Here is a 55,343-nt window from a genome sequence, read left to right as displayed (position 1 = left end):
GGACACGGCGTCCCCGATGCCGGAGCGCACGTAGCGCACGGGCGCGCGGCGGATCACGTCGAGGTCGATGACCAGGGCGATCGGCGTGGGCACGCCGTAGGAGCCGCGTCCCGCGTCGTTGTCGAGCGTGGACACCGGGGAGCAGATGCCGTCGTGCGACAGGTTGGTGGCCACGGCCACCATGGGCAGCCCGACCCGGGCGGCGGCGTATTTCGCCGCGTCGATGATCTTGCCGCCGCCCAGCCCCACCACGGCGTCGTAGTGGCCTGGGCGCATCGCGTCGGCCAGCTGCACCGCGGCGTCGATGGTGCCCCCGGCGACCTCGTACCAGTCGGCGCCCGGCAGGGCCGGGGCCAGCCGGTCGCGCAGGGCCGCGCCCGAGCCGTTGCTGATCGCGACGGCGAGCCGCCCCGATGAGGAGATCCGCTGGTCGGCAAGCAGGCCCGCCAGGTTGTCCAGGGCCCCCGCCATGATGTCGACCGAGACGGGGGACGGGATGAGGCGGGTCAGTACCGGCACGCGATCTCCCGCCCTCGCGCGAGGTCGTCGTGGTTGTCGATCTCGACCCAGCTGACGTCCCCGATGGCGGCGGTGTCGATGCGGAAGCCGCGGTGGACCAGCTCCTGGTAGCCGTCCTCGTAGTACAGCTGCGGGTCGCGTTCGAACGTGGTGCGCAGCGCGTCGGCCAGCGGGGCCGCGGCCCCCGGCTCGATGAGCGTGACGCCGATGTACTCGCCGGTCGCCTCGGCGGGGTCCATCAGCTTGGTGATGCGCCGTACGCCCTTCTCCGGGTCGGCGACGACCTTCATCTCCTCGTCGGCCAGCTTCTTCACGGTGTCGAGCGCCAGGATGACGCGCCCCGTCCCCGCCCCCGGGCCGCCCGCCGCCTGCGCGGCCAGCAGGGTGCGTTCCACCGACGGGGGGTGGACGGTGTCGCCGTTGGCAAGGATCACGCCCTCCTCGATGACCTCGCGGGCGCACCACAGGGAGTAGGCGTTGTTCCACTCCTCGGCCCGGTCGTTGTCGATGAGGGTCAGCCGCACCCCGTAGCTGCGCTCCAGGGCGTCCTTGCGCTCGTACACGGCCTCCTTCCGGTAGCCGACGACGATGGCCGCCTCGGTGAGACCGACCTCGGCGAAGTTCGCCAGGGTGAGGTCGAGGACCGTTCTGCCGTTCTCGCCTTCCGCGTCGATGACCGGCACCAGTGCCTTGGGCAGGGTGTCGGTGTAGGGGCGAAGACGCCGTCCGGCGCCGGCGGCCAGCACGAGGCCGATCATGCGGGTTCTCCTGTTTCGTCGTGTACGGCCGGTGCCTGGGCCGAGATCCAGAAGCGGATGCTCTCGCCAAGCACCAGGAACGCCGTGGCCCCGCCAAGGACCGCGAGCGCGACGGTGAAGCCCTGTCCGCCGGCCCACAGGGCGGCGGCGGCGGAGACCACCAGGACCCGCCCCTCGTGCCCGCCGGTGACCAGGACCAGCCGGCGGGGGGGTGCCCCGGCGCCGCCCCTGAGGCGGTACACCGTGTCGTAGTGATGGTAGGCGCAGGCGGCCACCAGGCAGAAAGCCGCCGGCAACGCTCCGTTTACCCCCGATTCCGCGGCGAGCACGAGGATCGCGAGGTACTCGCCGCCGCGGAACAGCGGCGGCAGCACCCAGTCGAACGGCCTGACCAGCGGCGCCGCCGTCGCGCGCCCGGCGCACACGGCGTAGGCGAGGGCCGCCGCGACGGCCGCCCAGCCGCCGGCCACTCCCGGCACCAGCAGCAGGCCGACGAGCAGCGCGGTGCCGGCCGCGGCCCACAGCGGCGCGGTGAACGCGCTGCCCGCGGGGCGCGGGCGGACGCGGGCCGCGGCCTCGGCGAGCGGGCCGTTGTCCGCGAGGCCGCCGAGCGCGGCGGCCGTGCCGGGCCCGCCGCCGGGCAGGCGGCGCGAGCGCAGCAGGCGGCCCGCGGTGGTGTAGCAGGCGGCGAAGCCGGCTGCCACGAGCAGGACGACGAAGGTCGCGCGGGGCGTGGTGAACGCGGTGAGCAGGGCGATCAGCGCCCAGCGTTCACCGATGGGCAGCACGATCATGCGGCGCAGCCAGACCGTCCAGCCGATCCGGTCGAGGCGCCCGGACAGGGCGGTGGCGCCGGCCGCGCCGCCGGGAGCGGGCGGGTGCGCCTCGTTGAACGCGAAGTCCACGATGTGCCGGCAGGTCTGGAGGACCATGGCGCCGAGCGCGAGGGCCCACACGTCGTCGCCCCCGCGGGCGGCGCCGAGCGCCAGGCCGGCGTAGTAGGCGTACTCCTTGGCCCGGTCGAACGTGGCGTCGAGCCACGCGCCGAGCGTGGAGTACCGCAGGGCGTAGCGGGCCAGCTGGCCGTCGGCGCAGTCGAGGACGAACGAGAGCAGCAGGAGCAGGCCCGCGGCGACGAAGCCGCCCCTGGTCCCGGTGGCGGCGCAGCCGGCGGCGATCAGGGCGGTGACGAGCGAGGCCGTCGTGACCTGGTTCGGTGTGAGGCCGCGGCGGGCGCACCAGCGTGCGAGGTGGCGGGAGTAGGGGCTCACGAAGTGGGTGGTGAAGAAGCCGTCCCTCGCCTTGACCGCGGAGCGCAGCCGCACGGCCTCCTCGTCGACGGCGGCCACGTCCGCCTCGGCCCCGGCCCGCTGCTCCGCCGTCTCGGGCACGGCGGCGACGAGGGTGCCGAGTTCGGGCCGGTGCGGCGGCGAGCCCGCGGCGGTGAGGCGTGCGGCCAGCTCTTCGGGGAGGCAGGTGCCGGCCGGCGGCGCGGCCACGGCGCGGCCGTGCGTTCCGGTCGGCGGCCCGGGCGCCGGTGCGGCCTCGGCCACCGCGGCGGCCAGGGCGGCCCGCCCCTCGGGGAGCGCGGTCACGGCGCCCGGCAGGGCCGCGACCGGGAACCGGGGATCGGTGAGGCCGAGGCGGAGGCTGTGCAGGTGGCCGACGAAGCGCGGGTCGACGACCGCGACGCGGCGGCCGGGCGGGACGGCCGCGAGTTCCGCCGCCAGGCCGGCCGCCGTGTCCAGGACCAGGACGGAGAAGCCCAGCTCGCGCAGGTCGCTTTCGAGGGGCGACCCGGGCGGGGGCGGACCGGTGAGGATGGCGGTCGACAGGTGACTCACTCCTTGGGGCAGAACCGTCGGCACGGCTGCACGTCGGCAGAGATTATCTGATGACCACCACACGGAAAGAATGGCGTTGACCCCAAGAAACCCCGAGTTCATGTCCGGCGCCCCGCGCGGCGGTCACCGCGACCCTATGTGACGCCACCGACACGGCGGGCGACAGGAGAGCGCGGGGCCGGGGCGGGCCCGCGCCCCCGGCGTCCGACGGGTTCCCCCGGGGTTAGGGTGCCCTCATGAGCTGGCTGATCACCGGGGGTGCCGGGTACATCGGGGCACACGTCGTGGAGACCATGCGCGCCGCGGGCGAACGCGTGGTGGTCCTCGACGACCTCTCCTCGGGCCGCGCCGGCCGGCTGCCGGCTGACGTGCCGCTGGTGCGCGGCTCAATCCTCGACCGGGGGCTGCTCGACACGACGCTGGCCGAGCACGGGGTGCGCGGGGTGGTGCACCTGGCCGCGAAGAAGCAGGTGGCCGAGTCGGTGGCCGAGCCGCTCGCGTACTACCGGTCCAACGTCCACGGCCTGACCGTCCTGCTCGACGCGGTGGTGGCGGCCGGGGTGCGGGAGTTCGTCTTCTCCTCGTCGGCCGCCGTGTACGGCACGCCGGAGACCGGCACGGTCACCGAGGACACGCCCTGCCGCCCGCTGAGCCCCTACGGGGAGACGAAGCTGGCCGGCGAGTGGCTGGTGCGGGCCGCCGGGCGGGCGCACGGCATCGCGACGGCGTGCCTGCGCTACTTCAACGTGGCCGGGGCGACCCGCCCCGAGCTGGCGGACGCCGGGGCGGCCAACGTCGTCCCCATGTTCTTCGAACGGATCGCGGCCGGGCGGCCCCCGGAGATCTTCGGCGCCGACTACCCCACGCCGGACGGCACCTGCGTGCGCGACTACGTGCACGTGGCCGACCTCGCCGACGCGCACCTGCTCGCCGCCCGCCACCTGGCCGACGCCGCGCCGGGCGCCGACCTCACGGTGAACGTCGGCACGGGCCGCGGCGCCTCGGTGCGGGAGCTGGCCGCCCTGGTCGCGGACGTCACCGGGTTCGCCGGACCCCCGCGCGTCGCCGGGCGGCGGCCGGGGGACCCGGCACGGGTGGTGGCCTCGGTCGAACTGGCTCGCGAGCGCCTGGGGTTCACGGCCCGCCGCGGACTGCCCGACATGGTCTCCTCGGCCTGGGAGGGCTGGCGCCGCACGCACGGCGGCCTGTAGCTCTCCACCATTGCCGCACGTCGGAGCACCCGGCGCGCACCCGGCGGGCCGGGACAGGAATCAGCAGGTCAGAGCACATGACAACGGTGTTCAGTGCCGCGTTGCCAGATACCCCCCTCCCGTAGTTCACTGTGGAGTGCCGACGAAACAAGGGGGCGCTTCGATGGGAGCCGGACACCACCACGGCGGGCCGCCGCGGGGCGGCACCGCGGGCGCGGCGCACCGCGGGCGGCTCACCGCGGCCCTCGCCATCGCCTGCGTTCTGCTGGTGGCCGAGCTGGTGGGCGCCGCGCTGACCGGCTCGCTCGCCCTGCTCGCCGACGCCGGCCACGTCGCCACGGACGCCGTCGGCATCGGCATGGCCCTGGTCGCCATCCACGTGGCCAACCGGCCGGTGCGCAGCGACCGGCGGACGTTCGGCTTCGCCCGCGTCGAGATCCTGGCGGCCCTGGCGAACTGCGTGCTGCTGCTGGGCGTGGGCGGGTACATCCTGATCGAGGCCATCGGCCGGCTGCGGGAGCCGGCCGAGGTGCCCGGCGGGCTGACGGTCGTGTTCGGCGTCGCCGGCCTGCTGCTCAACTGCGTGTCGCTCGCGCTGCTGATGCGCGGCCAGCGGGAGAGCCTGAATGTGCGCGGCGCCTTCCTCGAAGTGGCGGCGGACGCCCTGGGGTCGGTCGCGGTGATCGCCGCCGCCCTCGTGATCATGTTCACCGGCTGGCAGGCCGCGGACCCGGTCGCCTCCCTGCTGATCGCCCTCCTGATCGTGCCGCGCGCGGTCAGGCTGGCGCGCGAGGCGATCGACGTGCTCCTCGAAACCGCGCCGAAGGACGTGCGGATCGCCGAGGTCAGGGACCACGTGCTGGGACTGCCGGGCGTCGAGGGGCTGCATGACCTGCACGTGTGGACCATCACCTCCGGTATGCCCGCGCTGTCCGCCCACGTCGTGGTGGCGCGCGAGACGCTGGACGCGGTCGGCCACGAGGAGATGCTGCACGCGTTGCAGGGCTGCCTGGGCGAGCACTTCGACGTCGCGCACTGCACGTTCCAGCTCGAACCCTCGGGGCACGCCGCCCATGAGCCCGGTCTGTGCCACTGACCCGGTGCGGCACACTGGTCCTCTGCCCGCGGTGGCGGGCAGAGGGTAGGGCCGCGAGGCCGGGTAACGACGGCCGCGAGGCCCCGGGAGAGGTACGCATGCCGCAGAGCACCGACGCCATGGCGGATCAGGTCATGCTCGAACTCGTCGACGAGGACGGCAGGACGGTGGGGACCGCGGAGAAGCTGTCCGCACACCAGGCGCCGGGAAGACTGCACCGTGCCTTCTCCGTCTTCCTGTTCGACGCCGCGGGGCGGCTGCTGCTCCAGCGCCGCGCGCTGGGGAAGTACCACTCCCCCGGCGTCTGGTCGAACACGTGCTGCGGCCACCCGTACCCGGGCGAGCCGCCGTTCCTGGCCGCCACGCGGCGCACCGTCGAGGAGTTGGGCGTGGCGCCCGCGCTGCTGCGCGAGGCCGGCACGGTCACCTACCACCATCCGGATCCGCAGTCGGGTCTGGTCGAGCGGGAGTACAACCACCTGTTCGCCGGCCTGGTGGACCGGACGCCGCGGCCGTCCCCCGAGGAGGTCGCGGACACGGCCTTCGTCACGCCGGAGGAGCTGGCGGGGATGCGGGACTCCGGAGCGTTCTCCGCCTGGTTCCCCACGGTGCTCGACGCGGCGCGCCCGGCCCTGCGCCACCTGACGGGGGCGTCGGCGGGCTGGTGAGGGCGCGCCCGGCTCGCGCCCTGCCCCGCCTCACGCCCGGTCGTAGGGCAGGGTCGCCCAGATGACCTTGCCGCCCGACGCGGTCGGGTCCACACCGCAGTCGCCGCCCGCCTCCGCGGCCATGACCTTCACCAGCAGCAGGCCGCGCCCGCCGATGTCCTGCGCCTCCGGGTGCGGGTCGAGGGCGCGCGGGCGGTGGGGGTGCCGGTCCTCCACCGAGAGCCTGAGCCGCGCGCCGTCGAGGCCGGCCTCGACGGCGATCCGCGGGGTGAGCGGTCCGGCGTGCCTGATCGCGTTGGTGAGGAGCTCGGAGAGGATCAGCAGCGCGGCGTCCCGCCGTTCCGCGGAGAGCGGGGCGTGCTCGCGCAGGAAGTCGCCGACGGCGTGGCGCAGTCGTGGCACGGCGGAATCCGCCGGGGCGACGGTGTACCGGCGGACGCCGCGCGCGCGTCCCGGTGCCGGCGGAACCGCGGGGCGCGTCGGGGCGCTTGATCGACTCTCCATGCTGTCGGCACCGGTCCCTTCACTCGTGTTGGTGTCTCACTGGTTCCGAGTGTTGGCATGTGCCATGGCCCCATGACCCAGTGACCACAACTCGCCACATTTGAGACGTACCCCGATCAAGTTGATTCATTTGCCCTCGATTTACGACCGTCCTCTTACCCATGCCTGACGACTTCCCGCGGAGTGGGATGATCATCAAATAGCCGGCCGGAGGGAGCGAGGGAACGCGATGGGCCAACGTGCGATGCGGGTGTTCGTGGGCAATCAGCAGGTTCACTGCCCGTTCTGCCGCTACCACCTGTTCACCCGCCGCGAGATCAGGCTCGACGGCACCGGTCTGTCCTTCCTCGGGCTCGACTGGTCCGCGAAGTCCGCGACCGGGCTCATCTGCGGCCAGTGCGGCTACGTGCAGATGTTCTGCGAACCGCGGCTGCGCGTGGAGACCGCCTGACACAGGCGCCGGCGCGTCACCCGGTCAGGCGGGCGCACCGTTGCGAACGCGCGGCGGGTTGCCGTCCCGGCGCGGGCGCCGGTTCACGCGACTCCCCCGGGCGCACCGCCGCGCGTGCGCGGTCGCCGGCTCCCGGGAACGCGACGACCACCGCCTTTGCGCGGCGGCCACGGCCACGCATGACTACTATCACCATGTATATGAAGTACCCCGAACCAGAAGGAAAAGGGCAGATCCCTTTTGCTGTCGACATATCGGTGAGTGTCCGAGGCGCTACAGGGGCAAGGTCATCCCGACCGAATCCCCTGGAGGTTGGAGCGCAGCTGTCATGGCACTGCCGCAAGGTCCCCTGGAGCACCGCTACCAGGGGGAGCATCCGGTGCGGACCCTCGCCTATCTGTTCCGGGAAGACCGCCTCCGGCTCGTGGTCGCCGTTCTGGCATTCGTCGTCAAGCACAGCCCGGCCTGGCTGCTTCCCCTGGTCACCGCCAACATCATCGACATCGTCGTGGACCACAGGCCCGTCTCGGAACTGACCGCCAACGCGCTGCTGCTGGTCGCGGTGCTCGCCCTCAACTACCCGACGCACCTCCTCTACGTGCGGTGCATGCACGGCAGCGTGCGCCGCACGGGCACGGCGCTGCGTTCCGCGCTGTGCCGCCGCATGCAGGAGCTGTCCATCGGCTACCACTCCCGGGTCAGTGCCAGCGCGCTCCAGACGAAGGTGATCCGGGACGTGGAGAACATCGAGACGTCGGTGCAGCAGAGCGCCGACACGGGGCTCGCGGCGGTCATCACGCTCCTCGGCGGTCTCGCGGTCATCGGCCTGCGCGTGCCCGCGGCGCTCCCCGCGTTCATCGTGGTCGTGCCGGCGGCGGCGCTGCTCGTGCAGCGGCTGCGGTCCCGGCTGCGCGGCCAGAACGAGCAGTTCCGCCGCCAGGTCGAGCACCTGTCCACCCGGGTCGGCGAGATGACGAGCCTGATTCCCGTCACCCGGGCGCACGGCCTCGAACGGGCCGCGCTGCTGCGGGTGAACGGGTCCCTGCGGCAGGTGCTGTCCGCCGGCATACGGCTCGACCTGCTCAACGGGCACTTCGGCGCGCTGGCGTGGATCCTGCTGAACATGATCGGCATCACCTTCCTGACCGCCTCGGCCCTCGTCTCCTACTACCAGTGGCTGCCGGTCACGGCGGGCGACGTGGTGATGCTCAGCACCTTCTTCACCACGCTCACCGGCTCGATGACGATGCTGATGGGCCTGACCCCGATCATCGCCAAGGGCCTTGAGTCGGTGCGTTCGGCCGGCGAGGTGCTCCAGGCCCCCGACCTTGAAGTCAACGCGGGCAAGACGGAGGTCACGGCCGTCAAGGGCCGGCTGGTCTTCGACGACGTGACCTTCCGGTACGACGGCGAAGGGGCCGCGGCCATCACCGACTTCGACCTCACGGTGCCGCCGGGCGAGACCGTGGCCCTCGTCGGCGCCTCGGGCGCCGGCAAGTCCACCGTGCTCAACCTGCTGATCGGCTTCATCCGACCGGTGTCGGGCCGGATCCTGCTCGACGGCACCGACATGGCCGAACTCGACCTGCGCAGCTACCGGAGGTTCCTCTCGGTCGTCCCGCAGGAATCCGTGCTCTTCGAGGGCAGCATCAGGGAGAACGTCGGCTACGGCATGCGGGAGATCGACGAGCGCGCGGTGCGTGAGGCCCTGCGCGACGCCAACGCGCTGGAGTTCGTCGAACGGCTGCCCGACGGGCTCGACACCGTCGTCGGGGAACGCGGCGCCCGGCTGTCCGGCGGGCAGCGCCAGCGCATCGCCATCGCCAGGGCCCTGATCCGCGATCCGCGCATCCTGGTGCTCGACGAGGCGACCTCCGCCCTCGACACCCGTTCCGAGGCGCTGGTGCAGCAGGCGATGGACCGGCTGATGCGGGGCCGCACCGTGTTCGTCGTGGCTCACCGGCTGTCCACGGTGCGCGGCGCGGACCGCATCGTCGTCATGGAGCACGGCCGCATCAGCGAGGTCGGCAGCCACGCGGAACTGCTCAGGCGGGGCGGGGCCTATGCCCGGCTCCAGGCGACCCAGATGAGCTGAGGCCGAAGACCGCCGCGCGGGGCGCCCGCCACCGGCCCCGACCGGGCGGGCGGCACGGGCGCCCCGGCGGCCTTCCGCCGCGCGACGGCCCCGGTCACAGCGGCTCCGACTCGGTCAGCTCCCCGTCGAGCCGCAGCCACCTGTCGATGCCGAGCCCCCGCAGGAACGGCAGGTCGTGGCTGGCGACGAGCAGCGCGCCCCGGTAGGACGCGAGCGCCGACGTGAGCTGGCGCACGCTCGCCAGGTCCAGGTTGTTCGTCGGCTCGTCGAGCAGCAGCAGTTGCGGCGCCGGATCCGCGAGCATCAGGGCGGCGAGCGAGGCCCGGAACCGCTCCCCGCCCGAGAGCCCGCCCACCAGTTGATCCGGCCGGTCCTTGCGGAAGAGGAACCGCGCCAGCCGCGCGCGGGTCTGCTGCGGGTCCGCGCCGGAAGCCAGCGCGCGCACGTTGTCCAGGACGCTCAGCGACTCGTCGAGGATGTCGAGCCGCTGCGGCAGGTGGCGCAGCGGTACGTGCGCCACCACCTCGCCGGAACGGGCCGGCAGTTCCCCCACGACCGTGCGCAGCAGCGTGGTCTTGCCCGCGCCGTTCGGCCCCACGAGGGCGACCCGCTCGGGCCCCCGGAGCTGGAGCGTCGCCCGTGCCCCGCAGCGCAGTTCCGCGTCGGTGAGGGTCAGGACCCGCCGCCGCGGCGGCACCGCCGTGAACGGCAGGTCCACCCGGATCTCGTCGTCGTCCCGCACCGCGCCCTCGGCCTCGGTCAGCCGCTCGCGCGCCTTCTCCAGCCGCTCCTCGTGCAGGATGCGGTGCTTGCCCGCGGACTCCTGGGCCGTCCGCTTGCGGGCCCGCATCACCGCGCGCGGCTCCTTCTTGTTCTCGAACGCCTTCTTCGCCATGCGGGCGCGGCCCGCCAGTTTGTCGTGCGCCTCGATCAGTTCGCGCTTCTGCCGCCGCACGTCCGCCTCGGCCACGCGCACCATGCGTTCGGCCGCCTCCTGTTCGACGGAGAGCGCCTCCTCGTACGCGGAGAGCGTGCCGCCGAACCACCGCACCGTGCCCTCCCGCAGATCGGCGATGTGATCGACGCGTTCGAGCAGTTCACGGTCGTGGCTGACGACCACGAGCACGCCGCGCCAGGCGGAGACCGCCGCGTACAGGCGCTGCCTGGCGTCCACGTCGAGGTTGTTGGTGGGCTCGTCGAGCAGCAGGACCTCGGGGCGGCGCAGCAGCAGGGCGGCCAGCCGCAGCAGTACGCCCTCGCCACCGGACACCTCGCCGACCGTGCGGTCGAGCCCGATGTGGGCGAGCCCGAGCTGTTCGAGCGTGGCGCGCGTGCGTTCCTCCACGTCCCAGTCCTCGCCGACGGCCGCGAAGTGCCGTTCGTCCGTGTCGCCCGCCTCGATGGCGTGCAGCGCCGCGCGGGTACGGGCGATGCCCAGCACGTCGTCGACCCTGCGGCCGGTGTCGAGCGTGAGGTTCTGCGGAAGGTGTCCGACCTCTCCCGCGACCCGCACGGCACCGGCGGACGGGGTGAGTTCGCCGGCGATGAGTTTCAGCAGCGTCGACTTGCCGCTCCCGTTGAGACCGATCAGCCCGGTGCGGCCGGGGCCGACGGCGAGATCGAGGCCGTCGAGGACGGGAGTGCCGTCGGGCCAGGAGAACGTGAGCTGCTGACAGGTGATGTACGTGATGGCTGCGGCCATGGGGGCCTCCGGTGCGCTCGGGTGGGTGTCGGGCGGCACAGGGAAGACACCGAGCCCGGACCGGGCGCGGGCGAACCGGAGGAGGAGGCGGGAGAACGGCCGTCACATCCGAGGTGGGTCGCGAGGGCGCGGCGCGTGCGTGTGGGCACGTCCGTCGGGCTCGCGGCGTCTTCCGACCTCAGATGAACAAGGGCCTCTCCGATCGACGGCAACAGGGCCGAGTCCGAGCGTAGGCATCGGGCCTCGGCCCCGCAACCGGCTTTTCCCGCCCGCTCCCGGTCGCGGTGCCGGGAGCGGGCGGGGCGCGGCGGGCGCGGTGTCAGCCCGCCTTCCGCGCCGCGATTCGTGCGCGGCGGGCGGCGAGCCGCTCGTCGAAGAGCGCCGCCTCGGCGTCGAGCCCGGACAGGAACGTGCCCAGCTCCTCCTGCGCCTTCTGCCCCTCGGCGCCCAAGCCGCCGAGGTCGAGCGCCTTCAGGTTGCGAAGCACCGGCTGCACGACGTCGTCGTGGTGGATGCGCAGGTTGTAGATGCCGCCGACGGCCATGCGGGCCGCGGCCCGCTCGAAGCCCGGGATGCCGTGGCCCGGCATGCGGAAGCCGACGACGACATCGCGCACGGCGCGCATCGTCTGGTCGGGGGCCAGCTCGAAGGCCGCGCGCAGCAGATTGCGGTAGAAAACCATGTGAAGGTTTTCGTCCGTGGCGATCCGGGCGAGCATCCGGTCGCACACCGGGTCGCCGGACTCATGCCCGGTGTTGCGGTGCGAGATGCGGGTGGCCAGCTCCTGGAAGGCGACGTACGCCACCGAGTGGAGCATCGAGTGCCGGTTGTCCGACTCGAAGCCCTCCGACATGTGGGCCATGCGGAAGTTCTCCAGCTGCACCGGGTCCACCGCCCGCGTGGTGAGCAGGTAGTCCCGCATCACGATGCCGTGCCTGCCCTCTTCCGCGGTCCACCGGTGCACCCAGGTCCCCCACGCGCCGTCGCGTCCGAAGATGGTCGCTATTTCGTGGTGGTAACTCGGCAGGTTGTCCTCGGTGAGGAGGTTGACGACGAGGGCGGTCCTGCCGACGTCGCTCACCTTGGACTGCTCCGGCGCCCACGCCTCCCCGCCCAGCGGGCCGTCGAAGTCGCGGCCCTCGCTCCACGGGACGTACTCGTGCGGCATCCAGTCCTTGGCCACGGCCAGATGGCGGTTCAGCTCGCGCTCCACCACCTCCTCCAGGGCGAAGAGCAGCCGGGTGTCGGTCCACTCGTCGGGCCCGTTGGCGGCGCTGGGGTCGAGGGTCACAAATAACTCCTGGAGATCGGGACAGCTCGGAATGACGAACTACCTACGAGACCGTAGGTTACGGCACCGTAAGTTGTTACCCGTCGGTCTGGCAAGGAAAGATGACGGAAATCGCACACGCGAAGGCCCGGACGGCGCCACGCGCCGTCCGGGCCCTCGTGCGGGGAACGCGGGGTCTCCGCGCTCGCCTACCGTTTGCGCCGCTCGGAGTCCAGCAGACCGGCCCGCCGCAGGGCGTCGGCCATCGCGCTGTTCGCGGGCGGCTGGGCCTCGCGGCGCCGACCGCCGCCGTCGGCCGGCCGGCCTCCCCTGCGGTCGCGCTGCCTGGGCGCGCCGCCCCTGGCTCCGCGCTCCTCCCGTGCCCGGCCCCGGCCGCCACCGGCCTCGGGCTCCTCGTCGAGGCGCAGCGTCAGGGAGATGCGCTTGCGCGGCACGTCCACGTCGAGGACCTTCACCTTGACGATGTCACCCGGCTTGACGACCTCGCGCGGGTCGGACACGAACTTGCGCGACATGGCCGAGACGTGCACAAGACCGTCCTGGTGGACGCCGATGTCGACGAACGCGCCGAAGGCCGCCACGTTGGACACCACGCCTTCGAGCACCATGCCGGCGGACAGGTCGCCCAGGGTCTCGACCCCCTCGCGGAACCGCGCCGTCTTGAAGGCGGGCCGCGGGTCGCGGCCCGGCTTCTCCAGCTCCTTGATGATGTCGGTGACCGTGGGCAGGCCGAAGGTGTCGTCGACGAAGTCGCCGGGCGACAGGGCGCGCAGGGCCGCGGCGTTGCCGACGAGCGAGGGCACGTCCGTGCCGGTGGCGCCCGCGATGCGGCGCACCACCGGATACGCCTCGGGGTGCACCGCGGAGGCGTCGAGCGGGTCGGCGCCGCGGACGCGCAGGAAGCCCGCGCACTGCTCGAACGCCTTGGGGCCCAGCCGGGAGACGCCCTTGAGCGCGCCCCGGTCGGGGAACGGGCCGTTCGCGTCGCGGTGGGCCACGATGTTCTCCGCGAGCGTGCCGCCGATCCCGGAGACGCGGGCCAGCAGCGGAACGGACGCGGTGTTGACGTCGACGCCGACCCCGTTCACGCAGTCCTCGACCACCGCGTCCAGGGAGCGGGAGAGCTTCACCTCGGACAGGTCGTGCTGGTACTGGCCCACGCCGATCGACTTGGGGTCGATCTTGACCAGCTCGGCCAGCGGGTCCTGGAGCCTGCGCGCGATCGACACCGCGCCGCGCAGCGAGACGTCGAGCTCGGGCAGCTCCTGGGCGGCGAACGCCGAGGCGGAGTAGACCGAGGCCCCCGCCTCGGAGACCACCATCTTCGTCAGCTTCCGCTCGGGCAGGCGGGCGATCAGCTCCCCGGCGAGCTTGTCGGTCTCGCGGGAGGCCGTGCCGTTGCCGATGGCGACCAGCTCGACGCCGTGCTCCGCCACGAGGGCGGCGAGCCGGGCCAGGGACTCGTCCCAACGGCGCTTCGGCGCGTGCGGGTAGACGGTGTCGGTGGCCGCAACCTTGCCGGTGGCGTCGACGACGGCGACCTTGACACCGGTGCGCAGCCCCGGGTCGAGGCCCATGGTCGGCCGGGTGCCGGCCGGGGCGGCAAGCAGCAGGTCGCGCAGGTTGGCGGCGAAGACGGCCACCGCGTCGTCCTCGGCCGCGGTGCGCAGCCGGGTGCGCAGGTCGATCCCCAGGTGCACGAGGATGCGGGTGCGCCAGGCCCAGCGGACGGTTTCGAGCAGCCACGCGTCGGCGGGGCGCCCTCGGTCGGCGATGCCGAAGCGGCGGGCGATGACGCGTTCGAACGAGGACGGCTCGGCGGGGCCTTCCGCCGGTGCGGCCGACGGCTCGGGTTCGAGCGCGAGGTCGAGGACCTCCTCCTTCTCGCCGCGGAGCATCGCGAGCACCCGGTGCGAGGGCAGCTCGGTGAAGGGCTCGGCGAAGTCGAAGTAGTCCGCGAACTTCGCGCCCTCCTCCTCCTTGCCCTCCCGCACCTTCGCCACCAGGCGGCCGTGCGACCACATCCGCTCGCGCAGCTCACCGATGAGGTCGGCGTCCTCGCCGAACCGCTCGGTCAGGATCGCCCGGGCGCCCTGGAGGGCCGCGTCGGCGTCCTGGACGCCGCGCCCGGGGTCGACGAACGCCGCCGCGGCGGCCCGCGGGCTCACCTCAGGGTCGCCGATGAGGCCGTCCGCGAGGGGTTCGAGCCCGGCCTCGCGCGCGATCTGCGCCTTGGTGCGCCGCTTGGGCTTGTACGGCAGGTAGATGTCCTCAAGCCTGGCCTTGGTCCCCGCCTCGCGGATGGCCGTCTCCAGCGCCTGGTCCAGCTTGCCCTGGCCGCGCACGGACTCCAGGATCGCCTCGCGCCGCTCCTCCAGCTCCCTGAGGTACCGCAGCCGCTCTTCGAGCTCGCGCAGCTGCCCGTCGTCGAGCGTGCCGGTGACCTCCTTCCGGTAGCGGGCGATGAACGGTACGGTCGCGCCGCCGTCGAGCAACCCCACGGCCGCCCGCACCTGGCCTTCCCGGACGCCCAGCTCCTCGGCGATCCTGCTTTCGATGGACCGGCCTGCGACCGACTCTGTCACGTTCCACGCTCCGCTTTCCCGGCACGCTCTGCGCCGCTTCAGCATTCTGGCAGGGCCCACCGACAACGGGAGGTGCAGGCACGCCGCGCGCGGCGCGCCCCGGCAGGCGCGGGCCCCCCGCACCCCGTCCCCGCGTCCGCTCCGCCGCGCGCCGTGCGGCGCGCTCCGGACTCCGGCACGACGCGCCGGGGTCGCGTGAGCGCGGGCGGCGGCGCACGCGAAACGTTCCGCTCCGCCCGTCTCGTTCCTCCCACGAGCCACTTCCTCGAACGGAGATGCGGGACGGGAGCGTCAGGCCGCGGCGCGCCGCGCCGCCCCGGGACCACGCGGGAGCCCGGCCGGTCGCGGACCGGCTCCGCGCCCGTGCCCCCGTTCCGGACGAACTCCCGACCACCCTCTGGCCGCCCTCCGGCCGACTTGGGACGAACGCGGGCCGGTCGGCGGACGAACGCCGCGCGGTGCGCGGGCGGCCCGCGGCGCGCCCGGCGCGCGGGCCCGCGCGCGAGCGGGGCGCCGGCGGGGCGAACCGGCCGGACGGAGTGCCGCCACACCCGCCGCACAGGTGATATGAACTCCACATGTGCAGCTGAATTCCTTGTGGACGGCCGGGAGTTAGTGGCCGGGTGCGACAAGTGACACAGTGCACTCCCGCCATGACATCCCGTGGGAAGCCGGAGGGAACCATGACGCTCACCAGCGAGGACATCGACGCCGACCAAGTCTCCCGCAGCTGGCCGCTGACGGCGCGCCGGGAGGATCTCGCACGCTTCCGGCGCCTGGCGTCGCTCGCCATGCGCGAGTGGGGGCAGCCCCCGCACGTGACGGAGCTGGTGCTGCACGGCGTGACCGAGCTGCTCTCCAACGTCGCGCACCACGTGGCGGATCCGCGCTGCACGCTCGAACTGTCCATGGCCGGCGAGGTCGTCCAGGTCACGGTGCACGACCGGTCCCCCGTCCTGCCCAGGATCACGCTGCCGGACTGGACCGCGGAGGAGGGGCGCGGCCTGTGGCTGCTGCGGGAGATGGCCGACGGGCTCGGCTTCGCCCGCACCGAGGAGGGCAAGCAGGTGTGGGTGCGGGTGCGGGCCGGCGACCCGGGCCTGTGAGGGGCGGTCCGCCGCCCCGGCCCGGGCCCCGGCGCGCCGGTGGTCAGGAGTCGCGGAACGGCCGCCCGGCCGCGGCGTGTTCACGCAGCAGCGCGGGCGGTTCGAAGCGCCGGCCGTAGCGCTCCACGAGCGCGTCGGCGCGGGCGGCGAACCCCGCCGGGCCCCCGGGGTACCCGTTGATGTACTGGAGCACGCCGCCGGTCCAGCCGGGGAAGCCGATGCCGAGCAGGGAGCCGACGTTGGCGTCGGCCACCGAGGTGAGCACCCCGTCCTGGAGCAGGCGGACCGCGGCCAGCGACTCCGAGAACAGCAGCCGCTCGCCCATGTCGCCGAACGGCACCGCGGCGTCCGCACGGGCGAAGTGGGTGCGCAGTCCCGGCCACAGGCGCAGCCGCCGGTCGTCCTCGTACTCGTAGAAGCCCGCGCCCGCGCCGCGCCCAGGGCGCCCGAACTCGTCGATCATGCGGTCGATGACGGCCGCGCCCGGGCCCGGCCGCCAGGTCTCGCCGGCCGCCTCGGCCGCCGCCCTGGCCTCCTGCCACACGCGGCGCGGCAGCCCGAGGGTCATGCGGTCGAGCAGCGCGAGCGGCGGCGTGGGGTAGCCGGCCGCCGCCGCGGCCCGCTCCAGGGAGACCGGGTCGACGCCCTCGCCGACCATGGCCAGCGCCTCTTCGAGGAAGCGTCCGATCACGTGCGAGGTGAAGAAGCCGCGCGCGTCGCCCACGACGATGGGCGACTTGCCGAGCCGGCGGGCGAGTGCCACCGCGCGGGCCAGCGCCTCGGGAGAGGTCCGCTCGCCCTTGATGATCTCGACCAGCGGCATCCGGTCGGCCGGCCAGAAGAAGTGCAGCCCGATGAAGTCCTCGGGGCGGTCGGCGGCCCGGGCCAGCCGGGACACCGGGAGGGTCGAGGTGTTGGTGCACAGCAGCGCGTCCGGTGCCACCGCGCCGCCGATCTCCTGGAACACCTTCTCCTTGAGCGCCTGGTCCTCGAAGACCGCCTCGATCACCACGTCGCACCCGGCGAGGTCGCCGGCCGCCGCGGTGGGGGTGATGCGGGCGAGGTGCGCGTCCCGTTCCGCCTCGGTGGTGCGGCCCGCGGCCAGCGCCTTGGCCAGCAGGCCGGCGGAGTGCTCCTTGCCGCGCGCCGCGGCCTCGTGCGTGACGTCCTTGAGCACCACGTCGAGCCCGGCGGCGGCGCACGCGTGCGCGATGCCGGCGCCCATGAGCCCCGCGCCGACGACGGCGACGCGCGCGGCCGGCCGGGTCGGCGCGGTGTCGGCGCGGCCCGCCCCCGAGTTGACGGCCCGCAGGTCGAAGAAGAACGCCTGGATCATGTTCTTCGCGGTCTGCCCGGTGACCAGTTCGGTGAAGTACCTGGCCTCGATGGTCTGGGCGGTCTCGAAGTCGACCTGGGCGCCCTCGACCGCGGCGGCCAGGATGTTGCGCGGCGCGGGGTAGGGCGCCCCGCCGGTGCGCTGGGCGAGGGTGGCGGGCAGCGAGGGCAGGACCTGGGCGAGTCGCGGATCGGCCGGGGTGCCGCCCGGCAGGCGGTACCCGGGGGCGTCCCAGGGCTGCGCCGACTCCGGGTGGGCGAGGACGAAGGCGCGGGCCCGTTCCAGCAGTTCGTCCCGGGTGGTGACGACCTCGTGGACGAGGCCGAGTTCGCGCGCCGCGGCCGGGCGCAGCCGGCGGCCTTCGAGGAGCACGTCGCGCAGCGCGCCGACGACCCCGAGCAGCCGGACGGTGCGCACCACGCCGCCGCCCCCGGGCAGCAGGCCGAGCGTCACCTCGGGCAGCCCGACCCGGCAGCCCGGGGTGTCGAGGACGATCCTGTGGTGGCACGCGAGCGCGATCTCGAAGCCGCCGCCGAGCGCCGTGCCGCCGATGGCGGCGACGACGGGCCGGCCGAGGGTCTCGATGCGCCGCAGGGCCTTCTTGACGCGCAGTCCCGTCTCGAAGACCCGCGCGGCGTCCTCGGGTCCCGCGCCGATCAGCTCCGCCAGGTCGCCGCCCGCGAAGAAGGTGTCCTTGGCCGAGGTGACGATGACGCCGCGCACCGTTTCGGCCTCGGCGGCGAGCCGGTCGGCGACCTCCGTGAGCGAGGCGACGAACGCGGCGTTCATGGTGTTGGCGGACCGTTCCGGGTCGTCCAGGGTCAGGGTGACGACGCCGTCGGCGTCCCGCTCCCAGCGGATGGTCCCGTGGGTGGCGTGCGACGCCTGCGTCTCGCGCGGCTCGTTCGACTGCGACATGGTGTGGCTGTTCTCCAGGGACGGGAAACGACGGGGCGGCGGGGTCAGACGCGTTCGATCACGGTGGCGATCCCCATGCCGCCGCCGATGCACAGGGTGGCGAGGCCGTAGCGCAGCTCGCGGCGTTCCAGCTCGTCGACGAGGGTGCCCAGGATCATGGCGCCGGTGGCGCCCAGGGGGTGCCCCATGGCGATGGCGCCGCCGTTGACGTTGACCTTGTCGAGGTCGAGGCCCATCTCGCGGACGAAGCGCAGGACGACGGCGGCGAACGCCTCGTTGACCTCGACGAGGTCGATGTCGTCGATGGTCAGGCCCGCTTTGGCCAGGGCCTTGCGGGTGGCGGGCGCGGGCCCGGTGAGCATGATGGTCGGCTCGGAGCCGACGACGGCGGCGGAGAGCACGCGGGCGCGCGGGGTGAGTCCGTACCGCTCGCCGACCGCGGCGCTGCCGACGGCGACGAGCGCCGCCCCGTCCACGATGCCGGAGGAGTTGCCCGCGTGGTGCACGTGCTCGATCCGCTCGACCCAGTGGTACTTCTGGAGGGCCACGGCGTCGAACCCGCCCTGCTCCCCCAGCGCGGCGAACGCCGGCTTCAGCCGGGCCAGGGAGTCGACCGTGGTGCCGGGCCGCATGTGCTCGTCGCGGTCGAGCACGAGCAGGCCGTTGCGGTCGGTCACGGGGATCACCGACCGGGAGAAGTGCCCCTCCTTCCAGGCGTGCGCGGCGCGCTCCTGCGAGCGGGCCGCGAACGCGTCGACGTCGCGGCGGCCGAGCCCGTCGAGCGTGGCGATCAGGTCGGCCCCCACGCCCTGCGGCACGAAGCCGACCGTGTGGTTGGTCATCGGGTCCATCGCCCAGGCTCCGCCGTCGGAACCGATCGGCACACGGGACATCGACTCGACGCCGCCGGCCAGGATCAGGTCGTCCCACCCGGAACGCACCCTGGCGGCGGCGATGTTGACGGCTTCGAGCCCGGAGCCGCAGAAGCGGTTCTCCTGCACGCCCGCGACCGTCTCCGGCAGTCCGGCGGCGATGGCGGCGATCTTGGCGATGTCGGAGCCCTGGTCGCCGTGCGGGCTCACGACCCCGAGCACGATGTCGTCGATCGCGGCGGGGTCGAGCCCGGGGAGCCGTTCGCGCAGCGCGTGGAGGAGTCCCACGACGAGGTCGATCGGCTTGGTGCCGTGCAGCGCCCCGTCGGCCTTGCCCCGGCCGCGCGGGGTCCTGATCGCGTCGTACAGGTAGGCTTCCTGGCTCACGGGCGTGTTCTCCTGGTTCACGTGGCCGGCCGGCGTCAGCCGGGCCGGCGGCCGGTCCTGTCGGTGAGGAGCGACCGGCCGATGATCTCCTTCATGATCTCGGTCGTGCCGCCGTAGATGGTCTGCACCCGCCCGTCGGTGAACGCCCGCGCGACCGGGTACTCCGTCATGTACCCGTATCCGCCGTGCAGTTGCAGGCACCGGTCGGCGACGCGCTTCTGGAGCTCCGTGGCCCACCACTTGGCCATCGACGCCTGCACCGCGTCCAGTTCCCCCGCGGCGTGCTCCTCGACGCACCGGTCGACGAACGTCCTGGTGACGGCGCACTCGGTGGCCATCTCCGCGATTTCGAACCGCACGTGCTGGAGCGCCGCCAGCGGGCGGCCGAACGCCTCGCGCTCCCGCACGTGGCGGGTGGTGATCTCCAGCAGGTGCTCCGCGCCGGCGATGGCGCCGACGGCGATGGTCAGGCGTTCCTGCGGCAGGTGGTCCATCAGGTGGCCGAAGCCGCCGTGGACGCGGCCCAGCAGGTTCTCCTTCGGGACGCGTACGTCCGTGAAGGACAGCTCGGCGGTGTCCTGCGCCTTTTGGCCGATCTTGTCGAGGTTGCGCCCGCGGGCGAAACCGGGCATGCCGCGCTCGACGACCAGGAGGCTGAGCCCTTTGGACCCGCCCTCCGGTGTCGTGCGGGCGACGACGATCACCAGGTCGGCCAGAATGCCGTTGGAGATGAACGTCTTGGCGCCGTTGAGCAGCCAGTGGTCGCCCCGGTCGACGGCCGAGGTGCGGACGCCCTGGAGGTCGGAGCCCGCGCCCGGCTCGGTCATGGCCACCGCGCCGATCAGCTCGCCCGAGCAGAAGCCGGGCAGCCAGCGCCGTTTCTGCTCCTCCGTGCCGAGCGAGGTCAGGTAGGGGCCGATGACGTCGTTGTGCAGGGCGACGGCGAAGCCGCGCACGCCGGCCCGCGTGAACTCCTCGCCGAGGACGGCGGCGAACCGGTAGTCGGCCGTTCCGCCGCCGCCGTACTCCTCGTCGACCGCGAGGCCGAGCAGCCCCTGGCGCCCGGCGGCGAGCCAGGCGTCGCGGGAGACGATGCCGTCGCGCTCCCACTGCTCGTAGTGCGGTGCCACCTCCTTGGCCAGGAAGGTGCGGACCATGGCGCGGAACGCCTCGTGCTCCGGGGTGAACAGACGCCGTTTCACCGGTCACCGCTCTCGTGTCGGGTCAGCTCTGGCAGGTCCCAGTCGCGGGCCACGCCCTCGGTGTCCGCGCCGGGCAGCGAGGGGCCGCGGCGGATGCCGGCCGGCGTCGCGGAGAAGCGCGGCGCGGGCGCGGGCTGGCGCACGCCGCCGTGCTCGGTGAACGTGCCGCGGGCCGCGAGGTGCGGGTGGCGGGGCGCCTCGCCCAGCGTGAGGACCGGTTCGACGCACGCGTCGGTGCCCTCGAACACCCGCGTCCACTCGGCCCGGGTGCGCGTGGCGAAGCGTTCGGCGATGCGGGCGCGCAGCGCGGGCCAGACGGCCGGGTCCGTGCGGCGGTCCTGGTCGGCCGCCGGGTCGTCCGCGAGGCCGGCGAGGCGGACGAACTCGGCCCAGAACCGCGGTTCGAGGGCGGCGACGGCCATGTGCCCGCCGTCGGCCGTCGCGTAGACGCGGTAGTAGGGGCAGCCGCCGTCGAGCAGGTTCGCCTCGCGGCGGTCCTGCCAGGCCCCGGCCGCCAGCATGCCGTGCACCAGCGTGCTCAGGTGGGCGACGCCGTCCACGACGGCCGCGTCGACGACCTGGCCGCGGCCCGTGGTGCCGACCGCGCGCAGCGCGGCGAGCACCCCAGTGACCAGGTAGAGGGAGCCGCCGGCGTAGTCGCCGAGCAGGTTCGCGGGGGCCGCGGGCGGGCCCTGGGCCGGGCCCGTCATGGCCAGCGCGCCGGTCAGCGCGAGGTAGCCGAGGTCGTGCCCCGCGCGGCGGGCCAGCGGCCCCTCCTGCCCCCAGCCGGTCATCCGCCCGTAGACCAGGCGGGGGTTGCGGTCCAGGCAGGGCTCTGGACCGACCCCGAGCCGTTCCGCGACCCCGGGTCTGAAGCCCTCGATCAGCACGTCCGCGCGCTCGGCCAGGGCGAGCACGAGGGCGGCGGCGCCGGGTGCCTTGAGGTCGATGACGACGGAGCGCTTGTTGCGGTTGACGACATCGGCCGCCGGCGGGAGCCCCAGGGCCGCGCCGCCCGGCCGGTCGACCCGCACCACGTCGGCGCCGAGGTCGGCCAGCAGCATCGCGGCGAAGGGGCCGGGACCGATGCCGCCGAGTTCGACCACGCGCACGCCGGTCAGCGGCCCCTCGCCCGTGGCCGCGCTCCCCGCCGCACTCGCTGCTGTCATCGGCTCCCCAGGCGTCGTGCGGCATGTGCGGTGACACGGCGAGAATAAGAACACGTTTCATTTTTTACAAGGGCGAGGGTGCCCCTGCCGCGCGTCATCCCCCCGCCCGGCCCCCGGCGTCGAGGAACGCCGCGAGCGGCAGTGTCGCGGCGCCCACGGTCACCGCCTCGGTGCCGAGCCGGCCGAGCCGGATCGACGCGCGCCCCGCCGGGTGCCGCAGCGCGTAGGCCCCGGCCGCCTCGCGCACCGCGGGCAGCAGGCGCGGGCCGAGCGAGAGACCCGCCCAGCCGCCCAGCACGATCCGCTCCGGGTTGAAGAGGTTCACCAGGTTGGCGATGCCCGCGCCCAGGTACTCGGCCGTCTCCGCGAGGAGCCCGGCGGCGCGTTCGTCGGCGGCGCGGGCGGCGGCGAGCAGCGCGGCGAGCGCGGCCTCCTGGTCGCCGACCGCCTCGGGACCCCCCGCCTCGGCCCAGCGTTCGAGCAGGGCCGAGGCCCCCACGTACGCCTCAAGGCAGCCGCGCGCGCCGCACCGGCAGCGGCGGCCCCCCACCCGCAGGGTGGTGTGCCCCCACTCGCCCGCCGCGCTGCCCGCTCCGCCGTAGGGCACGCCGTCGGTCACGATGCACGCCCCGACGCCGGAGCCGATCAGCGCGATCACGGCGTTCCTGGCGCCGCGCCCCGCGCCGAACCACAGCTCCGCCTGGCCGAACGTCCGCGCCCCGTTGGCCACCAGGAACGGCACCGCGCGCGGCAGGTCGACGGCCTCGCGCAGCAGCTCCTCCAGCGGGACCGCGTCCCAGCCGACGGTCTGCGCGTGCACGACCGCGCCCCGCGGCGCGGCGCGTTCCACGATGCCGGGCACGCCGAGACCGACGCCGAGCAGCCGGTCCCGGCCCGCGCCCGCCGCCCCGAGGACGTCAGCGATGCCCGCCGCGATGTGGCGGACGACGGGCGGGACCTCCCGGCCCCCGTCGGTCAACGGGCTTTCGGCGCGGGCGAGTTCGGCCAGAGAGAGGTCGAAGAGCGCGACGCGCACCCCGGTCTCCCCCACGTCCACCCCGATCAGCAGCCCGGATTCCGGCCGGACGCGCAGGAGCGTGCGCGGCCGGCCGCCGTCGGAGTCGACGGAACCGGCCTCGCGCAGCAGCCCGTCGGCCAGCAGCGCGGCCGTGACGTTGCTGACGGTGCCCGAGCTGAGGCCGGTGGCCCGCCCCAGCTCGTGCCGGCTGAGCGGGCCGTTGAAGTACAGCTGCCGCAGCAACGCCGCCCGGTTGGCCCGGCGCAGGTCGCGGACGGTCTGCCGCTTCTCCTCGGCCATGCGCACCTCCCCGCGAGCAACCTACCCGGTGCGTGCGGGGGCTCGTCCGTGCGGGCGGGCGCGGGCGGCCGTCACGGCGCGCGGGCGTCGAGCAGCGGTATCAGCACCTCCTCCTCGTAGGCGAGGTGGCTCTCCAACGCGCCGATCAGCGTGTCGACTTCCGCCAGGAGGGCGGCGGGCTCGGCGTCCGCGCGCGACACCGCGTCCTGGAGCCGCTCAAGCAGTCCGGCGACGCGCTCGTGCTCGCGCTCCAGGCGCTCGAAGACGGGCGCGTGGTGCGGGTGGCGGCCGGCCAGGAACGGGAAGAGCCCGCCGTCCTCGGCCGCGTGGTGGTGGCGAAGCCCCTGGCACGCGGTGAGGCAGTTGATGCGCAGTTGCGCGCCGAGCCGCGGGCCCGACGCGGTGATCTCGCCGCGCAGGATGCCGAGTTCGCGCCGGAACGCGTCGTGCACCAGTGTCAGCGCTGCGCCGGGGCTCGCCGCCTCGGGCGGGCCGCCGTCCACCTCGCGCAGCGCGACGACGGGCAGCACCCGCGAGGTCTTGGCCTGGTAGGCGGCCCAGCCCGGGTCCGACTCCACCGCCCGGGCGAACGCCTCGTCCCGCGCGGCGCCGGTCAGCACCGTTGCCCGCGCGCCGTAGGTGAAGACGCCGTCCTCGACGGTGGCCTTCGGCTCGGCCAGCAGGTTGTGGTACCAGTCCGGGTGCCGGGGCGAGCCGCCCGCCGAGGCGATCACGAGCAACCGCCCGTCGCCGTCGGGCAGGTAGCCGAGCGGTGTGGTGTGCGGGGCGCCGGTGCGGGCGCCCGTGGTGGTCAGCAGGATCAGCCGGCCGCCCTCGAACGGGCCGCCGACGCGGCCGTTGTTGGCGCGGAACTCCTCGATGATCCGCCGGTTGGGGTCCTGGGGCATGCGTGGGTGTTCTTTCCGTTCGACGTGGTCGTTGAAGTCGGTCGCGGGCAGCGGGACATGGCCGCGCCACGGCGGGAGGGCGGGGGTGGGAGGGCGCGCGGGAGCGCGCGCTTCCTGGCCTTCGAAGCCTCAACGGGGCTTGCGGGACTTCTGGGGCACGGCGGCGCGATGCGTCACGGCTCGGGCGCGGTGGCCCCGCGGACGGCGCGAGGGCCGGGGCCGACGCGGACGCGCTCTCGGGAGCCGGACGGCGCAGGAGCGGTACGGGCGGGAAGCCCGGTCCCGGAGGGAAAGCGCCGGGGTGGAGGGGGCGGACCTCTGGCCCGCCGCGCGATCACGCGGCGGCCGGGATCCCCACTCGCTCGTGGCCCAAGGCCGACCCGGCAGTCACGGGTGCACCCTAACGGCCGCCGGGCGGCCCCCGCAACGCCCTTCTCGCCCACGGCCACCGGGCGTTCACCACCGGGCCGCGGCACGGGCCGCCGTCCGGCTACTGTTGCCCCGCATGACGCTCACCGAGTCGGAGATCACCGAGGAACTGGTCCGCGATCTGCTGCGCGAACAGCATCCCGACCTGGCGGGCCGCCCCGTGCGGCTCGGCGCGCGCGGCTGGGACAACCAGATGTGGCGGCTCGGCGACGACCTCGCCGTCCGGCTTCCCTATGCGACGGATTCCGCGGACGCGCTGCTGCGCAAGGAGCACGCCTGGCTGCCGTCCCTCGCGCCGCGCCTCCCGCTGCCCGTTCCCGTTCCGCAGCGCCTCGGCGAACCCACGCGGCGGTTCCCTCGCCCCTGGATCGTCACCACCTGGGTGCCGGGCGCACCCGCCGATCACGCCCCCGTCACGCGCGCCGAGGAGGCGGCCGACGCCCTGGCCGCCTTCCTGACGGCTCTGCACCGGCCCGCTCCCGAGGGAGCGCCGACCGGCCGCGGGGGGCCGCTGGACGGGCACGCCGAGCGGTACGTCGCCGGACAGCTCGCCGAGGCCACAGAGCGGGGCCTGATCCCCGACCCGGAAGCCGTCCGCGCCGTCTGGGAGGACGCCGCCGCCGCACCCGCCTGGACGGGCCCGGCGGTGTGGCTGCACGCCGACCTGCACCCGGCCAACGTCCTCACCGCGGACGGAACGTTCTGCGGCGTGATCGATTTCGGCGAACTCTGCGCGGGCGATCCGGCCTGCGACCTCGCCGCCGCCTGGAACCTGCTGCCGGACGGCGCCGCCGAACGCTTCCACGCGGCCTACCGGCCGGCCCTCGACGCCGCGACCCTGCGCCGCGCCCGCGGCTGGGCCGTGGCGCGCGCCCTGATGGGCATCCTCGTCGGGGACGCGGGCGTCCACGGCCGCCCCGGCGGCAAGCCCACCTGGGGCCCGCCAGGACACGCCGCGCTGCGCCGCCTCGTCGCCACGGCCCGCTGAACGACCGGGCGGGGGCAGCCCCGCCGCAGCCCTTCCCCTTCCGCGCCACCCCCAGCAATCCGTGTGATCCATGTCACACGAACGACTCGGCGCCCCGCACGGAAGCCCCGAGAGGCGGGAAGCGCGCTGGTCAACGTGTTGTGCGCACTTGCCCTTTTAGTGATCATCTTACTCCACGCGCACACGCGGACTCACCCGGTGAAAATTTCTTCGAGCGGGATGAGTGGATGGCCTCCCCCATCGGTTGAGTAGGTCGCGAGGGCCCAACGCGCCCTCGGTCACGGCCTGTTGGCCGCGACCGACTGTCGTGGGAGAGGAAACCCCGATGTCGACGATCAACGCCCTGCGCGGCTCGGCGGGTGTGCGAAGCCCGCGATGCGACGGGAGGGCCGCCTGATGGCCGAAGACGCCCAGGAAGCGGGCCACTCCCCTGACCCCGGTCCGCCCCCGCCGGTGCACGCCCCGGTGGAACTGCCGCTCGAAGCCGAGGCGTTCTACCTCGCCCGCGAGCAGCCCTACCGCTCCTACGCCCAGGCCCACCTGGGCAACCGTCGCCTGGCCGAGGAGGTCGTCCACCGGGTCTTCGATGAACTCCTGGCCACCTGGGAGGAGTTGCTGCGCGAGGGCCAGCTGGAGCAGCGGGCCTGGGGCGTGCTGCGGCGGACGGTCCGCGAGGAGCTTGAGTACGAGGGCCGGCTGCCCGCGTACCTCGTCGACGGCCCCGTCGCCGTCCTGCTGCGCGCGGCCCAGGACCGGCTCGCGGAACTGGACAGCGTCCACGGCGTCTTCACCGCCATCGCCCAACTGCCGCCCCGGCAGTGCGACGTGATCGTCCTGCGCCACATCCTGGGCCACTCCACCCGCGCGGTGGCCGGCTTCATGGGCCTGGACGAGCGGACGGTCGACTACCACCACCGCCGGGCGAAGGAACGGCTGCGGGTGCTCCTGCGGCTGCCCGCCGACCCCGCCCCCGGCCCATCCCAGGAAGAGGAACACCCATGACCGCGCCCACCGTCGACGAGATCCTCGCCGGCATACGCATCCCCGTCTCCTCCGCGCCGTTCGACGCCGCGGCCGGGCTGCGCCGCCTCGCCGCCGAGACCGGCCGCCGCACGGCGAGCGCGGAACTGGCCCGGGTCCGGCAGGCGCGGCAGACCCTCAACGCGGTCTCCGGGTGGGTCATCGACCGGCCCGGTGCCGCCGAGCATCTTTCGCGCCTCGTCGACGACCCGCCGCCCGACAGCGCCGACGAGCAGGAGAACGCCGGCGCCGGGGACGACGACATCCTCAAGGGCGCGATGGTGTTCGCCTGCCTGCTCTACCTCACCGGCCATCAGGAGAGCGCGCAGTTCTGGTGGCAGTTGGCCGCCGGCGCCGGCGACCGCACCGCCGCCTACTGCCTCCACCTCCACCACCGCGACCTCGGCGAACCGCGTGAGGCCACCCACTGGTACCGCGAGGCCCGCACCGCGGGACCGGACAGCCCTCCGCTGATCGACGACGTCATCGACGTCATGGAGAGCATGGCCCGCTACTCGCGCAAGCACCGCCTGCTGCGCGTTCCCACCGAGTCCCTGGAACCGGAGGTCGACCGCCTGGCCGGCCTCGACACCCACGGCCTGGTGAACCGCCGCCCCGACCGCCGCCTGGCCGACCGGCTCCACCAGGTCGCCGGCCAGCACTGAGCCATCCGTGCCGGTGCCCCGGAACGCCGTGGGAACGCGCGCCGTTCCGGGGCAGCGGACCCCGTTCGCATGGGGGCGGGAACGGCCGCGGCCGGTTCGGCGAGCTGGGGCATGTCGCGTCGGCTGTCAGCCGCGTTGTCGGCGGGCGCGCAGGGCGGCCCAGTGGCGCAGGCGCTCGGTGATCTGGGCTTCGTAGCCGTTGCGGGTGGGCCGGTAGTACGTCTCGCGGTCCATGGCGTCGGGGAGGTAGTCGGCGCCGGAGAAGCCGTCGGCGGTGTCGGGGTCGTACTGGTAGTCCTTGCCGTAGCCGAGGTCCTTCATCAGCCGGGTCGGGGCGTTGAGGATGTGGGCGGGCGGCATGAGAGAGCCGGTGCGGCGGGCGGCTCGGCGTGCGGCGTCGAAGCCGCGGTGGACGGCGATGGACTTGGGGGCGGTGGCGAGGTGGACGACGGCCTGGGCGATCGCCAGTTCGCCCTCGGGGGAGCCGAGCCGTTCGTAGACGTCCCAGGCGGCGAGGGCCTGCTGGAGGGCGTGGGGATCGGCGATGCCGATGTCCTCGCTGGCGAAGCGGACCAGGCGGCGGGCGACGTACAGGGGGTCCTCGCCGCCGTCGAGCATGCGGGCGAGCCAGTACAGGGCCGCGTCGGGGTCGGAGCCGCGCATCGACTTGTGGAGCGCGGAGATGAGGTTGTAGTGGCTCTCCCGCGCCTTGTCGTACAGCGGGGCGCGCTGCTGGATGTGGTGGGTGAGTGCGGCGGTGTCCAGGTTCTCCCCGGTGTCGGGGAGGGCTTGGAGTTGTTCGGCCATGTTGAGGAGGTAGCGGCCGTCGCCGTCGGCCATGGCGATCAGTGCTCGGCGGGCGTCGTCGTCGAGGGGGAGCGGGTGGCCGGTGAGCTGTTCGGCGCGGTCGAGGAGGGTGGACAGGGCGGCTTCGTCGAGGCGTTTGAGGACGAGGACCTGGGTGCGGGAGAGGAGGGCGCCGTTGAGTTCGAAGCTCGGGTTCTCCGTGGTGGCGCCGATCAGGGTGATCGTGCCGTCCTCGACGTACGGGAGGAAGCTGTCCTGCTGGGCGCGGTTGAAGCGGTGGATCTCGTCGACGAACAGCAGGGTGCTCTGGCCCAGGCCGCGCCGGCGTTGTGCGGCGGCGAAGACCTTCCGCAGGTCGGCCACCCCGGAGAAGGTGGCCGAGACCGGTTCGAAGGCCAGGTCGCCGGCGTGGGCGAGGAGGCGGGCGATGGTTGTCTTCCCGACGCCGGGCGGCCCCCACAGGATGGCGGAGCTGAGGCGCTGCTGGGCGACCATGCGGCCCAGCGGGGCGTCCGGGGCCAGGAGGTGGTCCTGTCCGACGACGTCTTCCAGCCGGGTGGGGCGCAGGCGGTCGGCCAGTGGCCGGGCGGGCTCCTGGTCGAAGAGCGGCAGGGTCGGTTCCATCGGTCTCTCAGCTGGTGGGAGGCGGGCGGGCGCACCCGGTCCCGGTCCTGGCGGGCGAGGGCTCAGCTGCTTGCGGGGAAGCTTGCGGTGCTCATCGCGCACGGGGGCGGTCGCGTCGCGGCAGCCGCTCGACGACCAGGTCGTAGGAGTCCTCGACCATGTCGGTGATCAGGCGTTTGGTGATGCCGGGCCCTGGCGAGAGCGTGATCCAGTGGCGTTTGTCGAGGTAGCGGCCCGGGGTGATCGAGGCATAGCCGTGTACGTGGGCGCGGGCGTGTCCGGGCTCGCACTTGACGGTGATGATCTGCTCGTCCGGGTCGTCGGTGACGATCAGGAACACCTTGCCCCCAACCTTGTACACGTCGAGTCGGGGAGTGAAGGGGCGCCCGTGGCTGACGTCGGGCAGGGCGAGGGCCGTCTTGCGGGCGGTGTCCTGGAGCCGGTCGCCGGCCGCGCTCACCGGGACGCCCGCGTGCCGCCGGCGTAGGTGTCCGGGTCGACGGGCCGCTCGGCCCCGGGCAGATTCGCGACGACGAGCCGGTAGGACTCGGTGACGAGCTCCCTGACAAGCGACGTGTCGATGCCGTCCCCGCCTTCCAGCGTGATCCAGTGCTTCTTGTTCATGTGGTAGCCGGGGGTGATGTGGCGGTTCTGGTCCCGCAGGGCGAGGGCCTCGCCGGGTTGCGCCTTGAGGATCACGACGGGACGCCCGGGGACCTCGGTCATCAGCATGAACACCTTGCCGCGCACCTTGAAGACCTCCCAGTCGGGGCCGAAGGGATGCTCCAGATGGGCTCCGGGAAGCTCCTCCGCGCAGTCGGCGGCGGTCTTCTGAAGGGTCGATCCGTTCATGGGCGGTGGGCCTCCTCGGGTGGTGACGGTCCGCGGCATCGAAGGGCACGGAGGGTGCGCCGCGCGGGAGCGGCGGCACAGCCCATCCTCCCCTGGAAGCCGACAAAAAGGACAGTAGACTGCGGACACATGATGGTCGACAAGCGACACCCGCGGCAGGGCGGACGGTCCGGGCCGACCGCGGTTCCGCTGTACGGTTTCCAGCCGCCGGTCGGCACGCCCTACGGCCTTGAGGTCAGCACCGTCGAGGACTTTTTCGCCGAGCACGACGACTGGCCGTGGAACCCGCCCCGCCCGGGCCGTGCCACCTTCCACTACCTCATCGCGGTCACCGAGGGCGTACTGCTGCACGACGTCGACCACGTCACGCGGACAGTCGACCCCGGCCAGTGGCTGTGGGTACGGCCCGGGCACACGCAGTGCTGGCATCCGCCCGGCACCGCCCGCGGCCCGTTCCTCCTGTTCGAACCGGACACGCTGACACCCGGCACCGCCCGCCTCCTGGCCCCGCTCACCGCGCACGACGCCCCCGCCGTGCTCAGCCCGCACCCCGACGACGCCGCCTGGCTCCACCAGACAGCACTCCAACTCCTCGACGAACACCGCGCGCTCGGACGCCGCCCCCTCGACATCCACCACGCACTGCGCCGCAGCCTCCTCGAATCCCTGCTGCTGCGCCTCGCCAACGCCCCCGGCACCACCCCCACCGGCCCGGCGGCGGCCGGCGCGGGTCGTGGTGACACCTACGGCCGGTTCGCGGACGCCCTGGAGCTGCACTTCCGCGCACTGCACCGGGCGGCGGACTACGCCGAGCTGCTCGGCTGCTCGGTGCGCACCCTCAGCCGCGCCGCCCGGGACGCCACCGGCAAAGGCGCGCGTGAACTCATCGACGAGCGGCGCCTGCTCGAAGCCCGGCGCCTGCTGGGACATGCGCGGTGGGACGCCCGGGCCGTGGCCGCCCACCTGGGCTTCTCCGATCCCGCCAACTTCGGCCGCTTCTTCCGCGACCGCACCGGCACCACCCCGGCCGCGTTCGCGGCCCGTGAAGCCCCAACCGGTCCGTGAGCGGAGTGCGGCGCCCCTGAGGCCGTCGGCGCCACGGTCCGGGCTGTCGGAGCGCAACGGATTCTCAGCCTCGGTCATCAGGACCGACTTCACGGACGAGGCCGCGGTCGCGTTCCGACGCGCGTTCCGCACGGTGCCGGGCGGTGTCCACTCGGTCCATGCGAACCTCGAACTGGCCAACACGGAGTTCCCGACCTGCTCGTCGAGGGCCCGCGCGGCCCCGGAGAACGCCTTCCGCTCCTTCTCTTCGACGGCCGGCCGACCCGGCTGCCGGGACTTCGGCACCCGCGCGCGAGGGGTCGGCGGTCAGCTCCAGGTCATGCAGATCCGGCGTTCGAAGGTGACGTATCCGAGGCGCTGAAAGGCCCTGGCCATGGGGGTGTTGCCGAGATCCGTGGCCGCCCGGACGCGGGGGACGTCCTGCTCGCCGAGGATGCGGGTGCCCTCGGCGAGGATGTCGTCGATGTAGCCGTTGCCGCGGTGTTCCGGGAGTACGGCGAGGTAGCCGATGACGGCGTTGTAGTCGTTGCGGGCCGGGGTGACGAACCCCACCGGCTCGCCGTCCGGCAGGGTCGCGACCCGCCACCACTCCCGCGGGCTCCGGTAGCGCGCGAGTTCTCTCTCGTAATGTCCGGCCGCCGCCTCCCTGGGAGTCATCCGCGTCAGATCGGCCCTGCTGTGCGCGTCCAGCGTGCCGTCCAGGACCCGGGTCATCAGGCCGAGGATCTCCTCGGTGTCGCGGACCGGCCGAAACGCCAGGCGCCCCCTCGGCCCGGGCAGCGGCGTTCCGGGCCGCCACTCCAGAAGCAGCCGTTCGACGAACAGGCGGGCGCCGGTCCGTTCGAGAGCGAGCATGCGGTCCCCGACGATGCGCCCGGCTGCCCCGCCCTCGCGCCAATCGGGCGGGACGGACCTGTTGTACTCGGGTGGGCGGGCGCCGGGTGGGAACACCGCGGCCATGGCAGCCCGCAGCAGCCGCACGCCGAGGTCCACGCGCTCGCGCTCCCCGGCCTCGTCGTCGATGTCGAAGACGTCCAGGAGGAACGGCTCGCCCTCTCCCGCGCTGCCCCACCAGGCGGCCCTGGCCAGCAGGTGGTCGCCGCGCAGGGCGACCCACATCCACTCCGGCCGTCGCCGCCCGGCGGCGAGGTCGTCGCTCAGCTCCTCGTTGAGGACGTAGGGCAGCCGGGTGAAGAGAGCGAGCTCCCGTGGTCCGTCGATCGGACGCAGGACCAGGTCGTTCTGCCGCGCGGTCACGATGCCTCCTTCGCGCGGGAGTTGACCGCGCCCCACGTGTGCCCCGGGACCGGTGCCGCGCCGGAGCCGGTCATGCGGCGATGAGCTGAACCGCCGTCAGGGTCAGCACTCCGGCGCTCACGTAGTAGACGACGATGGCACCCGCCACGGTCGCCTCCCGGTAGTCCCGCTCCCCCTTGATGGGCGTGGAGCCGTGGGCGTACGGCTCGCGGCCGATGGTGCGTCCCATCTCGGCGTCGAACCGGCGCCGGCGCGCGGCTGCCATCTGCCGCCGGGCCGACTCTGCCTGTCCGGCGTAGGCGAGGCGGTAGGCCACCTACCCGGCCTCCTCTTCTTCCTCGTCGCTGTCCTCGTAGGGAAAGACCAGACCGGAGAAGTCCCCCGCGCGCAGCCGCTCGACGATCTCCTCGTTCGCCTCGGCGGCATCCGGCCGGGTGGCCAGGGACCACCGGGCCAGGACACGGTGCAGGTCCTGCCCCGGGGTGCGGCACACCTCCATGTCGAACGCCGCGCGCTCCGCCTCACCGGACAGCGCGGCCCTGATGCCGTCGATCGTGGCCGGCAACTCGACGCGCTCGTCGCGGATGTAGGTGATCCACGTCGCGCGTGCGGTGTCGTTCACGTCCGCCCTCCCTTCGGCACTGCGTCCCACGCTACGCCGCGCGGTGCCACCGCGTCGCCCCCCACCCACCCGAACGGGTGAGCGGCCCACGTGGCCCGGCGGCACGCACCGGGCGGCCCGGCGCGGAGGCGTCGCACCCCCGCGCCGGGACGAGGTCCGGTGCGGGCAGGCAACGGTGGCGCGGGGCCGCCGGGCCGGTCACCCGTTCGGGCCCTGCCACCGGCCGGAACGGGCCCGCCGGTGTGCCGCGACCCGCTCGCGCGTCGCGCAGCGGCGCGAGCAGTAGCGGCGTTCGGGACCCCGGCCCTGGGTGATGAAGACGCGCGGGCAGCCGGCGGACGCGCAGACCGCGCCGGGCGGCAGTTGGCGGTCCCACAGGAGGACGGCCAGGGCCATGCAGGAGGAGGCGAGGAACCACTCGTCCCACGGTGCGTCGTCGTCCCGGTCGAGGTGCAGGTGCCAGGGGGTGCCGCCGCCGTGCGAGGTCAGGCGCGGCGGCCCGGCGTGCTCCCGGAGGAGGCGGTTGAGGACGGCGGCGGCGTCGGCCGCGCCGGTGGCCGCGAAGACCTCCCGCAGGTGCGTGGCGGCGGCGCGCATCCGTGTGACGTCGCGGGCGGTGACCTCGACCGGGTCGGCCTCGCCGTGGGCGCGGAGCACCTCGGCGATCGTGCCGGGTCCCGCGCGGTCGTCGGCGAGGGCGTTGACGAGGGCGGCGGTGCGCCGGGCCACGGCCAGTACCGAGTGCCGGGAGGCCCAGTCGTCGAGGAGGGCGGACACCCTCGCAATGTAACGCATGTTGCGCTGTTTTGAGTTACCCGCCTAGCCTCTCGCGCATGCCGGACCGTTGCCCGACGGTCGCCTACTTCGCCGGTGCGGTGGCCGCCCGTACCGGAGACGAGACGGCCGGGCCCGCGCTGCTGCTCGCGGCGTTCGCCGCCACCGGATCGACCGCCGGGGCGTCGTTCCTGCTCGCGGGCATGACGGCCGCCGCCGCGGCGGGGGGACCGCTGCTCGGGGCGCTGCTCGACCGGCGGCGGCGGCCGGGCCGCCTGCTGGCCTTGGCACTGCTCGGGCACGCGGCCGGGCTCGGCGCGGTCGTCGCGGGGCTCGGCCGCCTGCCCTTCGCCGCCGTCATGGCGGTCGCCGTGCTGACGGGGCTGCTCGGGCCCGCGCTCTCCGGCGGCTGGACGGCCCAGTTGCCGCGGCCGGCGGCGCGTGGCCGCCTGGCCCGGGTCAACGCGCTCGACGCGATGACGTTCCACCTGGCCGGCCTGGCCGGCCCCGCGCTCGCCGGCGGCACGGCGCACGTGCTGGGCGCCCCGGCCGCCGTCGCGGTCGCGGCGGCGCTCATCGGCCTGGCGGCGCCCGCCGCCTGGTCGCTCGCCCCGCGTCCAGGCCGGGCGCGGAACGGGCCGGGCACCTCGGTGGCCGGCGATCTCGCGGCCGGACTGCGGGCCATCGTCCGCCGCCCCCGCCTGGCGCGGGCGACGCTCAGCTCGGTGGTCTCCTGCGCGGCCCAGGGCGTGCTGGTGGCCTGCCTTCCGCTCCTGGGCGAACGCGTGCTGGGCGACGCCGGCCGTGGCGCGGCGCTGCTGTCCTGCTCCGCCGCCGCGGCCCTGCTGGCCGGCGCGCTCCTGGCCCGCTTCCCGGGCCGCGTCGCCCCGGACACGCTCGTCTGGGCCGGTGCTCTGGTGCAGGCCGCCGCGTTGGCACTGGCCGCTTCCGGGCGGCCCGACCTGCTGATCGCGGCCGTGCTCGTGGCGGGCCTCGGCGAAGGACCGCAGCTGATCGGCTTGTTCGCGGTGCGCCACCGGGAGGCCCCCGACCACCTGCGCGGTCAGGTGTTCACCACGGGCGCCAGCCTGAAGATCGCCGGCTTCGCGATCGGGGCGGCGCTCGCCGGGCCGGTCGCCGCCCGATCCCTGCCGGGCGCGCTCGGGTCGGGAGCGGTGCTGTCGGTCCTCGCCGCGCTTGCCTTCCTCGCCGTCCGGCCCTCCGGCTCGCCGCGCGGGGAACGCGCGGCCTGAGGCCGCCCGTTCCCCCGCGGCGCGCTCAGCGCTTGACGCCGACTCCGCCGAAGTCGTCGATGGGCCCGGTGGGCCCCACGTCCAGCAGTTCGGGGCGCCAGTCGGCGGTGGAGAGGATGCCGGGCGGCAGCACGTCGAGCCCGTCGAAGAACGCGGCCACCTGCTCCGGCGTCCGCAGCGTCATGCGCGGCGAGCCCCCGCCCTCGTTCCACTGCCGCACGGCCGTCGTCATGCGCTCGCCGCGGACGGCGTTCGTGGGGTGGGACAGGGCGAGGCAGCTCCCCGCGGGGAGCGCGTCGAGCAGCGCCGCCACCACGCGCCGCGCCTCGTCGGTGTCCTCGACGAACTGGAGGACGCCGAGCAGCATCAGCGCGACCGGCTGCGAGAAGTCCAGCGTCTTCGCCGCCCGTTCCAGGATCGCGTCGGGATCGCGGACGTCCGCGTCGAGGTAGTCGGTGGCCCCCTCGGGCGTGCTGGTCAGCAGGGCGCGGGCGTGCGCGAGGACCAGCGGGTCGTTGTCGACGTAGACGATCCGCGTCTCGGGCGCCAACCCCTGTGCTATCTCGTGGATGTTGTCCACGGTGGGCAGCCCCGTGCCGATGTCGAGGAACTGGCGTATGCCCGCCTCGCCCGTGAGGTGCCTGACGGCACGGCACAGGAAGTAGCGGTTGCCCCGCGCGTTTTCCACGATCTCGGGGAAGTAGGCGAGTATTCGGTCGCCCATGGCCCGGTCGGCCTCGTAGTTGTCCTTGCCGCCGAGCCAGTAGTTCCAGATGCGCGCCGAGTGGGGCACCGAGGAGTCGAGGGCTGCGGCCTGCTTCCTGTCGGTCATGACTCTCCTGCACGGGTCTACTGGCCTGTTGGTGGCCGGGGGGGTGCGCATCATCTCACGCGCTTCACACGGCATTCACGCGGCCACCGGCCGGTCCGCCGGGTGGGGCCGGGCACGTGCGAGGCGTCCGGCGGCGTCCGGCCCGGCACCATGGCAGCCGGCCCGCGCGCGGGGCAGAATGCGTCCCGTCCGGCGGCACCGCCGGACACGCAGGGACGCCGGGACCCCGGCGGCACGACAGCGGCGCCGGCCCGGCACGGCCGGCGACAGAGCCGAGGAGCGACGTGGACACGACGGTGAACGGCGAGTTCGCCCCGCGGAACACCTATCTCGACACCGCCTCGCACGGCCTGCTGCCCGCCCGCGCCGTCGCGGCGCTGCGGGAGGCGGCCACCGACATCGCCGAGGGCCGGGTCGACATGGTGGCCTGGCTGGACGCGGTGCGCCGGGCGCGCGAGGCGTTCGGCCGCCTCGTCGGCCTGCCGCCGGAGCGGGTGGCCACCGGCGCCGCCGTGGCCTCGCACGTCTCGCTCGTCGCGCACACCGTTCCCGCCGGCGCCGAAGTGCTGTGCGCGCAGCAGGAGTTCAGCTCGGTCGTGACTCCGTTCGCCCAACGCGGCGCGCGGCTGCGCGCGGTGCCGCTCGAAGCGCTGGCGGACGAGGTACGGGCGGACACGGCGCTGGTCGCGGTGTCGGCGGCGCAGTCGCTCGACGGCCGCAGGGCCGACCTGCCCGCCATCCGGGAGGCCGCCGCGCGGCACGGGGCCAGGACCCTGGTGGACACCACGCAGGCGACCGGGTGGCTGCGCCTTGAGGCCGGGGACTTCGACTTCACGGTGTGCGCGGGCTACAAGTGGCTGCTGTGCCCGCGGGGCGTCTCGTTCCTCACCGTCCCGGCGGACGGCGGCGGGCTCACCGCGCTCAACGCCGGGTGGATCGCGGGCGAGGAGCCGTGGCACAGCACCTACGGGCCCGTGGAACGGCTGGCGAGCAGCGCCAGGCGGTTCGACGAGGGCCCCGCGTTCCTCTCCTGGGTGGCGGGCGCGCAGTCGCTCGCCCTGCTCGCCGGTCTCGACACCGCCCGGATCGAGGCGCACGACCTGGCGCTCGCGCGCCGCTTCCGCCGGGGACTTGACCGCATCGGCCGCCCCGCCGTGCCCGGCGACTCGGCCGTGGTGTCGGTGCCCGGGCTCGGTGACGCCGTGCCGCGCCTGAAGGCCGCGGGCGTCAGGACGGCGGCCAGGGGCGGCCTGCTGCGCGCCTCGTTCCACCTCTACACCACCGAACAGGACGTGGACCGCGCCCTGGACGCCCTGGCCGACGAGGTGCGCCGACCCGGCGGTGGCTGACCGCGGCGGCCCGGCGCCCGCGCCCGGCCGCCCGTCAGGCCGCCGCGCGTCAGGCCGCCGCGCGCAGCGCCGCGCGGCAGAGGCGGTCGGCGCGGCGGGTGGTCTCCGGCAGCCGGTGGGCGGGCGTCAGCGCGAGGGTGTGGGCGCAGGCCGAGTCGAGGGTGGTCCGGTGGCCCGGCGACACGAACACGGGCTTGACGCCCTCGCGCGTGCGCAGGGCGCGCCCGACCTCCGTACCGCCGTCGAGCAGCGGGGTGTGGGCGCCGCGCCGGGCGGCGGGCGGCTCGTGCCGGAAGGTGAACGGGTTCTTGGCGACGCCGATCGCGGGCAGGCCGGTGAGCACGCCGAGGTGGCTCGCGAGGCCGAACCGGCGGGGGTGCGCGATCCCGTACCCGTCGCACACGACGAGGTCCGGGGTGCGGCGCAGCGCGCCGAGCGCGTCGAGGACCGCGGGCAGCTCGCGGAAGGCGAGCAGCCCCGGCACGTAGGGGAACGCCACCGGGCCGACCGCCGTTGCCTCCTCGACGACGTCCAGGGTGACCGCGTCGAGGACGACGGCCGCGGCGGCGACGATGCCGCGGCCGTCGTCGTAGGCGACATCGACCCCCGCCACGGTGCCGGGGGCACCGGGCGCGGGCCCGGAGTCGTCGAGCCTGACGTGCCCGCGCAGGCGGAGCTGGACGGCCTCCGCCTGCGCCGCGTCGGCAGGCGTCGCGTGGGTCAGGCGGACGGTCAGGTGAGATCGACCTCCGCGTACAGCGGGTGCTTGGCGAGCAGGTCGGCGGCGCGCTCGGCGACCTGCCCGGCCACCCCGTCCTTGAGCACGTGGGCGGCCTTGGACGGCTTGCCGCTCTGGGTCGTGCCCGGCGTGGTGCTGGACAGGACGGTGTCGATGAGGGCGGCGACCTCGTCCATCTCGGCGGTCCCGAGGCCGCGCGTCGTCAGCGCCGGGGTGCCGACGCGGATGCCCGAGGTGTACCAGGCGCCGTTCGGGTCCTGCGGGATGGCGTTGCGGTTGGTGACGATGCCCGCGTCGAGCAGCGCGGCCTCGGCCTGCCGGCCGGTGAGGCCGTAGCCGGAGACGTCGAGCAGCACCAGGTGGTTGTCGGTGCCGTCGGTGACCAGGCGGGTGCCGCGCCGCTTCAGGCCCTCGGCCAGCGCGCGCGCGTTGTCGACGACGCGCTGGGCGTAGTCGCGGAACGCCGGCTGCCTGGCCTCGGCGAGTGCCACGGCCTTGGCCGCCATGACGTGCGGGAGGGGGCCGCCGAGCACCATGGGGCAGCCGCGGTCGACCTGGTCGGCGAGCGAGTCGTCGCACAGCACCATGCCGCCGCGCGGGCCGCGCAGCGACTTGTGGGTGGTGGTGGTGACGATCTGGGCGTGCGGGACCGGGTCGAAGTCCCCGGTGAGCACCTTGCCCGCGACGAGGCCCGCGAAGTGCGCCATGTCGACCATGAGCGTGGCGCCGACCTCGTCGGCGATCTCGCGCATGAGCCGGAAGTTGATCAGCCGCGGGTAGGCCGAGTAGCCGGCGATGAGGATCAGCGGGCGGAACTCCCGCGCGGCGGCGCGGACGGCGTCGTAGTCGACCAGGCCGGTCGCCGGGTCGGTGCCGTAGCTGCGCTGGTGGAACATCTTGCCCGAGATGTTCGGCCGGAAGCCGTGGGTGAGGTGCCCGCCGGCGTCCAGGGACATGCCCAGCATCCGCTGGTCGCCCAGGTCGCGGCGCAGCGCCGCCCAGTCCTCCTCCGACAGGTCGTTGACCTGCCTGGCCCCGGCGCGCTCCAGCGCGGGGCTCTCCACGCGCTGGGCGAGGACGGCCCAGAACGCGACGAGGTTGGCGTCGATGCCCGAGTGCGGCTGCACGTAGGCGTGGCGCGCGCCGAACAGCTCGCGGGCGTGCTCGGCGGCCACGGACTCGACCGTGTCGACGTTGCGGCAGCCCGCGTAGAAGCGGCGGCCGACCGTGCCTTCCGCGTACTTGTCGCTCAGCCAGTTGCCCATGGTGAGCAGGACGGCCGGGGAGGCGTAGTTCTCGCTGGCGATGAGCTTCAGCGAGGCGCGCTGATCGTCGATTTCCCCCGCGATGGCGTCGGCGATGCGCGGCTCGACGCCGCGGATCACCTCAAGGCCGCTGCGGAAGGCGATGGACTCGGTCGTGCGGGCGGGTTCTGCGCTCACGGTGGGCCTCCTTGACGTGTCGTCGCGAAAGCCCAGGCGCACGGCTTCACGTCGCTCGACAGGGCCGCTCCCCGATGGTCCTTCCCATCCCCACGCGCCAGTCACGGCCCCGTGCGAGGGTAGCACCGGGGAATCAGTCGCCGCCGTCGAGATCCCTCCTGCGGCGCCCGGCGGTGAGGCGGTCGCCCGCGTCGTGCAGCTCGTACAGCTTCGCCCGGCTGTCGGGCGAGCCGAAGGGCCGGTGCACCACGAGCATCAAGGACCCGTCGAAGGCGCGGAACGGCATGCCGTGGCCGGCGTTGTCCCCGACCAGCACGGGCAGCAGCTCCCACGGCCCCGCCAGCCGGCCGGAGCGGGAACGGGCCTGGGTCTGGACGTACCCCTGGCTTCCGGCCGGGCCGAGGTAGGTGGACCACAGCATGAGCAGGTCCCCGGTGCGGCTGCGGAGCAGCTGCGGGCCGTCGGTGACGTAGGGCGGGAGCGCCGCGGGGTCGGCGGTCACCCGCTCGTCGAGCCAGGGGGCGCCCGAGGCGCGGAACAGGTGCACGGGATCGCCCGCCGCGCGGTCGAGCCCGGCGGTGAGGGGCACGGCCTCCATGGTGCCGTCGAAGCGCTGGATCCACTCGTGCGCGTAGACCAGCCACGGCCGGCCGTCCTCGACGAACAGGGTGCCGTCCAGGCACATGAACGTGTCCGGGGTCTGGGGCCGCCGCGGATCGAGCAGTTCGAAGGGGCCGTACGGCGAGTCGGCGACGGCGACGAACGTCCCCCTGCGGTAGGTGCGCCGCAGGACCTCGGGCGGCTCGGCCAGGGCCCGGCTCTCGTCGTGCAGGGTGAGGAACAGGTACCAGCGGCCCGCGTGCCGGTGCACCTCGGGGGCCCAGCCCCCGTCGGTGGCCCACGCGCCGTCGGGAACGGTGAAGACCGACCAGGGCCCCTGCCAGGTGGCGAGGTCGCGGCTGCGGTACACGAGGGTGCCGGTCCCGGGGATGCCGGTCTGCTCGGGCAGGTTGCGCAGGTAGAGGAAGTAGTGGCCGCTGCGGCGGTCGGGCACGATGAACGGGTCGTGCGCCCAGAAGTCGCGCAGCCGCAGGCCGCGCGGCGGTGGCGGCCCCGCGGGGCCGGTGCCCTGCGCGGGCGGCCCGGCCGCCGCTGCCGCGGTGGCGGGTGCCGCCGCGGCTGCCGCGGCGGCGCCGATCACGGCCCTGCGGTGGACGGGTGTCATGCTGTCCTGCCTCCCGTGCGCCCGGGCCGGGCCGCCGACGCGGATTGAATCGTTCAAACGCCCTCTTCGCCGGAACCCTTCCACGCCCCGGCTCCGAGGGTCAACCCCCGTGCGCGCACCGGAGGGCCGGCCGCCGGCCTCCTCCACCGGGTGCGGAACGACGCCCGCTGTTGCACGGTGGAAAGCGGCACATGTCCGTGTCCACCCGCCGAGGAGGCCAGCATGAGCGCGCACATCTACCGGGTCACCGAGATCGTGGGGTCGTCCCACGAGGGCCTGGACGACGCCATCCGCAACGGGATCGGCCGGGCCGCCCAGACGCTCCGCCAGCTGGACTGGTTCGAGGTGACGCAGATCCGGGGCCACATCGTGGAGGGCGCCGTCGAGCACTACCAGGTGGGCCTGAAGGTCGGCTTCCGGCTGGAAGCGGGCGAGGGAGGCGGGGACGGCGACGGCGGCTGACCTTTCGCCGGAACGTCCCCGCGCCGGGGCCCGGGGCCCCGGCGCCCGCCACCGGGCCGGGACCGGGGCACGCGCCCCGGTCCCGGCCCTCGGCCGCTCAGGGCCTGCCGCGTTCCTCCCGGCGCGCGGCCAGCGCCGCGGCGAGGAGTTCCCCGTCCAGCAGGGAGGCGTCGGCCGTGCGCGCGGCGGCGGCGTAGGAGCCGAGCACCGCCTTGGTGACGCGCAGGGCCGTCGGTGACCGCCGCACCAGGGGCCTGATCCACTGCTGGATCACGTCGTCGAGCTCGGCCTCGGGCGCCACGCGGTGCAGCACGGACATCTCCTTGGCGGTGGCCGCGCCGAAACCGCTGCCCATCAGCAGCAGTTCCCTGACCCGGGCCGCACCGGCCTCGTGCATCAGCCGCGGCAGGGCCCCGCCCCACGCGATGGGGAGGCCGACGGCGAGTTCCGGCATGCGGAACCGCGTGCTGTCCGCCCCGGCACGCAGGTCGCAGAACAGCGCGAGCGCCAGGCCCGCCCCGACCACCCGGCCGTGCAGCCTGGCCACGGTGACGGCGCTGCCGCCCGCGAGCGCCTCGCACACCCGGCGTGCCCGGTCGCCCAGGGCCGCGATGTGCGCCCCCGTGGGGTCCTTGGCCATCAGTCCGTCGAATTCGTCGAGGTCACCGCCGAGACTGAAGTCGGGCCCGGCGCCCGACAGGACGAGCACGCGCACGTCCGGGTCGTCGCGGACGGCCCCGAGCACGGCGAGCAGTTCGGCGAGCACGGTCCCGGTGACGGCGTTGCCCGCCTCGGGGGTGTCGAAGCGGACACGCACCACGTGCCCTTCCCTGGTGACGTCGAGGGTGCGGTACCCGGGGTCCATCACACCCACGGCCCTCAACGCACCACGACGTCGAGGGACTTCAGGCGGCGGAAGGCCACCCGCGGCTCCCACTGCGGCGGCCCGGCGACGCGCAGCGCGGGGTACCGCCGCAGCAGCGCGTCGAGCAGCACCTGCGCCTGGAGCCGGGCGAGCCCGGCACCGATGCAGTAGTGAACGCCACCGCCGAACGCGAGGTGGCTGAGGCTCCGGCCGGAGCGGCGGATGTCGAAGACGTCCGGCTCGGGCACGGCGGCCGGGTCGCGGTTGGCCGAGGCGATCAAAAGGTGCACGAGCTCGTCGGCCCGCACGGGCGTGCCCGCGACGACCGTGTCCTCGCGTGCCACGCGGGTGGTGACGTGCACGGGCGGGTCGAAGCGCAGTATCTCCTCGACGGCGCGCGGCACTTCCTCGGGGTGCTCGCGCAGCCAGTTCCGCTGGGCGGGGTGCTGGTCGAGGACGAGGACGAGGTTCGACAGCAGCATCGAGGTGGTTTCCAGCGCGGCACCCACGATGAACATGACGAGGAAGTAGACGGCTTCGTCGGCTCGTTCCCGATCGGGCTCCAGCTCGTCCCAGGTACGAATCCAGCCGGACAGCACGTCGTCCCCGAGGCGGGTTCTGCGGTCGCGGACCAGGCCGGTGAAGTAATCGCGCATTCCGAGTGCGCCGGCGTCGGCGGCGGCCATCTGACTCGGGGAGGGCAGCAATTCCTGCGCCTGGCCGTGCGCGTGGCTGTGATGGCGGACTATGGCGTGATCTGCGGCCGGTATTCCGATCCAGTGCCCCATGACTGCGATCGTCATTTCCTCGCTGACCAGGGCGGAGAAATCCGCGATCCCGTCCTCGTGGAGACGTTCGTCGAGCGTGTCGAGAAGGCCGTTCGCTATGGCGGTCACCGGGCCGCGCAGCCGAGTGATCGTGGTACGGTCGAAAAGGTTGCCCACGGAACGCCGATGTCGTGTGTGCTCCGGGGGATTGAGTCCCTGGAGAACGTGGCCGAGTTCCCGTGAGGCCGGCGCGAGCCAGCGGCTGCCTGGCTCCTGACGTGCGCGCCAGCTGTCGTCGAGCGCGGCCCACGACCTGCTCCGCAGCACGTGGTCGCACAGCTCGTAGCCGGTCAGGAAATGTGCTCCCCATGGGGCGGGTATGACCTCGCCCATGGCTCGGAATTCTTCATAAATGGGATAGGGGTCAGCCTGTCCCCGCGACGCGCGCAGTCGCGACACTTGGGAAATGATGGAACGTGGATCGATCGCCGTATCTCCGTCAGCAAGTTCCACGGATACTCCTTTGAGGCATGCCGGATAGGCCACACGACTGCCCATCGTCTGACGTTGGGTCCGGCAGTCGGTGCGGCCTCCGGCACCATTACCCTCGCGAACAGTCAGTCACACATATGCCGCAGAGGCATTCCCCCGTCGACTGCGTCACACAGGCGCGTCACGCACGCCACCAGGTGAGGAACGAACTCCACCAGCCCTTGCGCTCCGCCCTGCTCCCGGCCTGGCCGGATACCGACGCCCGGCCCGCGGGCGCGGCGCCCGCCGCGGCTGCCTGCCGCTGCACCGGCGTGAAGCGCGCGGGCAGGGTGCTCAGCGCCCGGTGGAACACGCCGGGGCGCCATTCCAGCTGGTCGGCGGGGACGGCCAGTTCGACGTCGGGGATCTCGTTGAGGAGACGTTCGATGGCCGTTGTGGCGACGAGGGAGGCCGAGTCCTTGACCGGGCAGGCGTGCGGCCCCGCACCCCACGCCAGGTGGGCCCGTTTGCTGAGCATCTGCCGGGACGCGGACAGCGCGGGGTCGGTGTTGGCCCCGGCGAAGCTGATCAGGACCGGCGAGAACGCGGGCAGCTTCACCCCGGCGAGGTCGGTGTCCTGCACGGGGAAGTGGGTCGCGTAGTTCGCGATCGGCGGGGAGTTCCAGAGCACCTCGTTGATGGCGTCCTCGACGAGCAGCCCGCCGCCGTGCAGCCCGCCGAAGTAGCGCTCGTCGGACAGGATCAGCAGCAGGCCGTTGGCGATGAGGTTGCGCTCGGGCTCGATGCCCGCGCCCATCATGATGGTGATCTGGTGCAGCATCTCCTCGTCGGTGAGCTTGGCCGGGTGCTCCATCATCCAGGAGGTGATGTCGTCGCCGGGTCTTGCCCGTTTCTGCGCGACGAGCTGGAGCAGGCTCTCGGCGAGCTCCTGGTTGGCCGTCTCGGCGTCGACGCCGTCGAAGATGCCGGTGAAGCCCCGGATCAGGCGGTCGCCGACCTCGGCCGAGGCGCCGAACAGCTCGTTGAACACCAGGAACGTCAGCGGCTTGGCGTAGTCGTTCAGCAGGTCGACGGTGCCCTTGTGCTTGAACTGGTCGGCCAGGTAGGCGGACACCCGCTCCACGTGCCGGCCGACGCGGTAGGCGTCGATCCGCGTCAGGCTGTCGGCGATGGTCTGCCGCAGCCTCAGGTGCTCGGCGCCGTCGGTGAAGAGCACGTTGGGCCGGTAGCCCATCATGCCGAGGACCGGGCTGTCCGGCGGTATGGTGCCGTCCTCCAGCGCTCTCCAGCGCCGCGAGTCCCGGGTGAAGACGTCGGGGTTCTGGAGCACCTGGAGCGCGGCGGCGTAGTCGGTGACGAGGGTGGCCTCGACGCCGGGGGCCAGCTCCACGGGCGCCGCCGGCCCGTAGGCACGCATCGCCTCGTAGAACTCCTGCGGCCTGGCGGCGAACTCCGGTCCGTACAGCGGGATCCTGGTGGCGGCGTCCGGGGCGGGGCGACCGCCGTTGTGCGCGGGGCAGCCGGGGGGTGGCGTCCCGGGACCAGAGAGATCGTTCATTGTTGCTCCTGTCGGGTACGACTCTGGAGATAGCGCACGAGCGAGACCAGCGCCTTCGCCGATGACTTCTCGTCCCGCGCGTCACAGGTGATGACCGGCGTCTCGGGCAGCAGGTCGAGCGCTTCCCTCAGTTCCGGTTCGGACCTGACCTCGCCGCCGTCGAAGCGGTTGACGGCGACCGCGTACGGGATGCCGTACTTCTCGACCAGGTCCATCACGGCGAACGACTCCTTGAGCCGCTCGGGGTCGACGAGCACGAGCGCGCCGAGTGCCCCCCGCGTCATGTCCTCCCACACCTGGACGAAGCGCTGCTGCCCCGGGGTGCCGAACAGGTAGAGGACCAGCCGGTCGTTGAGCGTCAGGCGGCCGAAGTCCATCGCCACGGTCGTCGTCGTCTTTCCCTTGACGCCCTTGAGGTCGTCCACGCCGGCCGCGGCCTGCGTCATGCGTTCCTCGGTGCGCAGCGGGGGGATCTCGGACAGCGTTCCGATGAACGTGGTCTTACCGACGGCGAAATGACCGACGACGAGAATCTTGGCGGCGATCTGCACGTTGCCGTGCAGGTGCCGTGCGTCACCCGAAACGTGCCTGGAGTCCATCCAGCACCTCCTGAAGGACCTGAATGTCGGTGAGCTGCGCCGCAGGCACAGGGGCACGGGTGAGAATGTGGCCGCTTTCGGCGAGATCGGACAGCAGCACCTTGATGACGCCGACGGGCAGTTCCATGTGCCCCGCGATCTCCGCGACGGACAGGTATCCGCCCTCGCACAGTTCCACCAGGCTCCGCTTCTCCGGGTCGAGGCGGGCCTTCTGCTGCTGGTCCTGGGCAGCCGTGATCAGCGTGACCAGCTCGAACTTGTCACCGTCGGCGATTTCCCGGCCGTTCGTGATGACATAGGGACGTACTAATCCGCCGGTGTCCGGCTCCTGGTCGTGCGGCGGCGTCATGCTTGGGTCCCGGTGTTCTCGCGGGGCGGTGTGGTCAGCGCCTTGCCGAGCTGCGCGACGAGCTGCTGCATACGGAAGGTGATGTCGGCCATGTCCACACTCGGCGAAGCCGAGACGGCCAGGTAGGCACCTTCTCCCGCGGAGATGAGGAAGACCCATCCGCCGTCGAATTCGACGACCGTCTGCCGCCATTGCATGGCGGCGCCGCCGCTGAATCCGGCGACCGTACGGCTGAGCGACTGCATACCGCTCATGGCCGCGGCGACGGTGTCCGCGTGGTCCTTGTCGACGTCCTTGGAACGCGCCATCAGCAGGCCGTCCGCTGAGACCAGGATCGCGTGCCGGGCCCCCGGGACCTCAAGGGCACCCTCAAGCATCCACGACAGTTCGGTGTTCACTGGGTTTCCGACCCTTCCCTGCTCGTATCGGCGATGCGGCCCGACTGCGTGCCCCGCTGGAAGGCTCCCATGATCGACGCGGTCTCCTCGCTGGAGCGGGCCCTGTTGCCGTCGGCCGACGCCTCGGACCGGGGCACGATGGCGATGGCGCCTCGTCTGCGCCGTTTGGGCAGACCGCCCGCGGTGGTGCCGGTCGCCTCCGGCTCGGGTTCGTCCGCGGGGAACTCGGCCGCCGGGGGGGTCTGCGGTTCGGGCATGCTGGTGAGCAGCTCCTGAGGAAGAAGGACCACGGCGCGCACACCCCCGTAGGGGGAAGCGGTGTCCACGGAGACGCTGAAGCCGTAACGCGCGGCGAGCACTCCGATGACCGCGAAGCCGAACTGCGGCGGGTTGCCCAGTTCCGTGACGCTGACGGGGTGCTCCCCCGACAGCAGTCGCGCCGCCCTGCTCTTCTCCTCCTCGTTCATGCCGACACCCGCGTCGTCGATGATGACGCAGACGCCCTTGGGCACGGTCCTGATGTTGATGTCGATGGTCGTCTCGGGGGCCGAGTAGCTGGTGGCGTTGTCCAGCAGCTCCGCGAGGACGAGCGCGACCGGCTCGACGACCTGGCTGATCACGGCGAAGCTGGTCTGCGAGCGGATCTCGACGCGGGTGAAGTGGCGGATGCGCCCCTTCGCGCTGCGGGCCACGTCGTAGACCGAGGCGACCGAACGCTGCCGGCCGAGCCAGCCGTCGCACAGCACGGAGACGGACTGGGCGCGCCTGCCGAACTGGGAGTTCATGTGGTCGATCTCCAGGAGGTCCTGGAGGAACTCCTGGTCGCCGTACTTGCCCTGGACCTTCGAAATGGCGAGCTGCTGCTCGTTGGCCAGGCCCTGGAGGGTCCGCATGGCCGACTTCAGGGCCGTCTTGGTCGCGTCCTCCGCGCGCAGGCGCGCCTCTTCCACGGCGTCGCTGAAATTGTCCTGGAGCTCGGCGTGCCGTGTTTCGACCTCCGCCTTCTCCTCACGGAGTCTCGCGTTGGACTTCCGCCCTCGATATATCACGGATGCGGCGAGGGGAGCCCCGACGACCAGGCCCCAGAGCGCCGGGTCCTGTAGGTATTGGCTCATGAATTTCTCTTCAAGCTAGTCCGCCAGGTAAATGAAAACTGAGGATGCCGTGTTCTCGAATCCGACTTCCCCCGCGCGGATTCCGCCCTACCGACCGGCCCGGCATGGTGACGGAGCCGGGCCGGGCCGCCGGGGCGCCATCCACCGCGCCGGGCGGCGGGATTGCCGGCCAAGCCGTCGTAGCGGCTCCGTGTGCCCTGCTGACGGCATCGTGCTCCTCAGGGTGAAACCCTCTCGGCTGTTTACCGGTTGGCCCAATGCCTAACGTGCGCTCGGCCCGCTTGGCAAGCCCGGCGATCGTATCATCAGGACGCAGGTCGGCCAGCGTGCCCCCGAGAGCGCTATCCCGAACTGACGGCGAGTCACGGGCCCTGTTGTTTCGAACCTGTTAATCCCCTTTCAGGTTCCACACATCGGAGTCACAGGAGCATCAGATCGGCGCGCGTGGGCGGGTTCGCGCCCCTTCTCGTACATGTGATCGCCGCAGCAGCCGCACACCGTGCCAATACCTCCGTCAGGGCCTCGCGCCCCACGGGCGGTCCGCCCCGTTCGGCGACGGCGTCGAGCAGCGCGGCCTGGAACGTGTCCCCGGCGCCGACGGTGTCGACGACCTCCACCTCGGGGGCCGTCACCCGCGCCCCGCCCTCCGCCGTGACGGCGAACGCCCCGTCACCGCCCAGCGTCACGACGACCAACGCGGGCCCGGCGGCGAGCAGTTCGCGCGCCGCCTCCTCCGCAGGGCGCCCCGGCCACAGCCACCCGAGATCCTCGTCGCTCGCCTTGAGCACGTCCACGGCGCCGGCCAGCCGCAGGCACACCGCGCGGTAGGCGTCCCGGTCCGGCTGCACGGCGGGCCTGACGTTGAGATCGGCGGCCACGGTGCGGCCCGCCCGCCGCTGGGCGCGGCACAGGTCGAGGACCCGGGAGGCCCCCGGCTCGATCACGACCGCGAGGGAACCGGTGTGCAGCACGGCGGTGTCCTCGGGCACCGGAAGCTCCGCGGGGTCCCACGCCGCGACGAAGTCATAGGTGGCCGCGCCGTCCTCCCCCAGGTAGGCCAGGGCCACGGTCGTGCGGTCGGACTCGGCCCGCACACGCCGCACCTCGACCCCGGTCTCCGCCAGGTGCTCGCGCACCAGCGCGCCCGGCGGGTCCTCGCCCCAGGCGGTCACGAGCGTGACCGGGCGTTCGAGCCGGTGCAGGCCGACGGCCACATTCGCCGGGCTGCCGCCGGCGACCGCGTGCGCCTCCCGCGCACCGGACCGCCACAAGAGATCGACCAGCGCTTCGCCGACCACGGTCACGCGCGTGCCCACGAGGCTTCCCCTTCCGTTCCACCGATGCCGTCCCGCGCACCGTCGCCCACGGCCCGGCGCACGCCGGCGCGCACCGGCCGCCGCGGCGCGGCGCGGGCCGGTCGGCGCCGGGTGACATCCTCGGGTGCCCCCCGCCCTCCCGGCAAGGCGCGCCCCCGCCGCCCCACAGCGACGGAAGTCGACGCCCCGGCCGGCCCGCCGCCCGCGGGGACGTGGCGGTCCCCGCGCCACCGGACAGCCGCGGCGGCGCCTGGCACAATGCGCGCGAAGCGTTCCGGCGGCGGGGAGGAGACCGAGATGGCGGCCGGCTTCACCGTGGACATGGCGGGCGCGGAGGGGATGCGCGCGGGCGCGTGGACCGACGGCGAGGAGTTCGTCATCCGGTGCGACGGCAGCGAGGAGGCGGCTGCCCGGGTTCGGCTCGAAGCCCAGGACGGCGACCGCCCCGCGGTCGAGACCCGTCCTGTGACGGTCGCGGAGGTGGAGGCCAGGCTGCGGGCCGGCGGCACCGTCGCGCATCCCGCGCTCGCGCTGACCCACGCGGCCGGCGCGCCGCTGGCGACCGTGCGCCCCGAAGAACGCGTGCCCTGGCCGCGCCGGTTCGCGGTGACGGACGCCGCCGGGCGGCCGTTGTGCGCGATAGCGCGCGCGCCCTCGCGCTTCGGCCGCGGGCACTGGCGGATCATCCCGGCGGACGGCGGCCCGCACCTCGTGGGGCGGGACGGGACCGCGGCCGGCTGGGCGGTGTTCGTGCTGCTGCTGCCGCTGTGGCTGGTGCTGTTCGCCGGCTCCCTGCTGGTGGCCCTGCTCACCTTCGGCCACGTCGCGGAACTGCTCGGCTGGAGCCGCCCGCAGAGCGTGGCGTGGCGGCGGCGGGGGGCGCCGCCCTGGACCGGCCGCGTCCTGACGTTCAGCCACCTGAGGACCGGGTACCGCCGGCCGGGGCGCGCACCGCTGGACGAGCGCGTCGCCTACGCCCAGGCCGCGCTGCACCACTTCAGCAGAATGCACCACGACTGAGGGCGGCCGCGGCGGGCCCGGCGTTCCATACTGGGGCCCGGCCCTGCCCCCGGGATCTCAGGAGCGCACTGTGGCGAGCCAGCCGACGACACCGGACCGCGCCGACGACACCATCGCCCCCGATGGTGTGCCCGTCGCCACCTACACCTGGCTGCCGGAACGCGGCACGGCGCGTGCGTGGGTCCAGCTCGCGCACGGCGCGGCGGAGCACGCGCTGCGGTACGGCCGGTTCGCCCGCCACCTGACGGCGCACGGCTACGCGGTGATCGCCTCCGACCACCGGGGGCACGGCGCGACCGCGGCCCGCACCGGCGGGTACGGCGTGGCCGGCCCCTCGGCCTGGCGGGCCGTCGTGGCCGACCTGCACGCCGTCGGGGAGCGCGCCAGGGCGGAACTGCCGGGCCTCCCGCACGTGTTGTTCGGCCACAGCATGGGCTCCCAGCTGGCGCGGGACTACGCCCAGGAGCACGGCACGGTGCTCGACGGCCTCGTCCTGTGCGGCACGTTCCGCTCGCTGCCCGGCTGCGAGACCGGCACGGCCGCGGCACAGCTGGCCGAGGAGGTGGAACGGGGCGGTCCCGCCGCTCCCTCCGCGTTCGTCACCGACCTGTTCTCCGCGTTCAACGACCCGTATCCGCGCCGCACCGGGTTCGAGTGGCTCTCCCGCGACCCCGGCGAGGTCGACGCCTACGTCGCCGACGAGCGGTGCGGCTTCCCGTTCGGCGCGGGCCTCTCGCTCGACTGGGTCCTCGGGGTGCGGAAGATCAACGACCCCGCGGCGCAGTCCAGGATCCCCCGCGAGCTGCCGGTGCACCTCGTCGTGGGCGACCAGGACCCCTGTCACGCCGGCCTGAGCCTGTTCTACGAACTGATCGAGGACTTCCGCTACATCGGCACCCGCGACCTGACGTGGCGCGCCTACCCGGGAGCGCGGCACGAGATCCTCAACGAGACCAATGCCGACGAGGTGCGCTCGGACCTGACCGCGTGGCTCGACGAGCGCACCGGCCTGGCCGGCTGAGCCCCAGTCACCGGGCACCCGACGCACCGTCAACCCGCTTGCTCATGCAAGGATTCACGCAACGTGTCCGAACGGCAGCAGGAGGAAGGTCAGATGGCCGAGACGGGTGAGGGAACGTCGTACGACATCGACGTCAACGTGCCCAGCGTGGCCCGCATGTACGACTACGCCCTGGGCGGCAAGGACAACTACGCGGTGGACCGGCAGGCGTTCGACCAGATCGAGACCACCGCTCCCAGCACCCGGCCGCTCGCGCTCAACAACCGCAGGTTCCTCGGGCGCGCCGTGCGCATCCTCGCCGAGGACTACGGGGTGCGGCAGTTCATCGACCACGGTTCAGGGCTGCCGACGCAGGACAACGTGCACCAGATCGCGCAGCGCGCCGACCCGTCGGCCGGCGTGGTGTACATCGACAACGACCCGATCGTGCTGGCCCACGGCCGCGCCCTGCTTGAGGAGAACGACAGGACGGCCGTGATACAGGCCGATCTGCGCGACACCGACGCGATCTTCGCGAGTGAGGAGGTGACCCGCCTGATCGACCTGTCGGAGCCGGTGGCCGCCCTGTTCGTGTCGGTGCTGCACTGCATACCCGACGCGGACGATCCGGCCGGCCTCGTCGCGCGGGTCGCGGAACGCCTGCCGTCGGGCAGTTTCCTGGTGGTCAACCAGCTGGTCAGCGAGGACGCCGGGCTGCGTCAGGAGATGACCGACTTCATGCTCACCAGCACGCAGGGCAACTGGGGCCGGGTGCGCCAGGAGCACGAGGTCCGGCGGTTCTTCGACGGGTTCGAGATCCTCGACCCGGGCCTCGTGGAGATCAGCACCTGGCGTCCGGACACGGACCTGGGGCCCAAGCAGCAGACCGACGAGTGGATCGAGTTCGGCGGCGTGGCGCGCGTCCCCTGAGCCGGGCAGCCGCCCGCGCCGGACCGGCGCGGGCGGCGGTCGTTCACAGGCTCTGCTTGAGTCCTTCGAGGAACCTCAGGCCGTCGAGGAAGTGCCCGGTCTTGCCGTGCGGCTCCGCCGTGGCGCACAGGCTGTCCATGACCGCGAGGTAGTCCTCGACGTCCTCGCGCTTGTCCAGGTAGAGCGCGCTGTTGAGCTGCTCCAGGTAGACGATGTCGGGCAGGTCGGGTTCGAGGAACCGCAGGATCGTCACCGGACCGCCCGCGGCGGCCAGGCCGCCGAGCCTGAACGGGGCTATCTGGAGCGTGATGTTGGGCCGTTCGGCCATCGTGCGCAGGTGCCTGATCTGCGTGCGCATCGCGTCGGTGCCGCCGAGCGGGCGGCGCAGCGCGCCCTCGTCCACGACGGCCCACAGCTTGGGCGCGTGCGGCCGGGTCAGCAACTGCTGGCGCTCCATGCGCAGATCGACCCGGCGGGAGACCTCGCGGTCGGTGGCGCGAGGGTTGCCGAGCTTGATGCAGGCGCGGGCGTAGTCGGGGGTCTGGAGGAGGCCGGGAATGAACTGCACCTCGTAGGTGCGGATCACCGAGGCGGCCTCCTCCAGGCCGATCATCGTCTCGAACCAGCTGGGCAGGACATCGCTGTACCGCTGCCACCAGCCCGGCCGACTGGCCTGCCGGGCCAGTGCGAGGAACTGCTCGCGCTGCTCACCGTCGTCCACGCCGTACAGCGTGAGCAGGTCGGCGATGTCGCGTTCCTTGGCGCCCACCCGGCCCAGCTCCAGGCGACTGATCTTGGCGTGCGAGCCCCGGATCGCGTCTCCCGCGGCCTCCCGGGTGATGCCCCGGCTTTCGCGCAGACGGCGCAGGTGGGTGCCGAGTACGATCCGCAGAACGGTCGGGCCACCCCGCGGATGCGAGAGGATGTCCCGCACCGAGGAGGCGCGGCCTGCCTGAGCTGACGCCATGTGTGTCCCCTGAGTGTTGAATTCGCGCCCAAGTGTTGCACTGTTCGGACGAGGCGTACAGTCGCGCCCCCGGCACTCAGGGTGAATCGGTCAGAGCTTGACGATGAGTTGGGGAAACGTTGGCGATCAGTCGGCGATCAGGTCGTCGAAGTCACCGTCCTTGGTGCCCTGGATGAAGGCGGTCATCTCGGCGCGCGTGTAGATCAGCGCCGGCCCCTCGGGGTCCCGGCTGTTGCGCACGGCGACACCGCCGTCGGGGAGCCCGGCCACCTCGACGCAGTTCCCGTTGGGGTTGCTGCGGGCGCTCTTGCGCCAGGCGGCTCCGTCGAGACGGCCGGCCGGGACTCCGTTGGCGAACTGCGGCATGTCCACTCCTACTTCACTCGCGCGTGCCGCCCGCGTGGGGTGGTGGGCGGCTCCTGACCGGATTGTGCCCTCCCCCGGGGCGTTCTTGCACCTGTTCTTGCATCTGTTCTTGCATTCGTTATTTCAGATGCACTTGCAGCGATACGCTGCGTCCACAAGGATGGACCCAGCGGAGCCGCCGCGCCCAAGTCAACGGTCCCCGAACCCCCCGGAGGTCGACAATGACAGCACTCCCGCTCGCCCTGACGTCGCTCCCGGAGGAGCGCCAGGTGGGCAACGGGACGGTGGACACGGCGGGGTTCGCCACGTTCCCCCTCGCCGTGGCGCGCACCACGCCGAGCGCCGCGCGCGGCATGACCCGTACGACGCTGGCGGGTTGGGGGTTGGAGGAGCTGGCGGACGACGCCACCGTGGTGGTCTCCGAGCTGGTGACCAACGCGCTCCGCTACGGGCTCCCCACCCACAGGGCCCGACCGCTGCCCCCGGCCTCGGCGGCGCAGCCCATCCTGCTCAGCCTGGTGCACTGCGGGAACGCGGTGCTGTGCGCCGTCTTCGATCCGGGGCACGAGGTTCCCCAGGTGCGGGAGCCCGACTACTTCGAGGAGTCCGGGCGCGGACTGCACGTTCTCGAATCACTCGCGGCACGCTGGGGATGGACCACCCCCGACCACAACGGCAAGGCGGTCTGGGCGCTGCTCATGGCGACGGCCGAGGGCCGTGACACCGGCCCCGAGGGCACCGACTGGGAGCCGCTGACCCGGCTGTTACTGCTGCTCGAACTGCTCAGCGGGCCCTCGTGGCTCAAGTCGCTCGGCGCCTCGGCGGCGACGCCCCGGGCCGTGGAACGCCGCCACCGCTGAAGCCCGCACCACGGCGCGTCCCCGCGCCGCCCCCTCGTCCGTGGCACCGGCCGGCCCGGGCACACCACCGGCCGGTGCCCCGCGCCGCCGGGGGCCCGGCCCGCGGTGGCGGTCGAACACCACGGCCGAGCCGGAGGGGCACACATGCCCCGTTCACGAACGCGGCCGGCGGCCCCGGCATCCGCAGGGCCGCCGCCCACCCGGCTGCCGCCCGCACTCCGGCCCGCCCCGGGGCGGGCCGCACGGGGGAACAGCGTGTGAAAAGGAACCCACGGATCTTGGTATGGTTGACCACGAGGCGCCGGTCACCCCCGGTCGCACTCGCACCCCGTCCGGGTGGCGGAATGGCAGACGCGCTAGCTTGAGGTGCTAGTGCCCGTTTAAGGGCGTGGGGGTTCAAGTCCCCCCTCGGACACTCACAGAGACCCCAGCTGAGCTGGGGTTTTTCTGTTGGCAGAGCCTCTTCGAGCCCTCGCGTGGGCAACGCGTGGCCAACGTTCGGCTCGCCGAAGCCCGCTCGACTGCCGATCCGGCTCGCTACCGAGTTGCCTGCCGCGGTCCTCGCCCACACGCTCGGCATCGACATGACCGTCACCGGGAAGTGGCAAGCGAACTGCCGCCGAGGCTGAGGCGCCTACGCTGACGAGATCAGCCGCCGTACGCGTGCAGACGATCCCGAAGGAGACGGCCGCCCATGCCTCCCACCTCGCGCTGGAAGCAACTGCTTGACGATCGGCTCGTCGAAGCAGTCAACGTGCTGGGCGCGATCCCAGGCGTTCACGGGCTCATCGTCGGCGGGAGCGTAGGGCGCGGTGAGCCCTGGCCCATGTCCGATATCGATCTCCTGCCTGTCTATGTCTCCACCATGGAGCCATCCCGACAGGTGGAGAAGTGCCAGAGCGAACTCGTCGACTGGTGGGCGGCTTCGGGCCATGCCCAGACCCTCGATACCGGATGGCTGGCTTTCACCGCCCAAGAACTGCGCGACGCGATCGACACAGGGCCGGAGGGAATGGCCCAGCGGATGGCGGATCCGCGCTGGTTCCACGGCCTGGACAAGGCATACGGCGGACACGCAGCCACCAGCGACGACGAGCTGACCACCGAGTACACCCACTGGGCCACGCACATCCGCTTCCATCCCGCGGTCGTGGCAGCACGCCTCAGACGCTGGCGCGACGAGGCCCACCAGGCCGCAGCCGAAGCCGTCTCCCTTAACGACAGTGACCCACGCCGATCGACACACCTCCTGCGAGAGGCCGCCCGCGCGCTGCGGATGGTCTGCATCGAGGGCTGGGGAGAACGCCTCGGATCCATGGGACGGGAATGGACCAGGTTCGAGCGCATAGCCGAACGACACGGCGCCCGACTCCTGGCCGACCGCATCGCCGCGCTCGCCGGAGCCGACCCGAAGGAGGCAGCCGAACGTGCCAAGGCAGCACCGGCCTGGCTCCTGGAACGCATCGACCTCAGCCACCGCGCCCGGATCATGATCGGGGAGGACGTCACCGCCGAGGAGAACGCCCGCGACCAACTGGCCGCTTTCACTGTCCATGTCACGCGGCACCGCTCCGACCTCGACGGGCCCTGGACCGGCAGCCCCGACCGCGCACTCCACGAGCACCTTGCCGAGCTTCACGAACTCCTCACTCGACACGGCTGAGCGGAACGTGGCCGGACCGATTCCAGAAGCGCGAGACCCGACTCCGCCATGGGCGCCCCCCGTTGCCGCTGCCGCTTGACATCAAGGTGGGGCAGCCCCTCCTGCTCAGAGTCGAGGAGGGGCGCTTCCTGACCACGCCGAGTCGAAAAGCCGCAGTGCCATGTCGTACAGCAGTCCCGGTGCACGTGCGTACAGACAGGGCGCATTCCTGCCGTGGGAGAACCGCGGGTAGAAGGTCAAGTAGGCTACTTGGTCTGTGGCGACTACACGCCACAGATGGGGGAGGTCAAAGCTTCGCACCTCAATACCAGATCGCTCCTCGGCCACGCGTGACAGATAGCGAGTGTTGACCCTCACTTGCTCTGCAAGAACCCCTTCAGCAAAGCCGCGATCAATTTGACGCAGGTCGCCCTCACGCCGCTGTAGCCACGAGTTGGGTCCCCCCTCCGGATCGGGTAGCAGGATGCGCACCGACGCGACAGACAGGTCTCCTCTCCAGAGGGGCGCAAAGGCATCACGTGTGAGCGCGTTCCCCCGCCCGGCCAACACTTTTACCCATCGGGCCTTCGCCAGATCGCGCTTGATATCCTTTTCCGTGGACCGCTGCTTGCGGTACACGCGCCGGAGGCCGAGGGGCGAATATTGAGACAGCAATCCCAGCAGCCACCAATGGAACCGCGCAGAGCGGAGCCAGGCCAAAGCGCCTAGGACGACAGTTGCTAGGATCGAGCTG

53 protein-coding genes, 1 tRNA gene and 1 riboswitch (2 of these 55 cut by a window edge) are annotated in these 55,343 nt (G+C 73.3%); of the genes, 19 read left to right on the top strand and 35 right to left on the bottom strand.

Going from position 1 to position 55,343, the window contains the following annotated elements; genetic code table 11:
- The 3 genes in view from LC193_RS27100 to LC193_RS27090 are tightly spaced (each overlapping or abutting the next) and all read right to left on the bottom strand, a layout consistent with a single transcriptional unit that may run on beyond the window.
- On the bottom strand, window positions 1–519 hold the start of the coding sequence (locus tag LC193_RS27100) for an iron-containing alcohol dehydrogenase family protein (protein WP_226078002.1). The gene continues 543 nt to the left of window position 1, outside the view; the window shows 519 of its 1,062 coding nt (coding positions 1–519); it begins with the start codon at window positions 517–519; its stop codon lies beyond the left edge, outside the window.
- Window positions 507–1,277, bottom strand: a complete 771-nt coding sequence (locus LC193_RS27095) for a phosphocholine cytidylyltransferase family protein (RefSeq protein WP_226078001.1) — start codon at window positions 1,275–1,277, stop codon at window positions 507–509. The genes LC193_RS27100 and LC193_RS27095 overlap by 13 nt, the downstream gene beginning before the upstream one ends.
- The gene (locus LC193_RS27090; RefSeq protein ID WP_226078898.1) at window positions 1,274–3,112 is read right to left on the bottom strand and encodes a DUF5941 domain-containing protein; all 1,839 of its coding nucleotides are present in this window, start codon (window positions 3,110–3,112) and stop codon (window positions 1,274–1,276) included. Before LC193_RS27090 ends, LC193_RS27095 begins: the two co-directional genes overlap by 4 nt.
- A 245-nt stretch (window positions 3,113–3,357) precedes the next feature.
- Between LC193_RS27090 and galE the strand changes: the two genes are divergently transcribed.
- The 3 genes from galE (at window position 3,358) to idi (ending at window position 6,096) form a co-directional block, all read left to right on the top strand.
- Window positions 3,358–4,332 (top strand): UDP-glucose 4-epimerase GalE, encoded by a 975-nt coding sequence (galE, locus tag LC193_RS27085; protein WP_226078000.1) that lies wholly within the window; start codon window positions 3,358–3,360, stop codon window positions 4,330–4,332.
- A gap of 163 nt (window positions 4,333–4,495) precedes the next feature.
- Window positions 4,496–5,428, top strand: coding sequence for a cation diffusion facilitator family transporter (locus LC193_RS27080; RefSeq protein ID WP_226077999.1), 933 nt, complete (start codon window positions 4,496–4,498; stop codon window positions 5,426–5,428).
- A 98-nt stretch (window positions 5,429–5,526) separates the two neighbouring features.
- Window positions 5,527–6,096, top strand: coding sequence for an isopentenyl-diphosphate Delta-isomerase (gene idi, locus LC193_RS27075; protein ID WP_226077998.1), 570 nt, complete (start codon window positions 5,527–5,529; stop codon window positions 6,094–6,096).
- 30 nt (window positions 6,097–6,126) lie between these two features.
- Here the strand turns inward: idi and LC193_RS27070 are convergent, their stop codons facing one another.
- Window positions 6,127–6,498, bottom strand: a complete 372-nt coding sequence (locus LC193_RS27070; protein WP_226077997.1) for an ATP-binding protein — start codon at window positions 6,496–6,498, stop codon at window positions 6,127–6,129.
- Window positions 6,499–6,829: 331 nt separating this feature from the next.
- Between LC193_RS27070 and LC193_RS27065 the strand changes: the two genes are divergently transcribed.
- Both LC193_RS27065 and LC193_RS27060 read left to right on the top strand, forming a co-directional pair.
- The gene (locus tag LC193_RS27065; protein ID WP_226077996.1) at window positions 6,830–7,051 is read left to right on the top strand and encodes a zinc ribbon domain-containing protein; all 222 of its coding nucleotides are present in this window, start codon (window positions 6,830–6,832) and stop codon (window positions 7,049–7,051) included.
- A 328-nt stretch (window positions 7,052–7,379) separates the two neighbouring features.
- Window positions 7,380–9,146, top strand: coding sequence for an ABC transporter ATP-binding protein (locus LC193_RS27060; RefSeq protein WP_226077995.1), 1,767 nt, complete (start codon window positions 7,380–7,382; stop codon window positions 9,144–9,146).
- 94 nt (window positions 9,147–9,240) lie between these two features.
- Here the strand turns inward: LC193_RS27060 and LC193_RS27055 are convergent, their stop codons facing one another.
- From LC193_RS27055 to LC193_RS27045, 3 genes are all read right to left on the bottom strand, one after another.
- A complete protein-coding gene (locus LC193_RS27055) occupies window positions 9,241–10,848 on the bottom strand; it encodes an ABC-F family ATP-binding cassette domain-containing protein (protein WP_226077994.1) in 1,608 nt (535 codons plus the stop codon).
- A 319-nt stretch (window positions 10,849–11,167) separates the two neighbouring features.
- Window positions 11,168–12,139: an acyl-ACP desaturase gene (locus tag LC193_RS27050; protein ID WP_226077993.1), complete on the bottom strand. Its 972-nt coding sequence runs from the start codon at window positions 12,137–12,139 to the stop codon at window positions 11,168–11,170.
- A gap of 188 nt (window positions 12,140–12,327) precedes the next feature.
- A complete protein-coding gene (locus LC193_RS27045; protein ID WP_226077992.1) occupies window positions 12,328–14,724 on the bottom strand; it encodes a Tex family protein in 2,397 nt (798 codons plus the stop codon).
- 653 nt (window positions 14,725–15,377) lie between these two features.
- Here LC193_RS27045 and LC193_RS27040 point away from each other — a divergent pair.
- A complete protein-coding gene (locus LC193_RS27040; RefSeq protein WP_226077991.1) occupies window positions 15,378–15,830 on the top strand; it encodes an ATP-binding protein in 453 nt (150 codons plus the stop codon).
- A gap of 43 nt (window positions 15,831–15,873) precedes the next feature.
- On the opposite strand, the gene LC193_RS27035 is transcribed toward LC193_RS27040, so the two are convergent.
- The 6 genes from LC193_RS27035 to LC193_RS27010 all read right to left on the bottom strand — a co-directional run bounded on the left by LC193_RS27035 (window position 15,874) and on the right by LC193_RS27010 (window position 23,940).
- Window positions 15,874–18,084: a 3-hydroxyacyl-CoA dehydrogenase NAD-binding domain-containing protein gene (locus LC193_RS27035; RefSeq protein ID WP_226077990.1), complete on the bottom strand. Its 2,211-nt coding sequence runs from the start codon at window positions 18,082–18,084 to the stop codon at window positions 15,874–15,876.
- A gap of 44 nt (window positions 18,085–18,128) precedes the next feature.
- Window positions 18,129–19,343: an acetyl-CoA C-acetyltransferase gene (locus tag LC193_RS27030; protein ID WP_226077989.1), complete on the bottom strand. Its 1,215-nt coding sequence runs from the start codon at window positions 19,341–19,343 to the stop codon at window positions 18,129–18,131.
- A gap of 35 nt (window positions 19,344–19,378) precedes the next feature.
- On the bottom strand, window positions 19,379–20,545 hold the full coding sequence (locus tag LC193_RS27025; RefSeq protein WP_226077988.1) for an acyl-CoA dehydrogenase family protein: 1,167 nt from the start codon (window positions 20,543–20,545) through the stop codon (window positions 19,379–19,381).
- Complete coding sequence (locus tag LC193_RS27020; RefSeq protein WP_226077987.1) at window positions 20,542–21,714, bottom strand: CaiB/BaiF CoA transferase family protein; 1,173 nt, start codon at window positions 21,712–21,714, stop codon at window positions 20,542–20,544. Before LC193_RS27020 ends, LC193_RS27025 begins: the two co-directional genes overlap by 4 nt.
- A 94-nt stretch (window positions 21,715–21,808) precedes the next feature.
- Window positions 21,809–23,032, bottom strand: a complete 1,224-nt coding sequence (locus tag LC193_RS27015) for an ROK family transcriptional regulator (RefSeq protein WP_226077986.1) — start codon at window positions 23,030–23,032, stop codon at window positions 21,809–21,811.
- 71 nt (window positions 23,033–23,103) lie between these two features.
- Window positions 23,104–23,940 (bottom strand): nitroreductase/quinone reductase family protein, encoded by an 837-nt coding sequence (locus tag LC193_RS27010; RefSeq protein WP_226077985.1) that lies wholly within the window; start codon window positions 23,938–23,940, stop codon window positions 23,104–23,106.
- Window positions 23,941–24,445: 505 nt separating this feature from the next.
- Between LC193_RS27010 and LC193_RS27005 the strand changes: the two genes are divergently transcribed.
- From LC193_RS27005 to LC193_RS26995, 3 genes are all read left to right on the top strand, one after another.
- A complete protein-coding gene (locus LC193_RS27005) occupies window positions 24,446–25,357 on the top strand; it encodes an aminoglycoside phosphotransferase family protein (RefSeq protein WP_226077984.1) in 912 nt (303 codons plus the stop codon).
- A 396-nt stretch (window positions 25,358–25,753) separates the two neighbouring features.
- Complete coding sequence (locus LC193_RS27000) at window positions 25,754–26,359, top strand: RNA polymerase sigma factor (protein WP_226077983.1); 606 nt, start codon at window positions 25,754–25,756, stop codon at window positions 26,357–26,359.
- A complete protein-coding gene (locus LC193_RS26995) occupies window positions 26,356–27,042 on the top strand; it encodes a hypothetical protein (protein WP_226077982.1) in 687 nt (228 codons plus the stop codon). Before LC193_RS27000 ends, LC193_RS26995 begins: the two co-directional genes overlap by 4 nt.
- Window positions 27,043–27,168: 126 nt before the next feature.
- On the opposite strand, the gene LC193_RS26990 is transcribed toward LC193_RS26995, so the two are convergent.
- From LC193_RS26990 to LC193_RS26980, 3 genes are all read right to left on the bottom strand, one after another.
- Window positions 27,169–28,473: a replication-associated recombination protein A gene (locus LC193_RS26990; RefSeq protein WP_226077981.1), complete on the bottom strand. Its 1,305-nt coding sequence runs from the start codon at window positions 28,471–28,473 to the stop codon at window positions 27,169–27,171.
- A 91-nt stretch (window positions 28,474–28,564) separates the two neighbouring features.
- Window positions 28,565–28,933 carry an MmcQ/YjbR family DNA-binding protein gene (locus tag LC193_RS26985; protein WP_226077980.1) on the bottom strand — a complete coding sequence of 123 codons (369 nt, stop codon included), beginning with the start codon at window positions 28,931–28,933 and terminating at the stop codon, window positions 28,565–28,567.
- Window positions 28,930–29,325, bottom strand: a complete 396-nt coding sequence (locus LC193_RS26980; RefSeq protein ID WP_226077979.1) for an MmcQ/YjbR family DNA-binding protein — start codon at window positions 29,323–29,325, stop codon at window positions 28,930–28,932. The genes LC193_RS26985 and LC193_RS26980 overlap by 4 nt, the downstream gene beginning before the upstream one ends.
- Window positions 29,326–29,454: 129 nt before the next feature.
- On the opposite strand from LC193_RS26980, the gene LC193_RS26975 reads away from it, so the two are divergent.
- Window positions 29,455–30,390 (top strand): helix-turn-helix domain-containing protein, encoded by a 936-nt coding sequence (locus LC193_RS26975; RefSeq protein WP_226077978.1) that lies wholly within the window; start codon window positions 29,455–29,457, stop codon window positions 30,388–30,390.
- A gap of 306 nt (window positions 30,391–30,696) precedes the next feature.
- Here the strand turns inward: LC193_RS26975 and LC193_RS26970 are convergent, their stop codons facing one another.
- The 4 genes from LC193_RS26970 to LC193_RS26955 form a co-directional block, all read right to left on the bottom strand.
- Window positions 30,697–31,647, bottom strand: coding sequence for a GNAT family N-acetyltransferase (locus LC193_RS26970; protein ID WP_226077977.1), 951 nt, complete (start codon window positions 31,645–31,647; stop codon window positions 30,697–30,699).
- 70 nt (window positions 31,648–31,717) lie between these two features.
- Window positions 31,718–31,963 carry a hypothetical protein gene (locus LC193_RS26965; protein WP_086157239.1) on the bottom strand — a complete coding sequence of 82 codons (246 nt, stop codon included), beginning with the start codon at window positions 31,961–31,963 and terminating at the stop codon, window positions 31,718–31,720.
- Window positions 31,964–32,269, bottom strand: a complete 306-nt coding sequence (locus tag LC193_RS26960) for a hypothetical protein (RefSeq protein ID WP_226077976.1) — start codon at window positions 32,267–32,269, stop codon at window positions 31,964–31,966.
- Between the two features lie 198 nt (window positions 32,270–32,467).
- On the bottom strand, window positions 32,468–33,064 hold the full coding sequence (locus LC193_RS26955) for a CGNR zinc finger domain-containing protein (RefSeq protein ID WP_226077975.1): 597 nt from the start codon (window positions 33,062–33,064) through the stop codon (window positions 32,468–32,470).
- Window positions 33,065–33,102: 38 nt separating this feature from the next.
- Between LC193_RS26955 and LC193_RS26950 the strand changes: the two genes are divergently transcribed.
- Window positions 33,103–34,296 (top strand): MFS transporter, encoded by a 1,194-nt coding sequence (locus LC193_RS26950; RefSeq protein ID WP_226077974.1) that lies wholly within the window; start codon window positions 33,103–33,105, stop codon window positions 34,294–34,296.
- 25 nt (window positions 34,297–34,321) lie between these two features.
- Here the strand turns inward: LC193_RS26950 and LC193_RS26945 are convergent, their stop codons facing one another.
- Window positions 34,322–35,128, bottom strand: coding sequence for an SAM-dependent methyltransferase (locus LC193_RS26945; RefSeq protein ID WP_226077973.1), 807 nt, complete (start codon window positions 35,126–35,128; stop codon window positions 34,322–34,324).
- 284 nt (window positions 35,129–35,412) lie between these two features.
- Between LC193_RS26945 and LC193_RS26940 the strand changes: the two genes are divergently transcribed.
- Window positions 35,413–36,477 carry an aminotransferase class V-fold PLP-dependent enzyme gene (locus LC193_RS26940; RefSeq protein ID WP_226077972.1) on the top strand — a complete coding sequence of 355 codons (1,065 nt, stop codon included), beginning with the start codon at window positions 35,413–35,415 and terminating at the stop codon, window positions 36,475–36,477.
- Window positions 36,478–36,526: 49 nt separating this feature from the next.
- On the opposite strand, the gene LC193_RS26935 is transcribed toward LC193_RS26940, so the two are convergent.
- From LC193_RS26935 to LC193_RS26925, 3 genes are all read right to left on the bottom strand, one after another.
- Window positions 36,527–37,213, bottom strand: coding sequence for an endonuclease V (locus LC193_RS26935; protein ID WP_226078896.1), 687 nt, complete (start codon window positions 37,211–37,213; stop codon window positions 36,527–36,529).
- Window positions 37,210–38,658, bottom strand: a complete 1,449-nt coding sequence (locus LC193_RS26930) for a glycine hydroxymethyltransferase (protein ID WP_226077971.1) — start codon at window positions 38,656–38,658, stop codon at window positions 37,210–37,212. Before LC193_RS26930 ends, LC193_RS26935 begins: the two co-directional genes overlap by 4 nt.
- 23 nt (window positions 38,659–38,681) lie before the next feature.
- Window positions 38,682–38,773, bottom strand: a riboswitch (ZMP/ZTP riboswitch).
- An 18-nt stretch (window positions 38,774–38,791) separates the two neighbouring features.
- Window positions 38,792–39,883: a glycoside hydrolase family 43 protein gene (locus tag LC193_RS26925; RefSeq protein ID WP_226077970.1), complete on the bottom strand. Its 1,092-nt coding sequence runs from the start codon at window positions 39,881–39,883 to the stop codon at window positions 38,792–38,794.
- A gap of 222 nt (window positions 39,884–40,105) precedes the next feature.
- Between LC193_RS26925 and LC193_RS26920 the strand changes: the two genes are divergently transcribed.
- Window positions 40,106–40,345, top strand: coding sequence for a dodecin (locus tag LC193_RS26920; protein WP_226077969.1), 240 nt, complete (start codon window positions 40,106–40,108; stop codon window positions 40,343–40,345).
- A gap of 97 nt (window positions 40,346–40,442) precedes the next feature.
- Here the strand turns inward: LC193_RS26920 and LC193_RS26915 are convergent, their stop codons facing one another.
- From LC193_RS26915 to LC193_RS26880, 8 genes are all read right to left on the bottom strand, one after another.
- Entirely contained in the window at window positions 40,443–41,210 is a 768-nt protein-coding gene (locus LC193_RS26915; RefSeq protein WP_226078895.1) for an enoyl-CoA hydratase/isomerase family protein, read from the bottom strand.
- 14 nt (window positions 41,211–41,224) lie between these two features.
- On the bottom strand, window positions 41,225–42,370 hold the full coding sequence (locus LC193_RS26910) for a cytochrome P450 (protein WP_226077968.1): 1,146 nt from the start codon (window positions 42,368–42,370) through the stop codon (window positions 41,225–41,227).
- 280 nt (window positions 42,371–42,650) lie between these two features.
- A complete protein-coding gene (locus LC193_RS26905) occupies window positions 42,651–44,027 on the bottom strand; it encodes a cytochrome P450 (RefSeq protein ID WP_226077967.1) in 1,377 nt (458 codons plus the stop codon).
- Window positions 44,024–44,626, bottom strand: a complete 603-nt coding sequence (locus tag LC193_RS26900) for a GTP-binding protein (protein WP_226077966.1) — start codon at window positions 44,624–44,626, stop codon at window positions 44,024–44,026. The genes LC193_RS26905 and LC193_RS26900 overlap by 4 nt, the downstream gene beginning before the upstream one ends.
- Entirely contained in the window at window positions 44,601–44,975 is a 375-nt protein-coding gene (locus LC193_RS26895; protein ID WP_226077965.1) for a DUF742 domain-containing protein, read from the bottom strand. The genes LC193_RS26900 and LC193_RS26895 overlap by 26 nt, the downstream gene beginning before the upstream one ends.
- The gene (locus LC193_RS26890; RefSeq protein WP_086157253.1) at window positions 44,972–45,373 is read right to left on the bottom strand and encodes a roadblock/LC7 domain-containing protein; all 402 of its coding nucleotides are present in this window, start codon (window positions 45,371–45,373) and stop codon (window positions 44,972–44,974) included. Before LC193_RS26890 ends, LC193_RS26895 begins: the two co-directional genes overlap by 4 nt.
- Complete coding sequence (locus LC193_RS26885) at window positions 45,370–46,488, bottom strand: ATP-binding protein (protein ID WP_226077964.1); 1,119 nt, start codon at window positions 46,486–46,488, stop codon at window positions 45,370–45,372. The genes LC193_RS26890 and LC193_RS26885 overlap by 4 nt, the downstream gene beginning before the upstream one ends.
- Before the next feature lie 419 nt (window positions 46,489–46,907).
- Window positions 46,908–47,804, bottom strand: coding sequence for a carbohydrate kinase family protein (locus LC193_RS26880; protein WP_226077963.1), 897 nt, complete (start codon window positions 47,802–47,804; stop codon window positions 46,908–46,910).
- 258 nt (window positions 47,805–48,062) lie between these two features.
- Between LC193_RS26880 and LC193_RS26875 the strand changes: the two genes are divergently transcribed.
- The 3 genes from LC193_RS26875 to LC193_RS26865 all read left to right on the top strand — a co-directional run bounded on the left by LC193_RS26875 (window position 48,063) and on the right by LC193_RS26865 (window position 50,754).
- Window positions 48,063–48,824 carry a hypothetical protein gene (locus LC193_RS26875; protein WP_226077962.1) on the top strand — a complete coding sequence of 254 codons (762 nt, stop codon included), beginning with the start codon at window positions 48,063–48,065 and terminating at the stop codon, window positions 48,822–48,824.
- 70 nt (window positions 48,825–48,894) lie between these two features.
- Window positions 48,895–49,845, top strand: a complete 951-nt coding sequence (locus tag LC193_RS26870) for an alpha/beta fold hydrolase (RefSeq protein ID WP_226077961.1) — start codon at window positions 48,895–48,897, stop codon at window positions 49,843–49,845.
- A 93-nt stretch (window positions 49,846–49,938) separates the two neighbouring features.
- Entirely contained in the window at window positions 49,939–50,754 is an 816-nt protein-coding gene (locus LC193_RS26865) for an SAM-dependent methyltransferase (protein ID WP_226078894.1), read from the top strand.
- Between the two features lie 43 nt (window positions 50,755–50,797).
- On the opposite strand, the gene LC193_RS26860 is transcribed toward LC193_RS26865, so the two are convergent.
- On the bottom strand, window positions 50,798–51,721 hold the full coding sequence (locus LC193_RS26860; RefSeq protein WP_226077960.1) for a helix-turn-helix domain-containing protein: 924 nt from the start codon (window positions 51,719–51,721) through the stop codon (window positions 50,798–50,800).
- A 126-nt stretch (window positions 51,722–51,847) separates the two neighbouring features.
- Window positions 51,848–52,087: a DUF397 domain-containing protein gene (locus LC193_RS26855; RefSeq protein ID WP_226077959.1), complete on the bottom strand. Its 240-nt coding sequence runs from the start codon at window positions 52,085–52,087 to the stop codon at window positions 51,848–51,850.
- Window positions 52,088–52,308: 221 nt separating this feature from the next.
- Between LC193_RS26855 and LC193_RS26850 the strand changes: the two genes are divergently transcribed.
- The 3 genes from LC193_RS26850 to LC193_RS26840 all read left to right on the top strand — a co-directional run bounded on the left by LC193_RS26850 (window position 52,309) and on the right by LC193_RS26840 (window position 54,610).
- Complete coding sequence (locus LC193_RS26850) at window positions 52,309–52,947, top strand: ATP-binding protein (RefSeq protein WP_226077958.1); 639 nt, start codon at window positions 52,309–52,311, stop codon at window positions 52,945–52,947.
- A 330-nt stretch (window positions 52,948–53,277) separates the two neighbouring features.
- Window positions 53,278–53,362, top strand: a tRNA-Leu gene (locus LC193_RS26845).
- Between the two features lie 279 nt (window positions 53,363–53,641).
- Window positions 53,642–54,610 (top strand): nucleotidyltransferase domain-containing protein, encoded by a 969-nt coding sequence (locus LC193_RS26840; protein WP_226077957.1) that lies wholly within the window; start codon window positions 53,642–53,644, stop codon window positions 54,608–54,610.
- Between the two features lie 105 nt (window positions 54,611–54,715).
- Here the strand turns inward: LC193_RS26840 and LC193_RS26835 are convergent, their stop codons facing one another.
- Window positions 54,716–55,343: the 3' portion of a hypothetical protein gene (locus tag LC193_RS26835; RefSeq protein ID WP_226077956.1), read on the bottom strand. Its footprint extends 26 nt past the window's final position; the window shows 628 of its 654 coding nt (coding positions 27–654); the start codon falls outside the window, past its right edge; it ends in the stop codon at window positions 54,716–54,718.

Origin of the sequence: Streptomyces marincola, assembly GCF_020410765.1 — a bacterium.
Taxonomy (GTDB): domain Bacteria; phylum Actinomycetota; class Actinomycetes; order Streptomycetales; family Streptomycetaceae; genus Streptomyces; species Streptomyces marincola.
This window is presented reverse-complemented; position numbering and strand designations above follow the sequence as displayed.

Excerpts from the sequence above, each read along its gene's own strand:
- LC193_RS27095 (WP_226078001.1), bottom strand. The coding sequence starts at position 1,277 with ATGATCGGCCTCGTGCTGGCCGCCGGCGCCGGACGGCGTCTTCGCCCC.
- LC193_RS26865 (WP_226078894.1), top strand. The coding sequence starts at position 49,939 with ATGGCCGAGACGGGTGAGGGAACGTCGTACGACATCGACGTCAACGTG.
- LC193_RS27055 (WP_226077994.1), bottom strand. The coding sequence starts at position 10,848 with ATGGCCGCAGCCATCACGTACATCACCTGTCAGCAGCTCACGTTCTCC.
- LC193_RS26895 (WP_226077965.1), bottom strand. The coding sequence starts at position 44,975 with ATGACGCCGCCGCACGACCAGGAGCCGGACACCGGCGGATTAGTACGT.
- LC193_RS26850 (WP_226077958.1), top strand. The coding sequence starts at position 52,309 with ATGACAGCACTCCCGCTCGCCCTGACGTCGCTCCCGGAGGAGCGCCAG.
- LC193_RS27000 (WP_226077983.1), top strand. The coding sequence starts at position 25,754 with ATGGCCGAAGACGCCCAGGAAGCGGGCCACTCCCCTGACCCCGGTCCG.
- LC193_RS26910 (WP_226077968.1), bottom strand. The coding sequence starts at position 42,370 with ATGGGCGAGGTCATACCCGCCCCATGGGGAGCACATTTCCTGACCGGC.
- LC193_RS26990 (WP_226077981.1), bottom strand. The coding sequence starts at position 28,473 with ATGGAACCGACCCTGCCGCTCTTCGACCAGGAGCCCGCCCGGCCACTG.
- LC193_RS26995 (WP_226077982.1), top strand. The coding sequence starts at position 26,356 with ATGACCGCGCCCACCGTCGACGAGATCCTCGCCGGCATACGCATCCCC.
- LC193_RS27060 (WP_226077995.1), top strand. The coding sequence starts at position 7,380 with ATGGCACTGCCGCAAGGTCCCCTGGAGCACCGCTACCAGGGGGAGCAT.
- LC193_RS26925 (WP_226077970.1), bottom strand. The coding sequence starts at position 39,883 with ATGACACCCGTCCACCGCAGGGCCGTGATCGGCGCCGCCGCGGCAGCC.
- LC193_RS27040 (WP_226077991.1), top strand. The coding sequence starts at position 15,378 with ATGACATCCCGTGGGAAGCCGGAGGGAACCATGACGCTCACCAGCGAG.
- LC193_RS26885 (WP_226077964.1), bottom strand. The coding sequence starts at position 46,488 with ATGAGCCAATACCTACAGGACCCGGCGCTCTGGGGCCTGGTCGTCGGG.
- LC193_RS26915 (WP_226078895.1), bottom strand. The coding sequence starts at position 41,210 with ATGGACCCCGGGTACCGCACCCTCGACGTCACCAGGGAAGGGCACGTG.
- LC193_RS26980 (WP_226077979.1), bottom strand. The coding sequence starts at position 29,325 with ATGAACGGATCGACCCTTCAGAAGACCGCCGCCGACTGCGCGGAGGAG.
- LC193_RS26945 (WP_226077973.1), bottom strand. The coding sequence starts at position 35,128 with ATGACCGACAGGAAGCAGGCCGCAGCCCTCGACTCCTCGGTGCCCCAC.
- LC193_RS26860 (WP_226077960.1), bottom strand. The coding sequence starts at position 51,721 with ATGGCGTCAGCTCAGGCAGGCCGCGCCTCCTCGGTGCGGGACATCCTC.
- LC193_RS26975 (WP_226077978.1), top strand. The coding sequence starts at position 29,455 with ATGATGGTCGACAAGCGACACCCGCGGCAGGGCGGACGGTCCGGGCCG.
- LC193_RS26900 (WP_226077966.1), bottom strand. The coding sequence starts at position 44,626 with ATGGACTCCAGGCACGTTTCGGGTGACGCACGGCACCTGCACGGCAAC.
- idi (WP_226077998.1), top strand. The coding sequence starts at position 5,527 with ATGCCGCAGAGCACCGACGCCATGGCGGATCAGGTCATGCTCGAACTC.
- LC193_RS27065 (WP_226077996.1), top strand. The coding sequence starts at position 6,830 with ATGGGCCAACGTGCGATGCGGGTGTTCGTGGGCAATCAGCAGGTTCAC.
- galE (WP_226078000.1), top strand. The coding sequence starts at position 3,358 with ATGAGCTGGCTGATCACCGGGGGTGCCGGGTACATCGGGGCACACGTC.
- LC193_RS27080 (WP_226077999.1), top strand. The coding sequence starts at position 4,496 with ATGGGAGCCGGACACCACCACGGCGGGCCGCCGCGGGGCGGCACCGCG.
- LC193_RS26920 (WP_226077969.1), top strand. The coding sequence starts at position 40,106 with ATGAGCGCGCACATCTACCGGGTCACCGAGATCGTGGGGTCGTCCCAC.
- LC193_RS26955 (WP_226077975.1), bottom strand. The coding sequence starts at position 33,064 with ATGCGTTACATTGCGAGGGTGTCCGCCCTCCTCGACGACTGGGCCTCC.
- LC193_RS26840 (WP_226077957.1), top strand. The coding sequence starts at position 53,642 with ATGCCTCCCACCTCGCGCTGGAAGCAACTGCTTGACGATCGGCTCGTC.
- LC193_RS27035 (WP_226077990.1), bottom strand. The coding sequence starts at position 18,084 with ATGTCGCAGTCGAACGAGCCGCGCGAGACGCAGGCGTCGCACGCCACC.
- LC193_RS27010 (WP_226077985.1), bottom strand. The coding sequence starts at position 23,940 with ATGCCCCAGGACCCCAACCGGCGGATCATCGAGGAGTTCCGCGCCAAC.
- LC193_RS27015 (WP_226077986.1), bottom strand. The coding sequence starts at position 23,032 with ATGGCCGAGGAGAAGCGGCAGACCGTCCGCGACCTGCGCCGGGCCAAC.
- LC193_RS26855 (WP_226077959.1), bottom strand. The coding sequence starts at position 52,087 with ATGCCGCAGTTCGCCAACGGAGTCCCGGCCGGCCGTCTCGACGGAGCC.
- LC193_RS27020 (WP_226077987.1), bottom strand. The coding sequence starts at position 21,714 with ATGACAGCAGCGAGTGCGGCGGGGAGCGCGGCCACGGGCGAGGGGCCG.
- LC193_RS27005 (WP_226077984.1), top strand. The coding sequence starts at position 24,446 with ATGACGCTCACCGAGTCGGAGATCACCGAGGAACTGGTCCGCGATCTG.
- LC193_RS26905 (WP_226077967.1), bottom strand. The coding sequence starts at position 44,027 with ATGAACGATCTCTCTGGTCCCGGGACGCCACCCCCCGGCTGCCCCGCG.
- LC193_RS26875 (WP_226077962.1), top strand. The coding sequence starts at position 48,063 with ATGCGCGCGAAGCGTTCCGGCGGCGGGGAGGAGACCGAGATGGCGGCC.
- LC193_RS26950 (WP_226077974.1), top strand. The coding sequence starts at position 33,103 with ATGCCGGACCGTTGCCCGACGGTCGCCTACTTCGCCGGTGCGGTGGCC.